The sequence below is a fragment of the Corynebacterium sp. MSK150 genome, from assembly GCF_030229215.1.
Lineage (GTDB): Bacteria > Actinomycetota > Actinomycetes > Mycobacteriales > Mycobacteriaceae > Corynebacterium.
In genome coordinates this window covers 1-50,052 of record NZ_JASPHM010000016.1, presented here as the reverse complement: position 1 = coordinate 50,052, position 50,052 = coordinate 1, and the positions used below count along the sequence as shown (strand labels likewise).

50 protein-coding genes are annotated in these 50,052 nt (G+C 60.3%); 21 read left to right on the top strand and 29 right to left on the bottom strand.

The annotated features are described in order from the left end of the window. Positions 1–134 precede the first annotated feature (134 nt). From QP941_RS10025 to QP941_RS10005, 5 genes are read right to left on the bottom strand one after another with little or no spacing between them, the layout of a single operon-like run. Positions 135–875, bottom strand: a complete 741-nt coding sequence (locus QP941_RS10025; RefSeq protein ID WP_284868827.1) for a hypothetical protein — start codon at positions 873–875, stop codon at positions 135–137. Between the two features lie 15 nt (positions 876–890). Continuing rightward, entirely contained in the window at positions 891–1,307 is a 417-nt protein-coding gene (locus QP941_RS10020) for a DUF3151 domain-containing protein (RefSeq protein ID WP_284844574.1), read from the bottom strand. Between the two features lie 31 nt (positions 1,308–1,338). Next, positions 1,339–1,926, bottom strand: coding sequence for a Maf family protein (locus QP941_RS10015; RefSeq protein ID WP_284868826.1), 588 nt, complete (start codon positions 1,924–1,926; stop codon positions 1,339–1,341). Beyond that, positions 1,926–2,135, bottom strand: a complete 210-nt coding sequence (locus tag QP941_RS10010; RefSeq protein ID WP_239278896.1) for an acyl-CoA carboxylase subunit epsilon — start codon at positions 2,133–2,135, stop codon at positions 1,926–1,928. Before QP941_RS10010 ends, QP941_RS10015 begins: the two co-directional genes overlap by 1 nt. 8 nt (positions 2,136–2,143) lie before the next feature. Beyond that, positions 2,144–3,604 (bottom strand): acyl-CoA carboxylase subunit beta, encoded by a 1,461-nt coding sequence (locus QP941_RS10005; RefSeq protein ID WP_284868825.1) that lies wholly within the window; start codon positions 3,602–3,604, stop codon positions 2,144–2,146. 350 nt (positions 3,605–3,954) lie between these two features. On the opposite strand from QP941_RS10005, the gene QP941_RS10000 reads away from it, so the two are divergent. Genes QP941_RS10000 through QP941_RS09990 form a run of 3 tightly spaced genes read left to right on the top strand, consistent with a single transcriptional unit; the run spans position 3,955 to position 6,410 of the window. After that, entirely contained in the window at positions 3,955–5,223 is a 1,269-nt protein-coding gene (locus QP941_RS10000; protein ID WP_284868824.1) for a hypothetical protein, read from the top strand. Between the two features lie 33 nt (positions 5,224–5,256). Next, positions 5,257–5,829: a hypothetical protein gene (locus QP941_RS09995; RefSeq protein ID WP_284766794.1), complete on the top strand. Its 573-nt coding sequence runs from the start codon at positions 5,257–5,259 to the stop codon at positions 5,827–5,829. 2 nt (positions 5,830–5,831) lie between these two features. After that, positions 5,832–6,410 carry a hypothetical protein gene (locus tag QP941_RS09990; protein ID WP_284868823.1) on the top strand — a complete coding sequence of 193 codons (579 nt, stop codon included), beginning with the start codon at positions 5,832–5,834 and terminating at the stop codon, positions 6,408–6,410. Positions 6,411–6,522: 112 nt separating this feature from the next. Here QP941_RS09990 and treS read toward each other — a convergent pair whose 3' ends face one another. From treS to QP941_RS09960, 6 genes are all read right to left on the bottom strand, one after another. Continuing rightward, the gene (treS, locus tag QP941_RS09985) at positions 6,523–8,013 is read right to left on the bottom strand and encodes a maltose alpha-D-glucosyltransferase (protein WP_284868822.1); all 1,491 of its coding nucleotides are present in this window, start codon (positions 8,011–8,013) and stop codon (positions 6,523–6,525) included. Continuing rightward, positions 8,010–8,195, bottom strand: coding sequence for a hypothetical protein (locus QP941_RS09980; RefSeq protein WP_198492605.1), 186 nt, complete (start codon positions 8,193–8,195; stop codon positions 8,010–8,012). The genes treS and QP941_RS09980 overlap by 4 nt, the downstream gene beginning before the upstream one ends. After that, complete coding sequence (locus QP941_RS09975; protein WP_086587903.1) at positions 8,195–9,016, bottom strand: carbohydrate ABC transporter permease; 822 nt, start codon at positions 9,014–9,016, stop codon at positions 8,195–8,197. The genes QP941_RS09980 and QP941_RS09975 overlap by 1 nt, the downstream gene beginning before the upstream one ends. After that, the gene (locus QP941_RS09970) at positions 9,016–10,020 is read right to left on the bottom strand and encodes a carbohydrate ABC transporter permease (protein ID WP_434736460.1); all 1,005 of its coding nucleotides are present in this window, start codon (positions 10,018–10,020) and stop codon (positions 9,016–9,018) included. Before QP941_RS09970 ends, QP941_RS09975 begins: the two co-directional genes overlap by 1 nt. Before the next feature lie 122 nt (positions 10,021–10,142). After that, complete coding sequence (locus QP941_RS09965; protein ID WP_284868821.1) at positions 10,143–11,396, bottom strand: ABC transporter substrate-binding protein; 1,254 nt, start codon at positions 11,394–11,396, stop codon at positions 10,143–10,145. 166 nt (positions 11,397–11,562) lie between these two features. Next, positions 11,563–12,555 (bottom strand): ABC transporter ATP-binding protein, encoded by a 993-nt coding sequence (locus tag QP941_RS09960; RefSeq protein ID WP_284868820.1) that lies wholly within the window; start codon positions 12,553–12,555, stop codon positions 11,563–11,565. A gap of 44 nt (positions 12,556–12,599) precedes the next feature. Here QP941_RS09960 and QP941_RS09955 point away from each other — a divergent pair, with 44 nt between their 5' ends. Then, positions 12,600–13,469: a biotin--[acetyl-CoA-carboxylase] ligase gene (locus QP941_RS09955; RefSeq protein ID WP_284597402.1), complete on the top strand. Its 870-nt coding sequence runs from the start codon at positions 12,600–12,602 to the stop codon at positions 13,467–13,469. Positions 13,470–13,493: 24 nt separating this feature from the next. Then, on the top strand, positions 13,494–13,934 hold the full coding sequence (locus QP941_RS09950; protein WP_284868819.1) for a hypothetical protein: 441 nt from the start codon (positions 13,494–13,496) through the stop codon (positions 13,932–13,934). Here QP941_RS09950 and budA read toward each other — a convergent pair. Then, entirely contained in the window at positions 13,912–14,643 is a 732-nt protein-coding gene (gene budA, locus QP941_RS09945) for an acetolactate decarboxylase (RefSeq protein WP_204610019.1), read from the bottom strand. The two genes, QP941_RS09950 and budA, sit on opposite strands and share 23 nt — an antisense overlap. 79 nt (positions 14,644–14,722) lie before the next feature. On the opposite strand from budA, the gene QP941_RS09940 reads away from it, so the two are divergent. The 3 genes from QP941_RS09940 (at position 14,723) to QP941_RS09930 (ending at position 17,484) form a co-directional block, all read left to right on the top strand. After that, the gene (locus QP941_RS09940) at positions 14,723–15,838 is read left to right on the top strand and encodes a 5-(carboxyamino)imidazole ribonucleotide synthase (protein ID WP_284868828.1); all 1,116 of its coding nucleotides are present in this window, start codon (positions 14,723–14,725) and stop codon (positions 15,836–15,838) included. A 24-nt stretch (positions 15,839–15,862) separates the two neighbouring features. After that, positions 15,863–16,363 carry a 5-(carboxyamino)imidazole ribonucleotide mutase gene (purE, locus tag QP941_RS09935; protein ID WP_005322524.1) on the top strand — a complete coding sequence of 167 codons (501 nt, stop codon included), beginning with the start codon at positions 15,863–15,865 and terminating at the stop codon, positions 16,361–16,363. A gap of 257 nt (positions 16,364–16,620) precedes the next feature. Further along, positions 16,621–17,484: a type IV toxin-antitoxin system AbiEi family antitoxin domain-containing protein gene (locus QP941_RS09930; RefSeq protein WP_284766787.1), complete on the top strand. Its 864-nt coding sequence runs from the start codon at positions 16,621–16,623 to the stop codon at positions 17,482–17,484. On the opposite strand, the gene QP941_RS09925 is transcribed toward QP941_RS09930, so the two are convergent. Further along, positions 17,481–17,732: a type II toxin-antitoxin system Phd/YefM family antitoxin gene (locus tag QP941_RS09925; protein ID WP_284766786.1), complete on the bottom strand. Its 252-nt coding sequence runs from the start codon at positions 17,730–17,732 to the stop codon at positions 17,481–17,483. The genes QP941_RS09930 and QP941_RS09925 overlap by 4 nt on opposite strands. Positions 17,733–17,801: 69 nt before the next feature. Between QP941_RS09925 and QP941_RS09920 the strand changes: the two genes are divergently transcribed. Further along, the gene (locus QP941_RS09920) at positions 17,802–18,068 is read left to right on the top strand and encodes a type II toxin-antitoxin system RelE family toxin (protein WP_284868818.1); all 267 of its coding nucleotides are present in this window, start codon (positions 17,802–17,804) and stop codon (positions 18,066–18,068) included. Here QP941_RS09920 and rbsD read toward each other — a convergent pair. From rbsD to QP941_RS09890, 6 genes are read right to left on the bottom strand one after another with little or no spacing between them, the layout of a single operon-like run. Next, positions 18,065–18,439 (bottom strand): D-ribose pyranase, encoded by a 375-nt coding sequence (rbsD, locus tag QP941_RS09915; RefSeq protein WP_284766784.1) that lies wholly within the window; start codon positions 18,437–18,439, stop codon positions 18,065–18,067. The two genes, QP941_RS09920 and rbsD, sit on opposite strands and share 4 nt — an antisense overlap. Continuing rightward, entirely contained in the window at positions 18,432–19,340 is a 909-nt protein-coding gene (locus tag QP941_RS09910) for a ribokinase (RefSeq protein WP_284868817.1), read from the bottom strand. The genes rbsD and QP941_RS09910 overlap by 8 nt, the downstream gene beginning before the upstream one ends. Beyond that, positions 19,337–20,251 carry a substrate-binding domain-containing protein gene (locus QP941_RS09905; RefSeq protein ID WP_284868816.1) on the bottom strand — a complete coding sequence of 305 codons (915 nt, stop codon included), beginning with the start codon at positions 20,249–20,251 and terminating at the stop codon, positions 19,337–19,339. Before QP941_RS09905 ends, QP941_RS09910 begins: the two co-directional genes overlap by 4 nt. Positions 20,252–20,263: 12 nt before the next feature. After that, the gene (locus QP941_RS09900) at positions 20,264–21,205 is read right to left on the bottom strand and encodes an ABC transporter permease (protein ID WP_284868815.1); all 942 of its coding nucleotides are present in this window, start codon (positions 21,203–21,205) and stop codon (positions 20,264–20,266) included. Continuing rightward, positions 21,202–22,746: a sugar ABC transporter ATP-binding protein gene (locus tag QP941_RS09895; RefSeq protein WP_284868814.1), complete on the bottom strand. Its 1,545-nt coding sequence runs from the start codon at positions 22,744–22,746 to the stop codon at positions 21,202–21,204. Before QP941_RS09895 ends, QP941_RS09900 begins: the two co-directional genes overlap by 4 nt. Then, positions 22,743–23,732, bottom strand: coding sequence for a LacI family DNA-binding transcriptional regulator (locus QP941_RS09890; protein ID WP_284868813.1), 990 nt, complete (start codon positions 23,730–23,732; stop codon positions 22,743–22,745). The genes QP941_RS09895 and QP941_RS09890 overlap by 4 nt, the downstream gene beginning before the upstream one ends. A 130-nt stretch (positions 23,733–23,862) precedes the next feature. On the opposite strand from QP941_RS09890, the gene QP941_RS09885 reads away from it, so the two are divergent. From QP941_RS09885 to galK, 6 genes are all read left to right on the top strand, one after another. Continuing rightward, a complete protein-coding gene (locus tag QP941_RS09885; RefSeq protein WP_284766779.1) occupies positions 23,863–24,306 on the top strand; it encodes a YdcF family protein in 444 nt (147 codons plus the stop codon). Between the two features lie 196 nt (positions 24,307–24,502). Then, the gene (locus tag QP941_RS09880) at positions 24,503–25,402 is read left to right on the top strand and encodes an aldose epimerase family protein (RefSeq protein WP_284868812.1); all 900 of its coding nucleotides are present in this window, start codon (positions 24,503–24,505) and stop codon (positions 25,400–25,402) included. Between the two features lie 11 nt (positions 25,403–25,413). Then, positions 25,414–27,063 (top strand): sodium:solute symporter family protein, encoded by a 1,650-nt coding sequence (locus tag QP941_RS09875; RefSeq protein WP_284766777.1) that lies wholly within the window; start codon positions 25,414–25,416, stop codon positions 27,061–27,063. 10 nt (positions 27,064–27,073) lie between these two features. Then, positions 27,074–27,316, top strand: a complete 243-nt coding sequence (locus QP941_RS09870; RefSeq protein ID WP_005322508.1) for a hypothetical protein — start codon at positions 27,074–27,076, stop codon at positions 27,314–27,316. Then, positions 27,316–28,410: a galactose-1-phosphate uridylyltransferase gene (gene galT / locus QP941_RS09865; RefSeq protein ID WP_284868811.1), complete on the top strand. Its 1,095-nt coding sequence runs from the start codon at positions 27,316–27,318 to the stop codon at positions 28,408–28,410. The genes QP941_RS09870 and galT overlap by 1 nt, the downstream gene beginning before the upstream one ends. After that, positions 28,403–29,602, top strand: a complete 1,200-nt coding sequence (gene galK / locus QP941_RS09860; protein WP_284868810.1) for a galactokinase — start codon at positions 28,403–28,405, stop codon at positions 29,600–29,602. Before galT ends, galK begins: the two co-directional genes overlap by 8 nt. Before the next feature lie 185 nt (positions 29,603–29,787). On the opposite strand, the gene QP941_RS09855 is transcribed toward galK, so the two are convergent. Beyond that, positions 29,788–30,831, bottom strand: a complete 1,044-nt coding sequence (locus QP941_RS09855) for an RNase H family protein (RefSeq protein WP_284868809.1) — start codon at positions 30,829–30,831, stop codon at positions 29,788–29,790. 251 nt (positions 30,832–31,082) lie between these two features. Here QP941_RS09855 and QP941_RS09850 point away from each other — a divergent pair, with 251 nt between their 5' ends. From QP941_RS09850 to QP941_RS09840, 3 genes are all read left to right on the top strand, one after another. Then, positions 31,083–31,985, top strand: a complete 903-nt coding sequence (locus QP941_RS09850; protein ID WP_284868808.1) for an endonuclease domain-containing protein — start codon at positions 31,083–31,085, stop codon at positions 31,983–31,985. A 187-nt stretch (positions 31,986–32,172) separates the two neighbouring features. After that, on the top strand, positions 32,173–33,336 hold the full coding sequence (locus QP941_RS09845; RefSeq protein ID WP_156794305.1) for an NRAMP family divalent metal transporter: 1,164 nt from the start codon (positions 32,173–32,175) through the stop codon (positions 33,334–33,336). Further along, positions 33,336–34,106 carry a putative hydro-lyase gene (locus QP941_RS09840; protein WP_225745856.1) on the top strand — a complete coding sequence of 257 codons (771 nt, stop codon included), beginning with the start codon at positions 33,336–33,338 and terminating at the stop codon, positions 34,104–34,106. Before QP941_RS09845 ends, QP941_RS09840 begins: the two co-directional genes overlap by 1 nt. Here the strand turns inward: QP941_RS09840 and QP941_RS09835 are convergent. The 6 genes from QP941_RS09835 to QP941_RS09810 form a co-directional block, all read right to left on the bottom strand. Then, the gene (locus QP941_RS09835) at positions 34,103–34,723 is read right to left on the bottom strand and encodes a GntR family transcriptional regulator (RefSeq protein ID WP_284868807.1); all 621 of its coding nucleotides are present in this window, start codon (positions 34,721–34,723) and stop codon (positions 34,103–34,105) included. The genes QP941_RS09840 and QP941_RS09835 overlap by 4 nt on opposite strands. Positions 34,724–34,791: 68 nt before the next feature. After that, positions 34,792–36,573 carry an acetyl/propionyl/methylcrotonyl-CoA carboxylase subunit alpha gene (locus QP941_RS09830; RefSeq protein WP_284868806.1) on the bottom strand — a complete coding sequence of 594 codons (1,782 nt, stop codon included), beginning with the start codon at positions 36,571–36,573 and terminating at the stop codon, positions 34,792–34,794. Next, a complete protein-coding gene (locus QP941_RS09825) occupies positions 36,563–38,137 on the bottom strand; it encodes a 5-oxoprolinase subunit B/C family protein (protein WP_284868805.1) in 1,575 nt (524 codons plus the stop codon). Before QP941_RS09825 ends, QP941_RS09830 begins: the two co-directional genes overlap by 11 nt. Next, the gene (locus QP941_RS09820) at positions 38,137–38,898 is read right to left on the bottom strand and encodes a LamB/YcsF family protein (protein ID WP_284868804.1); all 762 of its coding nucleotides are present in this window, start codon (positions 38,896–38,898) and stop codon (positions 38,137–38,139) included. The genes QP941_RS09825 and QP941_RS09820 overlap by 1 nt, the downstream gene beginning before the upstream one ends. A 212-nt stretch (positions 38,899–39,110) precedes the next feature. Beyond that, a complete protein-coding gene (locus QP941_RS09815; protein ID WP_284766768.1) occupies positions 39,111–39,683 on the bottom strand; it encodes a CAP domain-containing protein in 573 nt (190 codons plus the stop codon). 533 nt (positions 39,684–40,216) lie between these two features. Further along, positions 40,217–42,124, bottom strand: a complete 1,908-nt coding sequence (locus QP941_RS09810; protein ID WP_284868803.1) for a fructose-specific PTS transporter subunit EIIC — start codon at positions 42,122–42,124, stop codon at positions 40,217–40,219. A 95-nt stretch (positions 42,125–42,219) separates the two neighbouring features. Here QP941_RS09810 and QP941_RS09805 point away from each other — a divergent pair, with 95 nt between their 5' ends. Continuing rightward, positions 42,220–42,729, top strand: a complete 510-nt coding sequence (locus QP941_RS09805) for a 2'-5' RNA ligase family protein (protein ID WP_284844553.1) — start codon at positions 42,220–42,222, stop codon at positions 42,727–42,729. Here the strand turns inward: QP941_RS09805 and QP941_RS09800 are convergent. Continuing rightward, positions 42,726–43,919 carry an amidase gene (locus tag QP941_RS09800; RefSeq protein ID WP_284868802.1) on the bottom strand — a complete coding sequence of 398 codons (1,194 nt, stop codon included), beginning with the start codon at positions 43,917–43,919 and terminating at the stop codon, positions 42,726–42,728. The genes QP941_RS09805 and QP941_RS09800 overlap by 4 nt on opposite strands. Before the next feature lie 303 nt (positions 43,920–44,222). Between QP941_RS09800 and uriT the strand changes: the two genes are divergently transcribed. Further along, a complete protein-coding gene (uriT, locus tag QP941_RS09795) occupies positions 44,223–45,647 on the top strand; it encodes a uridine transporter UriT (RefSeq protein WP_284868801.1) in 1,425 nt (474 codons plus the stop codon). Between the two features lie 9 nt (positions 45,648–45,656). Then, a complete protein-coding gene (gene uriH, locus QP941_RS09790; RefSeq protein ID WP_284868800.1) occupies positions 45,657–46,598 on the top strand; it encodes a uridine-preferring nucleoside hydrolase UriH in 942 nt (313 codons plus the stop codon). A 153-nt stretch (positions 46,599–46,751) separates the two neighbouring features. Here the strand turns inward: uriH and QP941_RS09785 are convergent, their stop codons facing one another. Together QP941_RS09785 and QP941_RS09780 are read right to left on the bottom strand one after the other, a co-directional pair. Beyond that, the gene (locus QP941_RS09785; protein WP_284868799.1) at positions 46,752–47,810 is read right to left on the bottom strand and encodes a 5-methylcytosine restriction system specificity protein McrC; all 1,059 of its coding nucleotides are present in this window, start codon (positions 47,808–47,810) and stop codon (positions 46,752–46,754) included. Positions 47,811–47,856: 46 nt separating this feature from the next. Continuing rightward, on the bottom strand, positions 47,857–49,953 hold the full coding sequence (locus tag QP941_RS09780; protein WP_284868798.1) for an AAA family ATPase: 2,097 nt from the start codon (positions 49,951–49,953) through the stop codon (positions 47,857–47,859). Positions 49,954–50,052 lie beyond the last annotated feature (99 nt).

The following is a 50,052-nucleotide window of genomic DNA, read 5'->3' as shown; positions in this document are numbered from 1 at the left end:
GATGCAATATCGAAATCAGACCCTTGAAGCCCTAACCGCCTAGAATTAAACCAGTCCAACTTTCGGGGGCCAGTTCACATTCCGCTGGGGCGCATTGTATTGCCGGCATAGGCGACTAAGTGCCGGCCTAAAAGTTAGTCGTAGGTGCCAAGCTGGTAGCTGGGAAGGTCAACCCACATCTTGTTAAATTCTTCGACTTCGCCGGATACCGGCTCGAGGGAATCGCCCTGTGCCCGCAGGCGCACAGTGTGGTGGGCGGTAATGCCCTCTGCGGTGGAGCGGCTGCGTTCTCCCCACGTGAAATCGACCTCGGTGTCTGAGACCGAGGTGACGCTCTCTACCTTGTGGAAGACGGACATGTCCTTGGCCGGAGCACCATTGACGTAGAAGGCTATGCCATCAGCAATCGAGGCGCCGGTGCCTGCCGGGCCGTCTAAATCACCCATTGAGCCGCGGAAGATGATCCAGCTAATCGTGGCGCACGGGTCATAGGAATTGTCGATATCGGCGATCCAGTAATTGAAATCACTGCCGTCATCGGCGGGCATGCGCCCCGGGGCCGTGCCAGAGGCGTAGACCTCGCGCGGATCGTTGGGCAGCTCCGTGCACTCGCTGTCCTTGCCCTTTTCCTGCTGCTGCGTGGTTGCCTCCTCGCCCCCGTCGGTGGACTCAGACGGGGAGGGTGCTGCTGCGGAAGCCGTGTCGTCTCCGCCGGAGGATTCATCCGCGGCAGGTGCTTGGCTGGAAAAGACCGGCTCTTGGGAGGAAGAAGAATCATCTTGAGCACCGCAGGCGCTCAGCGCGAGCGGCACGGAAGCGGTGAGCACTACGGCGGCGGAGAAGCGGCGTAGGCAGCGGGGTGTCACGGCAGGCATGTGGAAACTCCAGGATTAGTCGAGGAGGGTGGCGACGGAGTCCGGGTCGGCGTCGGAAAGCATCTGGCGAATGCGGTCGTATTCGTCGTCCTCGCCGATGGCCTTGGCTGCATGGCCAAGCGCGGCGATGGCGCGCAGGACTCCCTGGTTCGGCTCATGGGAGAAGGGGACAGGGCCCCAACCCTTCCAACCATTGCCGCGCAGGCGGTCGAGGCTGCGGTGGTAGCCCGTGCGCGCGTAGGCGTAGGCGGTGATGAAAGCGGATGGCTCAGAGCCCTCCTGTTGGTTGAGCTCTTGCTCCGCTAGGAGTGCCCACAGCAGCGGGGAATCGGGGTGGGCAACAATGCCGGCGGCGAGATCCGAGGTGGACTCTGCGCCGGGATCGGCTGGCAGCTCAATGGGTTTTGGGGCAAGCATGTCTTTCATTTCCATGCCACCCCACTGTAGCGACGCCGGCGCGCTGCTACCAGAAATCGGAGACGTTCAGGTCAAAGGCGTAGAGCGCGCGGCGCACCACCGGTAGCGATAGTCCGATAACGGAGGAAGGATCGCCTTCGATGCGGTCAATGAACCAGCCGCCCATGGCTTCCAAGGTGAAGGCGCCGGCGCAGTGGAGAGGCTCGCCGGAGTGGGCATAGGCGGCGATATCGGTCTCGCTGGCGTGAGCAAAGTGCACCGTGGTGGTGGACGTTTCCACATGGCGCTTATCGCCAAAGATGAGGCAGTGGCCGGTAAGTAGCTCGGCTGTGCGGCCGGCTTGCTGGTGCCAGCGCTTGATGGTGGCTTCCGCGGTATGGGGCTTGCCTTGGAGTTCGCCGTCAAGCAGCAGCATGGAATCGCCGCCGATGACGGGCTCGGCGGGGTAGCGCTCGGCCACCTTTTCAGCCTTGGCGGTGGCGAGGGCCGCCACGATATCGGCCGGCGGGTGGCCCGCGAGCGAGGCTTCCAGGGAGCGCTCGTCAATATCGGCTGGCTCCAATACGGGCTCCACGCCCGCGCCGCGCAGAATAGACGCGCGCGAGGGTGATTGGGAGGCAAGGATAAGCCGCATTAGAAGTACCGCACGGTGTGGAAGGCGGAGGGGTTGTAGACGCGCTGCGCGCCAAAGCGCTCGAAGCGCTCAGCCGGGTTGCCCCATTCATTGCGTTCTCCGGCAACGCCCGAGCGCTTGGCGCTCATCTGCGCCAATACGGTGCGCAGGGCCGCGAGCTCATCCTCGGTGGGATTGCCCTTGACTACCTTGATTTCCGGCGTAGACATTTCCCCTCCTAAACGGTTCCGTGCTTCTTCGGTACCTGGGCCACGGCCTTGCGCTCTAGCAGGCGCAGGCCTTCTACCAGGTAGTGGCGGGTTGCAGTTGGCTCGATAACATTATCGGCCAGCCCGCGCTCTGCTGCGGCATACGGGTGCAAGAAGAGCTCGTCCATCTCCTCTTCCTTGTCCTCCGAGCCATAGATGGCCAGGGAAGCTTGGGAGGCCTGGGTGACAGCAATTTCCGCGGTGGGCCATGCGTAGACCAAGTCCGCGCCGAGGTCCTTGGCGCCCATAAATACGTAGGCCGGGCCAATGGCCTTGCGGGTGATCACAGTGAGCTTGCCGACGCTCGCTTCAGCCTGCGCATAGGCAAACTTCGACGCCCTGCGCAGCAGGCCGGCCTTTTCCTCCTCCGGGGTAGGCACAAAGCCTGGGGAGTCCACGAATTCCACGATGGGGGTATTGAAAGCGTCGCAGGTACGCACGAAGCGTGCAGCCTTTTCTGCCGCGGCGGAGTCCAAGGCACCGGCCAGCGCCAGCGGCTGGTTGGCAACGATGCCGACGGCGCGGCCATCGATGTAGGCAAAGCCGGTAACGATGTTTTGTGCCGCCTCGGCAGAAAGCTCGAAGAAGGAGCCTTCATCGACGACAGCCTTGATGACCTCGCACATGTCATAAGCCTGCGCGGCGGTATCCGGGATGACACTATTGAGATCAAAGTCCGCGACACTACCGGCATCCACACGCGGCGCCGCGGCGCGGTTATTGGCGGGGAAGTAGGCCAGAACGTCGCGCACGAGGGACAAAGCCTGCTTGTCGTCGCTGGCCACCAGGTGGGCGGTGCCAGACTCGGCGTGGGCTGCGGCGCCGCCGAAGGTCTCTGGCTCCGCGCCGGCCACGTGGCTGGCGGCCTGGTGGAGGGCGGTGCCTTGGGTAACTACGAGGACATCGGCAAACGTCGGCGCGAACGCCGCAATGCCGCTGGTATTGCCTGCGACAACGGAAATCTGCGGGATGAGGCCCGAAGCCTGGGAGACTCGCGCCATGAGGCGGGCGTATCCGGCCATGGTGACGATGCCCTCTTGCACACGCGGGCCGGTGGATTCATAGATGCCGATGATGGGCACGCCGGTCTTGATGGCGAGGTCATATACCTTGGTGAGCTTTTCGGCATAAACCTCACCCATCGTGCCGTCGAAGATTTCGCCGTCCTGGCTAAAGACGCACACGCGGCGGCCGTCGATAGTGCCGTAGCCGGTGACCACGCCATCGGTATAGGGGCGGTCATGCTCACGACCAAAGTCGGTAGAGCGGTGACGGGCTAGCGCGTCCGTTTCCACGAAGGAGCCCTCATCGAGCAGCTGCGTCACGCGGGTGCGGGCGGCCGGCTCGCCTTCTCCCAGCGGCGCGCGGGACTCGGCGAGCTTGGTGTCCAGGTCCTCGATCTTGCCGGCGGTGGTTTTCAGGTCAGTCATAGGCCCCCACACTACTAGCGCACCCCGCTCAATGCGGAATGGAACGCTGCGGGAACGCGGAGTGGAAAACGATTGTGTGGTAAATGCCACTGCAACGTGGGCAGTGCGTAGAATCTGGGGATTCCCTGGGTGGTACCAGGCCGAAGGGCCCTAATCTGGGGGTGGGTTCTTCTGTAAACATTTAACGGTGCTGGGCAGGTGAGCACCCATTATTGCACCTCAAGGTGGGTAAAGGTATTAGAAAGAATTTCATTCAACTGTTGATGTGGGCCCTGTAAGCCCTTATTATTACCTGAGTCTTCATGAATGTTTCCCCTAATTTTTAACGATCTATTAAGGACGGTCTTCTGGTGATTAAAAAGGGACTGCGTTTGCTCGCACCGCTCGCCGTAGCGGCTCTTTTCACGCCAGTGGCACACGCGGGAGATGTTCCCCCGATGCCGCAGGCATATCCCATTTCCAACCTCTACAAGAGCTGCAGTGTCGCCGGCGACAATGCAGAGCGTGAATGGCGCTTTGCGGAAACCGGCCGCCGCTACATGAGCGACGGCACCCTGCAGTTTAAAAACACCACCAACCAAGAAGTGCCCTACACCGCCGAGGTAGAAACTGGTACCAATCACGAGATTGAAGCCAATTCCAAGGCCAAGCTGCCTTCCGGTTGGGACACCACCGCTAAGTCCGATATCGGTCTGAAGATGACCAACGGCTGGCGCGATAAAGAAACCTTCGGCCCTGTGAAGCTGAAGCCAGGTGAGTCCTTCCGCGTCGAATACGGCGTCATTGAAAAGGACTTCATCTCCATGTTCGTAGGCTGCAACGATGACCGCCTGGAAAACATCCCAGGCTCCAACGTCATCCGCGGTAAGGGCCCAGCCGAGCGCTACGCCTTTGCCTACATCATCAAGGCGGACGGCTCCGTATCCGATCTGGCCATGGAAATTCCCTCCCGTTCCCCGGGTGCAAACTCCAAGCCGATCGAGGGCAATTACACCTCTGTATCCGGCCCGAGCCTAGAAAAGATCGCCGATCCGAAGAAGGACGAGATCATGCAGCCTTCTGCAGATCTGCAGCGCGATCCCTCCTGGCCTAAGGAAGGCGATAAGTGTGAAGCCGGCGATACCTCCTGGTACCCGCTGGACATCACCGCGGTAAAGCCGACCTACCGCAAGGCTGGTTACTCCACGGACTTCCTCAACTGGTCCAAGGGTGACTACGAGTTTGCACCGGTAACTGACTTCGTCGTTGGTGCCGAGCACGCCCCGTACACCAACTGGCAGGGCAACCGCGGCGATATTCCAAAGGGCTGGCTGGAGTCCGTCGGTGCCGTAAAGCGCGCCTACATGCCGGTCGGCACCGAGCTCAAGCACGTCGACCTCAAGCCAGGCGAGCGCGTGCGTGTCGAGTATGGCACCACCATGACCCGCATTAACTACCGCGAGATTCACTGCGGCAAGAGCGGAAACTACGACCTCACCTCTAACTACAAGCAGACCTCCGCCCCGAGCGGCTTCTGGGCAGAGGCCAAGATCACCGATAAGGCCGGCAATACCCGCACCGAGGACGTCACTCCAGACGAATTCCGCGACCTGCCGGTTCCTACCCAGACCATCTACTAAACACCACCCGCATCTACGCAAGGAGAAAATTCCATGTTCAAGTCCAAGATTGCTTCTACCACCGCGGCTCTTGCCGTTGCTTCCGGCCTCATCTTCGCTCCGGCCGCTAACGCCCTGCCGCAGCGTGACCTCGGCCCGGCTAACCCGACCACCATCGGTGAGCGTTGCTCCAACCCGGGCGACACCGGCCAGACCGTTGACATCAAGCGCACCTACTTCGATGGCTCCGCCGGTTCCTGGACCGTGTCCAACTACAACGATGAGCCGTTGCCAGTAACCCGTTCCATCACCGAGACCAAGACCAAGACCTGGAATGTGTCCGCAGGCGTTGACTTCAAGCTGATGGACCTCATCAACTTCACCTTCTCCTCCAGCTACACCGATAGCCAGTCCTATGAGGTAGGCGAGCAGGTTGGTCCGTACAACATTGCTCCGGGCAAGACCGCCGTCCTGCGCGCCGGCTGGGTTGTCTCTGACTTCGAGGGCCAGAAGACCGTGTGCGGCTCCGACCACAAGTGGCAGGCCAACGGCGGCTCCTTCACCGCCACCCTGCCGAAGGAGCGCCACATTGAGGTCTCCACTCGCGATAACAACGATTGGGGCTAAACGTGAGCAAGACGTCCATCGCTAGCGCCCTCGCGGCGCTGAGCCTGGTGGCCGCTCCTGTTGCCCACGCCGCTGATTTCGGTGGGGACTTTGAGCTGCCCCAGCGCTGGAATGACGACTATAAGCCGGGCACGCATTGCTCGACGCCAGGTGAAAACGGCACCTACGTCACCGCAAAGCGCCGCTGGTTCAAGCAGACCGACGCCACCAGCGTGGCTAACCGCAACGCCGAGGAAGTACCGGTCAAGCACACCGTCACCCAGGCCCGTACCCAGACCATCGAGGTCTCCGGATCCGTTGAGGGCACCGACGAGCTGGCCAAGGTGCTGACCAAGACCTATGGCTTCAACTACGTCAGCGAGCAGCACTGGAAGCTAAACCAGGTGGTTGGCCCGTACACCTTGCCTGCGAACTCGCAGGGCAAGCTGGTGTGGGGCTTTACCATGCTCGACACTGACGGTCAGGATGTGCGCTGCAACTCTGACCAGCAGTGGGAAGCCCAGGGCAAGCCATACTCGGCTTCTGTGCCAGAAGCGCGCTACTCCGAGCTGCGCCTCGAAGACGCGCCTGAGTGGAACTAGGCCACCACAACTATTAAGCGCCCTCTCGGTCCATAAGGACCGACGGGGCGCTTTTCTCTGTGGGTTGCGCAGTGCGCCGGTAGGAGAGGAGGCTGCAGCTGCGCGCTAAGGCTTAGGCCGGCAGCCAGGCGTAGCCGTACGGTCCAAGCTCTACTGGGCCCAGATCGATGGACTGATCGCTGAAGTTGTGCAGGCACAGCAGATCGCCGCGCTGGTAGCCAAGGACGGCTTCCTCGCCCGTCTCGACCGGCTCGCACGGAGCGGTGCCGAGATCCGGATGGGCATGGCGCTCGGCAATCATGGAGCGGACGGTGTTGAGCAACGAGGTGGCGTCATCAAGCTGGGCGGCCACGGAGGTACCTCCCACAACCGGAAGGCGGGAAGGTGCGTTGGTACTGAAACCAGAGTGCTCGGAATCGTCCCACTGCATCGGGGTGCGCACCGCATAGCGGTCCGGGAGCGTGGTGTCATCGAGCATGCCAATCTCATCGCCGTAGTAGATAAACGGTGCGCCCGGCAGGGTCATCAGCAGCGAGAACATGAGCTCCACCTTGCGGCGATCGCCGTTCATCAGCGGCATCAGCCGGCGGGCAATGCCCACATGGGCGCGCATTTCATCATCGGGGAGGAAAGCCTCATACATCAGCTCGCGCACGTCATCGTCCACCATCTCCAGGGTGAGCTCATCGTGGTTGCGCAGGAAGGTACCCCACTGGCAGCCATCCGGCAGGGCGGGCAGCTCATCGAGGATGGAGTAGACCGGGGTGGCGTCGGCAAGCGCCAATGCTTGGTACAACCGCGGCATAACCGGGAAGTTGAAGACCATGTGGAAGCGCTCGCCCTTGCCATAGAACTGCATGGTCTCGGCCGGAGGCTGGTTGGCCTCCGCGATGAGCACCGCATCCGGGTAGTGGGTGTCCATGAAGGAGCGAATCTTCTCCACAAACTCGATGGTCTCCGGCAGGGACTCGCCACCTACACCATCACGTTCAAAGAGATAAGCAATGGCATCAAGACGCAGGCCGTCCAACCCCTTGTCCATCCAGAAGGACAAGATCTTGAACACTTCCTCCTGCACGGCCGGGTTATCGTAGTTCAAATCCGGCTGGTGGGAGTAGAAGCGGTGGAAGTAGTACTGGCCGCGCTGGTCATCCCAGGTCCAATTGGATGTCTCCACGTCGGTGAAAATGACACGGATTTCGGGATAGCGCTCCGGGTCATCGCCCCAAACATAGAAATCGCCATACGGGCCGGTGGGATCCGTGCGGGAGGCCTGGAACCACGGGTGATCGGAGCTGGTGTGATTGAGTGCCAAATCCGTCATAATGCGCATGCCGCGGCGGTGCAGCTGCGCAATGAGCTCTTCAAAGTCCTCCATCGTGCCGTAATCCGGATGGATGGAGTAATAGTCCGCGATATCGTAGCCATCATCGCGCAAGGGGCTGGCATAAAACGGCGAGAGCCACAGGCAGTCCACGCCGAGCCACTGGAGGTAATCCAGCTTATCGATGACCCCGCGCAGCGTGCCTACACCCTTTTCTCCATCGGCCTTGAAGGATCCGACGAGGGCCTGGTAGAAGACGGCATTGTGGTACCAGCTCATGAAAGGTCCTTTCTTTTCGCCCGCCAGGTCAGATAGGTAAGGAGGCACAGGGCGCCGGCCAGGAGGCCGGGCCATAGGGCGGGGGAGTCGTGGAAGAGATTGAGTACAGCTTGGATAACCGCGAGGAGGCTAAAGAAACCGAGGAAACCCAGGGCGGTATCCCACAGCATGGCCCGGCGCATTAGGCCTTAACACCGCCCGCGGTCAGGCCGGCGACGATGCGGTGCTGGAAGATGAGCACCATGATGACCAATGGGATGGTCACCAACGCGCCGGCGGCCATGGTGGCGGCATAGGGGTACTCGAAGGCGGAGGGGCCGGAAAAGCGTGCAATGGCTACGGTCACCGGCTCGGTATCGGTGGTGGAAAGCTGCTTGGCCAGCATGAACTCATTCCACGTGGTGATAAAGGCGATGATCGCGGTGGTAAACAGCGCCGGCGCCGCAAGCGGCAGAAGTACGAGGCGGAAGGCCTGGGAGCGCGAGGCACCATCCACCCGGGCTGCTTCTTCCAGTTCCCAAGGCAGCTGGCGGAAGAAGCTCAGCAGCGTATAGACCGTCAGCGGAAGCGCGAAGGAAATATTGGGGATGATCATCGCGCGGTAGGTGCCAATCCATTCCAGGTTGCCAAAGAGCTGGAAGAGTGGGGTGACCAAGGCAATGGCTGGGAACATGGAGGCAGCCAGGATAATGCCGGTGACGATTCCCTTGCCCGGGAAGTCGTACCGGGAGAGCGCATAGGCGGTAAAGACGCCGATGAGCACGGCCACAGCGGTGGTAACCAGGGAAATAAGCAGCGAGTTACCGAGCGCGGCCAGGAAGTCATTTCCCTTATCGGTAGCCAAGGCATCGCGGAAATTATCCAGCGTGACGTGGGTGGGCCACGGAGTGGTATCGAAGGTAAAACGTTGATCCCGCAGCGCCGTCACCAGCATCCAGTAAAAGGGCGCCAGACCCCAGAACATGATGAAGACGATGCCGGCGTAGTGTCCGAATTTACGCATTATTTAGCTGCCTTCCTGCCGGAGACATCCGCGCCAAGGAAGCGGATGAGGATAAAGGCGACGACGAAAATGAGAAGGAAAATAAGGGTGGAGAGCGCGGAGGCGGAGTTGAAGTTTCCTTGGCGCATATCCTCTACCACCAGCTGGGAAATGGTCGCGGTGGGGGAGTTGGAGGAGCTAGAAATCATGATGACCGGTAGGTCATACATGCGCAGCGCATCCAGGGTACGGAAGAGCACAGCCACCATGAGCGCCGGGCGCACCAGCGGGAGCGTGATGCGGAAGAAGGCCTGAATACGGTTGGCGCCGTCCACGCGAGCGGCATCGTAGACGTCCTTCGGGATCATCTGCAGGCCGGCCAGGATGAGCAACGCCATGAATGGTGCTGTCTTCCATACATCCGCGATGATGACAGCCAGGCGAGCGTAGAACGGGTCCGTGGTCCAAGCAATGTTCGCACCAAGCAGCGAATTAACGATGCCATCGGGGGCGAACATGAACTGCCATAGCTTGGCCGTCACGGCCGTAGGAATGGCCCAGGGGATAAGTACCGCAGCGCGCACCAGGCCGCGGCCGCGGTACTCACCATTCATGATGAGAGCCATCAACATGCCCAGGATGGTCTCCAGCAGCACGGTAACGATGGTGAAAAAGAGCGTGATCTTTACCGCCGGCCAAAAGTCCGTGGCTATAACGCCCGGCGGGCAGGTAGAAATCTGCCCGGTGCCGGAAACACATCGGTTATTAATCCAGTACAGATAATTTTCCAGCCCGGCAAAGCCGCCTTCCTCAAAAAGCCCCGTTTGCGGGTTGAGCTGCCTATTGCCTTGGAAGGACAGGAAAATAGCGCGGATGATGGGGTAGCCGATGATGACGGCAAGCACGATGAGCGCCGGAGCAATTAGTCCGGCCACGCGCCCATAATTCTTGCGCTGGGGCTTCGGCGCGCTTGCCGACGCCCCCTTCGGCGCCCCCTTGGACGCAGTCGGCGAAGCTATAGCCACGCTGGACCGCCTTTCTGTTCAAGAAATGCAATGTATTGGCTAGATTCTATCCCCATTAGGGGAGTGAAAACCACAAAGGGTGAGGCAGCGGGGTGTCCGCCTACCTCACCCGGATTGGGCGTTTAGCCCTGGGAAGCCGATTCGATGGCCGCCTTCATATCGGCGGTGGCATCATCTACCGACTTGCCATCCGTCAATGCAGCGTAGGCATTGTCTTGGATGGCCTTGGAAATTGCCGAATAGAACGGGGAAACCGGGCGCGGTGCCGCGTTCTCCAGAGATTCCTTGAGTGCCGGCAGGTACGGGAACTCCTGCTGTAGCTGCGGGTCATCGTAGATGGAAGCCAAGACCGGCGGGAAGGACTGCTCCGCAAAGGACTTCTGGTTGTCCTCATTGATGATGAACTTCATGAAGTCGAGCGCAGTGCCCTTATTCTTGGAGTTGATATTGATGCCGTTGTTATAGCCGCCCAGCGTGGACACACCTACGCCATCCTTGCCCAGCGGGGCCTGAACCTCGACGTCGACGCCGGCATCCACCGCGTTGGAGTACATATACGGCCAGTTCATGGCGAAGGCGGTCTTGCCCTCTGTAAAGGCCATATTGGTTTCTTCCTCGGTGGCGGCGGTGGAGTCCTTGGAAATGGTCTCATCCTTGTAGGCATCCACCATGGCCTGCAGGCCGTCCTTGGCCTCCTTGGAATCAACGGTGACGTTGCCGTCCTTATCTAGGACAGAACCACCCCAACCTTCCATAAAGTCGGCGGTGTTGAGTGCCAAGCCCTCGTACTGCTTGAACTGGGTGGTCAGGCAGTCCTTGCCCTTGTCCAGTGCCTTGCACGCGGACTTAAGGTCCGCGAACTTCTCCGGTGCCTTATCTGCGAGCTCGGTGTTGCGGAAAAGCAGCTGTCCGTTGGTGTTTTGCGGCAGCGCGTAGAGCACATCGTTATAGGTGGCAGACTCCACGGTGGCCGGCAAAAGCTCATCCGTATCGGTTTCAAAGTCACCATTGAGCGGCTGGAGCCACTGGTTGGCGGCGAACTCCGCGGTCCACACCACGTCGAGGGCCATGACATCGTAGTCATCGCTGCCCGCCTGCAGGGACTGCACCAAGGTTTCGCGCTGGGCGTCGGCCTCGCCGGCCAGCTCCTTGAGGGTGACCTTCTCGTCTGGGTGCTGCTCGTTCCACTTCTCGATGATGGGGGTCACCTTGTCCGTGTCATTTTTGCCCATGGCAAAAGTGATGGGGCCGCGCGCATCCGCGCCGCCCTCAGAAGAACCGCCCTCGGCGGAATCGGAGGAGGAGGAAGAAGAGCAGCCGGCCAGTGCCAATACTGCGGTTGTCGCAACGGTGGTGCGAAGCAGAAATTTCTTCATGGAATTCACCTTTCGGAAAACTTTCGGTTCTTTAAACCTAAAATACGGACACCAAAAGGTGGATAATTTTGACCTATTTAACTCTAAACGGGGGTAGAAAAGGGGCTGTGGGTGGCGGGGACGCGTACCTGCGTCCCTACCACCCACAGCCTAGCCTCCGCTAGAACTAGTCCTGCGCGATGCGGCGGCCCGTTTCCGGATCGAAGCGGTGCGCCTCGCGTGGGTTGAAGGTCAGCACGACCTCCTCGCCGCGCTGTGGTGGGGTACCTTCGGCACGGGCGACCAGGCGATTTTCGCCCACGGTGACGTAGACAAAAGACTCCGCGCCGAGTTCTTCCACGATGTCTACGACGCCCTGGAAACCCACCGGGCCCTTATTGATGAACATCTTTTCCGGGCGCACGCCCACGCGGGAGCCGTTGTAATCAAAGATATTCATCGCCGGCGAGCCGATGAAACCGGCGACGAATTCGTTCGCGGGGGCGTCGTAAAGCTCGCGCGGCGGGGCTACCTGCTGCAGCTCGCCGTCCTTGAGCACCGCCACGCGGTCGCCCATGGTCATTGCCTCAACCTGGTCGTGGGTGACATACACGGTCGTCGTGCCCAGGCGCTGCTGGAGGCTGGCCAACTCCGCGCGGGTCTGTACGCGCAACTTGGCATCCAGGTTGGACAGCGGCTCATCCATGAGGAAGGCCTTCGGCTCGCGGACAATAGCGCGGCCCATGGCCACGCGCTGGCGCTGGCCGCCGGACAGATCCTTGGGCTTGCGCTTGAGATACTCGGTCAGGCCGAGCGTTTCCGCCGCCTCGTGCACCTTGGCCTTGATCTCGGCCTTGGGGAGCTTCGCCAGCTTCAGGGCAAAGCCCATGTTCTCCTCTACCGTCAGGTGCGGGTAGAGGGCATAGTTCTGGAAGACCATGGCGATATCGCGATCGCCTGGCTCCAGGTTGGTCACATCCTTGCCGTCGATGGTGATGCGGCCGCTGGATGTAGGTTCCAGGCCCGCCAGTGCGCGTAGCGTTGTGGACTTGCCGCAGCCCGATGGGCCAACGAGGACTAGGAATTCGCCGTCTGCGATATCGAGGTCCAAGTCTCTTACCGTGGGCGCGCTCGCGCCGGGGTAGGTGATGTTGACCTTTTCAAAAGTGACCTTTGCCATGCGCAACACACTAGCACCATTGGCGGCCGGTATCCTTGAAGCTTATGACTGCACTTGATTTGGAACGCATTCGCACCGCGCTGGCGGACGATTTCACCACCATCGATTTCGTGGAAAAGACCGGCTCCACCAATACCGATTTGATGCAGGCCACCAACGTTGCGGATGGCACCGTGCTGCTTGCCGACGAACAACTCTCCGGCAAGGGCCGCCTCGGCCGCACTTGGACCGCGCCGGCCGGCTCCCAGGTCATCTTCTCTGTGCTCTTGCTGCCGGAATCCCTCGAGCACCTGGGCACCCTGCCGCTGGCCGCGGGCCTCGCGGTGACCGATTCGATCGAGGGCACCGTGCTGAAGTGGCCAAACGACGTGCATATCGACGGCAATAAACTGTGCGGCATCCTCGCCGAGGCCGGTCCCGTGGGCCAAGCCTTCAAAGCCGCGCCAAAGACCGAGCTCACCAAGGTGGAAGTAGGCAAGGCTGAAGTTAACAAGGCCGAAGTAAATAAGGCTGAAGTCAATAAAGCAGAGGTTAATAAGGCAGTAGGTGGCGCCGCACCCTCCGCGCGCGTCGTCGTGGGCATGGGCATCAATGTCACCCTGACTCGTGAGGACCTACCGATTGAAAAGGCCACCTCGCTCGCGCTCGAGGGCCGCGATACGGACCGCACCGAGCTGGCTATTACCGTGTTGAAGAACCTGCGCCGTCGCATCGTGCAATGGGAGAACCAAGATCCGCAGCTCTTGCGCGACTACCGTGCGGTCTGCTCCTCGCTCGGCCAGGAGGTGCGCCTAGAAACCCCGTCCGGCGATGTCACGGGACACGTCGATGACATCGGCGAGGACGGCCGCATCATGGTCGCCGGCGAGTACTATTCCGCGGGTGATGTCACGCACCTGCGTCCACGGAAGTAGACACGCGAGGTAGCATCCATAGCTATGGGACTAATGAAGATGGGCCAAGGTGAGGTCAAGCGCGCGGATGTCTCCGCGCCGTTTCGCGCGCTGATTTTCCCCTTCCTCGAGCTCATCCTCATCACCGGCCTGCTGTGGATCGCTATCGGCTGGTGCGATGTCCAGGCAGTAGACCCGATGCTGCGCAACGGCCTCGTCGCGGTCTGGGCGCTGCTGGGAATCTGGCGCTTTCTCATTCCTCTTTATAAGTCCCGCCGCAAGCGCTTCATCGTGACTAATAGGCGCGTCATCGCGCGTGAGGGCCGCAATATCGATTCGATTCCGCTGCAGGATATCCGCGGTGCCCGCAAGCGCCGGGGCGGGGTATCCCTAGCAATTCACGGCTGGGACCGGGCCATGTATTTTCCCAACGTGGCTAAGCCCAAGCGCGTGGCCGAGATTATTAATGATCGCCCTTGGTTTTAACCTCGGTGGTATGAAGCTGGCTATCCAGATCCTCGGGGGAGAGGTTAGCTCGGCTAAATTCTTGCGTCAGCGGCAGGCGCAGCTCTAGGTCGGAGGCGGGGCAAAGCTCAACCGTTGCCTTATCCACTACGTAGTCCAGCACGTGGCCACCGGAGGTGCGGGCGGCGTCGATAAAGTGCACGTGGCAGCCCGGTACCGAGATGCCCTTTTCATAGACGGGGGTGCGGAAGCCACCGATAACGCCCTCGACGTCCTTAAAGTGCAGCTCCTTATCGCCGCCCACGGCTTCAGACATTGGCGGGTAGGGCTTTTCTTGTTTGACCACCGTGCGGGTGGTCACCTCTTTGAACGTGCCCACGATGCGCACCGCGTACATGTAGTTAGCGGAAGGCTCGAGCTTATCGATGAACGCGGAAAGCTGATCGCGGCGCAGGCCCGCGGGGGCGTCGGCAGTAATGCGCGGGACAAAGTTCGTGGCCACCGCGTAAGGGGTGCGCTGGTCCAAGTCTGCAATCTGCGCGGAGCCATCGCCGCGCAGCTGGTAGCAGGTGCCGTCCAAAATGATCATCTCTCCGTCGAGGCCATCAAAAGTGCCGAGGCCAAAATTGCCCTTACCAAGCAGTTCCGAAATGGTCATTTCGCCGTCATAAATGCCGTCCAGCAAAGCGGTCATGAGGGAATTTTGGAAGATGGTATGACGAGTGAACATAGTATCCAGGCTAGTATTGGGGGACGTGAGTGACTTAAAGCCTATTGTAACTGTTTGTGGCGACGGCCAGCTGGCTCGCATGATGCAGCCGGCCGCCGCAGAACTCGATATTCACCTGCGGATTTTGGCTAGCAATCCGGATTCCTCCGCCGCGCAGGTCACCCCGGACGTGGTGCTGGGGGATTACACCTCCTTGGAGGAGCTGCGCGGCGTGGCAGAGGGCGCGGATGCCATTACTTTCGAGCATGAGCATGTGCCCAACGAGCACTCCGCCGCGCTTATCGACGCCGGATTTAACGTCCAGCCACAGCCCACCGCCCTCATCTACGCGCAGGACAAGCTGAAGATGCGCGAAAAGCTCGCCGCGCTGGGCGCTCCCGTGCCGCGCTTTGCCGCCATCGACTCGGTGGCCGATGCCCGCGCCTTTTTCGACGCCGTCGATGGCCGCGTGTGCCTCAAGGCCCGCCGTGGTGGATACGACGGCAAGGGCGTATGGTTCCCCACCGCCGATAATTGCTTTGAGCTGGTCTCCGAGCTCCTCGAGGCCGGAACCCCGCTGATGGCAGAGGAAAAGGTGGACCTTACCCGCGAGCTTTCCATCTTGGTAGCCCGCCGTCCTTCCGGTGAGGCCAAGGTGTGGCCGATCACCCAGTCCCGCCAAGAAAACGGCATCTGTGCCGAGGCCATTGCTCCCGCCCCCGGCCTTGCGCCGGAACTCGCCCAGCGCGCGTCCGAGCTGGGCCTGTCCATCGCCGAGTCCCTCGGCGTGACCGGCGTGCTGGCCGTCGAACTCTTTGCCTTCGACGGCCCTGAGGGCGAGGATATCTCCGTCAACGAACTGGCCATGCGCCCGCATAACACCGGCCACTGGACCCAGGACGGCAGCGTGACCTCCCAATTTGAGCAGCACCTGCGCGCCGTACTCGACCTCTCCTTGGGCGCAGTCGACGCGCTCGCACCCGTTACCGTGATGGCCAATGTTTTGGGCGCCGACGAAGATCCCGCCATGCCTATGCCGGAGCGCGTCCGCGAGGTCATGCAGCGCTACCCGCAGGCCAAGATTCACCTTTACGGCAAGGACCATCGCCCCGGCCGCAAGATTGGCCACGTCAACGTCACTGGTGAAGATACCGACGAGACCCTGACCATCGCCCGCCAGGCCGCGCACTTCCTCGTGCACGCCACATGGGCTTAAAATCCTGCCTGTAGAAAGGACACTATGCAACCGCATGTAGGCATCATCATGGGCTCCGATTCCGATTGGCCCACCGTTGAACCCGCCGCTCAGGTCCTCGCGGACTTCGGCATCCCCTTCGAGGTCGGCGTGGTCAGTGCCCACCGCACCCCGGAAAAGATGCTGGCCTATGCAAAGGAAGCCCACACCCGCGGGTTGAAGGCGATTATCGCCTGCGCTGGCGGTGCCGCGCACCTTCCCGGCATGGTCGCTGCGGCCACGCCGCTGCCGGTCATCGGCATCCCGCGCGCACTGAAGGATCTCGATGGCCTCGACTCCCTCCTGTCCATCGTGCAGATGCCCAGTGGCGTGCCGGTAGCCACCGTCTCCATCGGCGGTGCGAAGAACGCCGGCCTGCTCGCCGCCCGCATCCTCGGCGCTGGTGACCCCGCCATCCAAGACAAAATGGTGGATTACCAGAAGCAGATGGCCGAGGAAGTAGAGCAGAAGGATAAGAACCTGCGCGACAAGCTGCTAGGGGAGTAGCTCTCCGGTCTAAGGCCAAACAAAACAAGCACGTTTTAGCCAAAACAACGTAGTTTTTCGGCAAAACGTGCTTGTTTTGTCTCCTAGTCTCTAGCGAAGTTCTCGTCGCCCCTTGCCAACATGCCAAACAAGCACGATTGGGCAAAATTCGCGGAGGAAAAGGGTAAAACGTGCTTGCTTTGCATCGTTGTAGCCTGCGGGGTGAGGAAGCGTGCTTTAAGCTTTCGGGCAGGGGAATAATGCTCAAAGGGGGAAGCATGGAAGAAGTACTGGTTTCAGGCTTAAGCAGGGGCGAGCTTAAAACTCATGTAGCGAATGGAAAGATAATCCGAATCGGCCGCGGGATCTATACGTGGCGGGAACCGACTCCCATGGAAGTAGCTCGCATCCTGCACAAGCGGTGGCCTGGAATCATGCTTGCAGGCAGCTCTGCGGTGCAGCTGTACTCCAAGAAGGAGATGACCTTTCCTCTGAAATTTGCCTACAAGCATGTCGTGAGTGGTTCGCAGTGGTTTGAAGTCGAGCGAACGCGGCAGAAAACGAGATTTACGTTTGAAGGTATCCCTGTGCAAAATCCCCTGCTAGCGGCTGCTGCGGTGGATGACGATCAAGCAGTAACGATGCTTGAAACGCGATATCAAAACAGGCGCGGTAAGCAAGCCTTAGAAAAAGACCTCGGATGTATCGCACGGGTACCAGCTCGGGTTCGGGAATTAGTGAACAAATCTGCGGTAGGTGCAGATAGCGAAGCAGAAAGGAAAGTAGTCCGCGCGCTTCAGCGGCGTGGGAAGAAGGTTCAGGTAAACCACCAGATAGGTCCCTATTTATGGGACATCGTTGTAGGGAAGGTCGCCGTTGAAATCGATGGCTATGACTTCCATAAGGCGGAGGATTTGGGGACTTTCGTTAAAGACCGCTGGAAGGGAAATGATGCGGCGCTAAGAGGGTATACCGTTCTTCGCTATTCAGGCAGCTGCGTTAAGCATCACTTGGTGGATGTGGTTCAACAGATTTCTGAGGCTCATGAGGGGCGAACGAATTTCGGCTCTCTTGCTCACGAATCCGTGTGGCGTTGGCATTGGCTTTTAGCCGGGTATGCAGCCGAGCCGATTTACGGCTAGCGCCTTTCAATTTCTTCCGTGACCTGCTCAAAAGAGAAGCGTTCGCCGGTATCGGCGGCGCGGGCTTGGCGGAGGGCTTCAGCATCTGCGGCGGCTTCGAGGCGGTCAAGGAATGCTAGTTCTTGAGGCGAAATGATAACTGCGGCTTCCTTACCGTTGCGGGTGACAACGGTGCGGGTGCCTGCGTAGTGGGCTTGGTCAATGACTTGGCCTAAGCGGGTGCGGAGTTCGGAAAGTGGCAAAGACAATGAAAGCTCCCAAAACATCAAAGTACTACTAGTACCAAGTTAGCAAAGAGTACAACTTTTTAAGAGGTCATGGACTACAACATCGCGTTTACGCGGCAGGCCAAGCGAGAGTTACAAAAAATCCATCAGGGAAACCGAAAGCAATATCAACGGATTAAGCGCGCGATCGGTGGACTGGCCCAAGACCCATATCCACCAGGATCTATCGCTTTGTCCGGCAGGAGTGGCCGAAGAATAAGGGTGGGAAATTACCGCGTGCTGTACTCCGTTGAGGAGCAAGAAGTGCTGGTGGAAGTGTTTACCGTAGGGGCACGCGGAAGCGTTTATAAGCGCTAGAAAGGCACGCCGGAGCGCAGGATGACATTGGCAAACGGCGTGGTGGAACCGGTGCGCACGACGAAGGAGGCGCGGGCGACCTCGCGCTTGAGGTCATCGTGGGAGACCTCGGTAAGCGGTACTGCGGGAAGCAGGGAGCGCACCTCGGGCGGGGTGGCATCGGCGATGGTGGCGGCTTCGACCACGACCTCCTCAAGGAGGGCGGACAGCGTATCGGCGAAGGTGGGGATGCCGAAGGTCAGCGTGAGGTCGATGACGGGCACATCGTGGGGGATGGGCAGGCCGCAATCGGCGATAACGAAGGTATCGGTGTGCCCGAGGCGGGCGACGGCGCTGGTGAGCGCGGGATTGAGCAGGCCGGATTTACGCATCGGTGACCTCCGGCAATGCGGATTCGGTGGTGGGGTAAGAAGGTTGTGCGCCGTTACCGGTGGCGGCGAAGGCGCCGACGCGGGCAGCGAAGGTGGCGGCATCGACAAGCGAGGCACCGGTGAGCAGCTGGGCGCAGAACGCACCCGCGAAGGCATCGCCGGCACCGGTGGTATCCACGGCGGTCACGCGCGGGGTGGGGATATCCGTGCCGCCTTCCGGGGTAGCCACGTAGGCGCCGTGGGCGCCAAGGGTGAGAACAACAGAGCGGAAACCGGCCTCTACCAGGCGGTGGGCGAGCTCGCGCGGGGCGCCCTCTGTAGGTAGGCCGAGTTGGTCCAGGATGAGCCCTGCTTCATGTTCATTGGCCAGCAAAGGATCGGCCTGCAGGAGCGAGTCGCGGTCGACCTCGACCACGGGCGCGAGGTTGACCACCACTCGGCCTTGGGCCGCCTCGACCGCGGCCTGGAAACCGGAGGCGGGGATTTCGCCCTGGAGGAGGACTACATCGGCATCGGCGATGGTGGAGGCGCGGGAGGAGACAAAGGGGGCGTCGACAAGCGCGTTGGCACCGGGGGAGATGACGATGGTGTTCTCGCCATCGGCCGAGACGGTAATGACGGCCAGGCCGGTGTTGGTATCGGCCTGCTCCACGGCGCCCAGATCGATGCCGGAGGTGCGCATGTAGTGCATCGCAGGCTCGGCATAGGGATCGGAGCCGACCGCGCCCACGAAGGCCACGGTGGCGCCCAGCTGCGCGGCCGCGACAGCCTGGTTAGCGCCCTTGCCCCCGGCCAAGATGTCGCCGCCAGAGCCCAGCAGAGTCTCGCCGGGCTGTGGGTGGCGCTCGGCGTGCACGATGAGATCGGCATTGATGGAACCGACGACGGTTAGCTTGCTCATTGGAAATCCTCCACATTGTCGCGGGTGACGGTGATGACCTCGACGGGGACGTTCTTCTCCGCCGCGCCACCGTGCAGGAGCGCTGCGGCTTGTTCGATGGCGCGGGCACCGAGCTCTGCGGGCTGCTGGGCGATGGTAGCTTCTAGCTTGCCATCTTTGACCGCCTTGAGGCCATCGAAGGTGCCATCAAAAGCCACTACCTTGACCTCAGATCCAGCGCGCGAGCCCAACGCCTCGACCGCGCCGAGCGCCATTTCATCGTTCTCTGCAAAGATGGCCTTGATATCCGGGTTGGCCTGCAGCAGGTTGGTGGCGACGTTGAGGCCTTCCGTGCGGTCGAAATTCGCCGATTGCTTGCCGACGACCCGAATGTCCCCATACTTCGCAATCTGCTCTTCAAAGCCCTTGCCGCGCTCGCGCGAGGCCGAAGTACCGGCGGTGCCCTGCAGGATGAGGATATCGCCCTTTTCCCCGATGGCTTCAGCGAGCTTATCTGCCGCCTGCGCGCCGCCGGCGACGTTATCGGAGGCCACCATGGAATCCAGCTCTACGCCGTTGACATCGCGGTCCACGCCGATGACGGGCACCCCGTCATTTTTGATGCCGCGCACGGCTGGGGCAACGGCATCGGAATCGGTGGGGTTGACCACGACGACCTTGGCGCCCATGGAAGTGGCATTGCCCAGCTGATTGACTTGCTGGGCGGGGTCATCGGAAGCGTCTTGGATATCTAGCGGAACGCCGAGTTCCTTAGCCTTATCTTGTGCGCCGTGGCGAAGTTCGACGAAGAAGGGGTTGGTCTGTGTGGAGAGCGCAAGAGTGATGCGGTTGCGGTCCTCTTCCGAGCGATTGCAGGAGGCAAGGCCCAGCGCGAGGGCGGGTACGAGGAGGGCGGCGATGAGCTTTTTCATAGCAGGTGCTCCTTAATTGGCCGTCTTATTGCGAATGACGTCGAAGCCGACGGCCAGCGCGATGACCAGGCCGATGACGATCTGCTGCCAGAAAGAGGAGACGTTGAGCAGGTTCAAGCCATTGCGGATGACCGCTAGCAAGATCGCGCCGACCAGCGTGCCGGTGGCCTTGCCTTGGCCACCGGAGAGCGAGGCACCACCGATGACGACGGCCGCAATAGCATCGAGCTCATAGCCGGTGCCGGCCTGTGGCTGTGCGGATTCGAGGCGGCCGGCCATGACCATGCCGGCCCAGGCGGCGAAGAAACCGGAGAGTGCGAAGACAGCGATCTGAATACGCTTGACCGGCAGGCCCGAGAGGCGGGCGGCCTCCAGATTGCCGCCGATGGCGTACATGGAACGGCCGAGCACCGTGCGCTCCAGAATGAACCAACAGATGAGCCCGGCGATGACCATCATGATGATGGGCACGGGGAAGCCGGCGATATCGCCGCCAAAGGCATTGACGGACGGGGCAGTCTCAATTGGCGAGCCTTGGGAGATGACCAGGGTGAGGCCGCGGGCGATGGACATCATGGCCAGCGTCGCGATGAAGGAAGGGATCTTGCCCCACGCGGTGGCCATTCCGCAGATGGCGCCGGCCAGCGCGCACACGAAAAGGCCCAGGAGCAGAGTGAGCCAGCCAGGCAGTCCCGCGGTGGAGAACATATAGGCAGAGACCATGGCGCCGAGCGCGGCGACCGAGCCCACCGAGAGGTCGATGCCGGCGGTGACAATGACAAAGGTCATGCCGAAGGCCAAGATGGCCACCGTCGCGGCTTGGATGCCGATATTGAGCAGGTTCGCCACGGTAAGGAAATACGGCGTAGCGATAAACAGCGCGATGCACAGGGCAATGAGGCCGACGAGCGCGCCATTATTCATCGCCCAGTTAACTACTCGATTCTTGGTCATGCTTCATCCTTGGGGTTAGTGCCGGCAGGCGCGGCAGCAGAGGCAGAGGTAGCGGAGGTCACGTTGGATACGGCAAAGGCCATGACCTCGTCTTGAGTGGAGTCCTTAGGTAGCTGGCCGGCGAGTTGGCCGCCAGACATGACGAGGATGCGGTCGGACATACCGAGCACCTCGGGCAGATCGGAGGAGGCCATGAGAACGGCGCCGCCGGCCGCAGTGACCTCATTGATGATGTTGTAAATCTCTACCTTGGCGCCGACGTCGACGCCGCGGGTGGGCTCATCGAGGAGGAGGACCTTGGAACCGGCCAGTACCCAGCGGCCAAAGACGGCCTTTTGTTGGTTGCCGCCGGATAGGTTCCGAATGGGCTGGGAGAGATCGGCCATGCGGATGCGCAGCTTCTCTGCTACGTCACCGGCGCGGCGGCGTTGGCCGCTGCGGTCTGCCAGCCCCGCCTTAGCGGTGGGGTAGAGGGTGGCGAATCCGAGGTTATCGCCCACGGAGGCGTCAAGGACGAGCGCTTGGGACTTGCGGTCTTCGGGGATATGGCCCACGCCGGCGCGGATGGCAGCACGAATATCGCCGCCGCGCAGCTGCGTACCGCCGACACGGATGGTGCCGGAATCGTAGGGGTCGGCGCCTGCGATGGCGCGAATGATTTCGGTGCGGCCGGCTCCTACGAGCCCGGCAAGGCCGACGACTTCGCCGGCATGGACGGTGAAGGTGACGTCGTGAAAGGCTCCTGCGGAAGTCAGCTCGGAGACCTCCAGCAGGGCCTCACCGCGCTCAGGAGGAACCTCGCGCGGGTATTGATTGTCAATCTCGCGGCCGACCATGAGCCGCACCAGCTCGTCTTCGTCCGTATCGGCTGGGACCTCGGCGATGAAAGAGCCATCGCGCAGCACGCTGATGGTCTCTGCAATACGCGCCAGCTCCTCCAAGTGGTGGCTGATAAAGACCATGGCCACACCTTTGGCCTTGAGTTCCTCGAGCACGGCAAAGAGCGCATCAACCTCCTTGCCGGTGAGCGCGGCAGTGGGCTCATCCAAGATGAGAATGCGCGCGTTCATAGATAGCGCCTTGGCGATTTCCACGAGCTGCTGTTTGGCCACACCCAGTTCACCCACCGGCATGTCTAGGTCCACGTCCAAGCCGATAAGGTGCAGTGCCGCTTGGGCTTGAGCCTTGAGGTGCTTGCGGTTGACCAACCCAAAGCGGCGTGGGGTGCGCCCAAGCATGATGTTCTCGGCCACGGACATGGTGGGCACAAGGTTGAGCTCTTGGTGAATGGTGGCGATGCCCAGTGCCTCAGAGGCCTTGGTATCTGGGATTTTTACCTCTGTGCCATCTACCAGGATGCGGCCGGAATCTGGTTCGTGCACGCCGGCAATCATCTTGATGAGGGTGGACTTGCCGGCGCCGTTTTCACCCAGCAAGGCCTGCACTTGGCCGCGGCGGACGGTGAGGTCTACCCCCTTAATGACCTCTACCGGGCCAAAGGATTTGGTGACACTGTCCAGGCGCAAAACGCAGTCACTCATGGCGTGGCTCCATCGAGTTGGTGGGCGGTGGACATGCGCGGGATGTAGCGGGTTTCTAGCACCTCACCTTCCGGTTGGTGCTTATCATTGATGGCCGCGATGAGCTTGGCCGTGGCGGTCTCGCCCATTCTGGCCACATCTTGGTCCACCACTGAGATAGGGGAGGGCTGGAAGCGCAGGTAGATGAAGTCATCAAAGCCGACGAGCGCGATTTCTTCTCCGATGCGCTTGCCCGCATTATGGCAGGCCTCCAGCGCGCCGGCCGTCATCATGGAATCGCCGGCAATGAGCGCGGTGACGCCTTCTTGCAGGAGTGTGAGAGCTCCTTTATAGCCCTCGCGGTGGCGGTAGCTGCCGTGGTGGATATGGGTAGGCATACCGCGGGTGGCGGTCTTGAATGCTTGGAGGCGTTGGCGGCCGGTGGAGGTTTCCTGCGGCCCGGAAAGGTAGCCGATGTGCGTGTGCCCCTTCTCCTTGAGCTGTTCCACGGCTTGTTTCATACCCGAGTGGGGGTCTGATAGCACTGCTGGAATCTGACCCAGGGTGCGGTCAATGAGCACGAGCGGGCGGTAAGCGCGCGCCTGCTCCAGTGCTTCTTCGGCGCCTTCGAGCGGTACCGCGATAATGCCGTCTACCTGGCGTTCCATCAGGGCATCGAGGGCCCTGACTAGCCGCTGTGGATCCTCGCCGCAACTGGTAATCATCGTGGCGAGTCCCTGCTTATCGGCGGCTTCTTCAATGGCTGCGGCCATTGCGGCGAAGTAAGCATTGTCTAGGCTGGGGATGACCAAGCCGATGGCGTTAGATCGGGAGCTGCGCAAAGCTCGTGCTTGGGCATTGGGCCTATAGTTGAGCTTGATGGCCGTGTCCTTGACGCGTTGGCGCGTGGACTCCGAGATGGCCGGGTTGCCCGAGAGCGAACGGGACGCGGTGGAAATGGATACTCCAGCAGCAGCGGCCACGTCCTTGAGAGTGGTTCCGGCCATGCTGTCCTCCTTGGCTTAGGCGTGTGGGCCGGCTTCTGGCCCTCCTGGGTGCAATCGATTGCACATTTGAGTTAAAGGTACGGCCATTTCCATCTTCCTGTCAAGAGTCGGCGAGTCTATGCTGGTATCCATGTCTGACCCGCTCCTTGTTTTGGGCTCCCGCGTAACCCACGGCTATCCCGGCGCCATGCTGCGCTCGCGCCTAGACAAGGCGCTGGCGCTCTATAGCGGTCAGCAGATTATTGTCTCCGGCCGTGGTGAAGCGGGACCTATGGCTACATACCTCAGTGAGCGCGGCGTGCCGGCCGAGCGGGTAGTGGTGGAGCCGGAAGCCACGAGCACTAATGAGAATCTAGAAAATGCCCACCGCTTGGCCCCGGATGCCGTATTGCACGTGGTGACCAATGATTTTCATATCCTGCGCACGGCGCTGTGGGCCTGGCACCTTGGCATTGTCGTGCGACTGCATCCCGCGCGCACCCCGTGGCGGTTGATGCCGCGCAATTACCTGCGCGAAGTCCTAGCCACACCACACTCCGCGGCGCGGATAGTGTGGCGACGGATGCAGGGATAGCGCTCCTGCCTCGGTGTGACGGACCGCTGTCCACAGGCGCCTCCAACCCCGAAAGAGGTTAACAGGCGGTTAACTCTAGGGTTGTGAGCAGCTGAAATAGGCGGTATTCGCGGGTAGTTATGCAAACGATTGACCAGCGCTTTGCCGTACTCCTAGGCTAAATCCAACGAAAGTTATAGCCAGAAAGGTCTTTGTTATGACCAGTGGAGGAGCGGCTGGCCCTGACGCTGACTACCCCAGCGTCGCACTTGCCCATGGCGATTATGCGGCCGAGATTGGTCTATTCGGCGGTGCACTCAAGGCGCTGACTTATCGCGGCGCGCCCTTGGTAGAAAGCTACGAAGGCAAGCCGCCGCTGATGGCAGGAGTGGTGCTGGCGCCGTGGCCAAATCGCACCGAAGATGGCTGGTTTGAATGGCAGGGGACAGCCCACCAGTTAGGCATCACGGAGCCGGAGCGCAATAACGCCATCCATGGATTCGCGGTGGATTGGTGGCGCATCAAGGAATGCTCGGACGACCGAGTGGCTCTTGCCTTTGATATTGAGCCGCGCCAGGGCTGGCCGTGGGCGATTCAACTAGAGGCCGTCTACGCCCTCGATGAGCAAGGATTGCGCCACCAGCTGACCGCACGCACCACGGAGCCCGGCGAGGTTCCCTTCGCCTATGGGCTGCACCTCTACCTCTCCCCACAGGGAGCAGGGGCGGAGGGGGCGGTGCTCAGCGTGGACGTCGGCAAGCGCTACTTGCTAGGCGCCCGCAACCTGCCCACGGGAAAGACAGAGCAGGTGCGCATCGCTAATCAGCCCATCGCCGAGGTGGACTGGGACGATTGCTTCCACGGCGAAGGCCCACTGACGGCCGTGTATTCGGCCGGTGGAAAGGGTGTGCGCCTGGAGATGGGCGAAGGCCTGAACTGGGTGCAGATGTTTACCCCGGCCGATTTCCCGCGGGCAGGTGGCCCCGGCAAGGCATTAGCCGTGGAGCCCATGAGCGCGCCGCCGAATGCGCTGCGCAGCGGGGAAGACCTCGCATACTTGAACGCTCATAACCCACAGACTTTTACGCTGCGCCTTGCAGCAGAGAACAATAACTAGAAAGGTCAGCCATGGAGACTGCTGAATCCGTATTGAGGCTCGATGCCTCCTGGGTGGACTACTTCTTGGTAGCCATCTACTTCCTCTTCGTGCTAGGCATCGGCTGGGCCGCCAAGGCCCGAGTGTCTAGCTCCATCGACTTCTTCCTCTCCGGCCGGGGATTGCCCGCCTGGGTGACAGGCCTAGCCTTCGTCTCGGCCAACCTGGGTGCGGTGGAGATCATCGGTATGTCCGCTAATGGCGTGGAGTATGGCTTCCAAACCATGCACTACTTCTGGATCGGCGCCATCCCGGCCATGGTCTTTTTGGGCATTGTGATGATGCCGTTCTACTACGGTTCCAAAGTGCGCTCGGTGCCGGAATTTATGCGCAAGCGCTTTGGCAATGCCGCACACCTGGTCAATGCGATTTCCTTTGCCGTGGCCCAGCTGCTTATCGCCGGCGTGAACCTGTACTTGCTGGCCACCATCGTGGAGGCCCTGCTGGGCTGGCAGATGTGGGTGTCGCTCCTCGTGGCCGGACTCATCGTGCTGTCCTATATCACCCTGGGTGGCCTTTCGGCCGCCATTTATAACGAGGTGCTGCAGTTCTTCGTCATCATCGCCGCCCTCGCCCCGCTGACCATCATTGGTTTGAACCGCGTTGGTGGTTGGAATGGGCTGAAGGACGCGGTGGCCCAGGATTCGCACTTCCACACGTGGCCGGGCACGGACATCTCCGGTTTTGAGAACCCAGTGTGGTCCGTCATCGGCATCGTGCTGGGCCTCGGCTTCGTGCTTTCCTTCGGTTACTGGACCACCAACTTCGTCGAGGTGCAGCGCGCCATGGCTTCCGATTCCATTTCGGCCGCCCGCAAGACTCCGATCATCGGTGCCTTCCCCAAGATGTTCGTGCCCTTCCTCGTGGTCATTCCGGGCATGGTTGCCTCCGTATCCGTGGCCGACTTGATGGAGGAGCGCGCGGAGCCGAATGACGCCATCTTGCTGCTCATGCGCGACCTTCTGCCCAATGGCCTGCTGGGCGTGGCGATCGCCGGCCTGCTGGCTTCCTTCATGGCCGGCATGGCCGCGAATATCTCGGCCTTTAATACCGTCATCTCCTATGACATCTGGCAGACCTATGTGGTCAAGGACCGCGAGGATGATTACTACCTAAAGTTCGGCCGCATCGCCACGATTATCGCCACCGCTATTGCCATCTTTACCGCGCTGCTCGCGCAGAACTTTGGCAATATCATGGACTACCTGCAAACCCTGTTTGGCTTCTTCAATGCGCCGCTGTTTGCCACCTTCATTCTGGGCATGTTCTGGAAGCGCATGACCCCGCACGCCGGCTGGTCCGGTCTTGTGGCCGGTACCGCTTCCGCCATTGCCTTCTGGTACCTCGCGTCCTTCACAGACCTCATCAACCTGCCGGGCCAAGGCACGGCCTTTGTGGCGGCCGGCGTGGCCTTCGTGGTGGATATCCTGGTATCCATCGTGGTCACCCTGTTCACACAGCCTAAGCCGGATAGCGAGCTGGTCGGCTTCGTTTCCTCCGTAACCCCCAAGGACCACTTTGAGGACTACACCGAAAAGTCCTTGCCGTGGTACCAGCAGACCGTCCCGCTGGGCATCATTTGCCTGGTGATGGCCGTAGCCCTCAACGTCATCTTCGCCTAAGGAGCCCAACATGTCTGAGAAAAAGCGCGCGGGCGCATTCGACCTGCGCAACGTCATCGCCGCACTCCTCGGCCTCTACGGCCTGATTTTGCTCGGCTGCTATTTCTTCCTTGACCCAGGCATCAACCCGGATACCGGGCAGGCGAAGAACGCTAGCGATAACCTATGGGCAAGCCTTGCTTTGCTGGCCGTGGCCGCCGCCTTTGTGCTGTGGGCGCGCCTGAAGCCCATCACCATCCCAGGAGAAAACTAATGGTTGAGATTACCTCTGCCACGCTTGCCGACGGCCGCGAGATCCTCTACTTCGACGACCAGCCCCATCCCGACCGCGTGCTTGTCGACGCCCGCGATCTCCCCTCCGTCGCCCCCGCTTCCGAAATGCGCCGGGATCCCCTAACGGGGGATTGGGTGGCCTTTGCCGCCCACCGCATGAACCGTACCTTCTTGCCACCGGCCAACGAGAACCCGCTGGCGCCCACGCGCGAAGGCCAGCTGCCCACGGAGATCCCCAGCCCCAGCTATGACGTGGTGGTCTTTGAAAACCGCTTCCCGTCCTTTGCTACTGCCGCAGACATCGAGCATCCGGAGGACGATAACCTGCTCGGCATGGTGCCGCGCCTTCCGGCCCGCGCCCGCTGCGAGGTGGTGTGCTTCACCGAAGACCCAGCGTTGTCCTTCAAGGACCTGCCGGAATCGCGCATCCGCACCGTGATCGAGGCCTGGGCGCACCGCACCGCCGCGCTATCCCAGATCGACGGCGTGCAGCAGGTTTTCCCCTTTGAAAACCGCGGCGAGGAAATCGGCGTGACCCTCCAACACCCGCACGGCCAGATTTACTCCTATCCGTTCCTTTCGCCGCGCCTGCGTTCCATTGTGGATTCTGCCCGCGCCTATGACGGCGACCTCTTCCAGGATCTCCTCGATCGCGAGCGCGCCGCCGGCACCCGCATCATCGCCGAAACCGAGCACTTCACCGTCTTCGTCCCCGCCGCCGCCAAATGGCCGCTCGAAGCCATGGTCCTGCCCAACGAGGAAGTACCCGATTTCGCCGCGCTTTCCGACGCCCAACGCGCCGACCTCGCACCCCTCCTCAAAAAGCTCTACTCCGCGGTGGACCGCTTCTTCGAAGGCGTGGACAAGACCCCGTATATCGCCGGCTGGACCCAAGCGCCGGTGGACGAGGCACTGCGCCCCGGCATCCGCATGCACCTGCAGCTCTTTTCACTTATGCGATCGCCTGGCCGCATGAAGTACCTCGCCGGTTCCGAGTCCTCGCAGGCCGTGTGGATTAATGACACCACCCCGGAGCGCATCGCCGCCCGCTTCAAGGAGATCTGGGATGCTTAACTGGATTGACACCCGCAGCGATGCGGAGCTTGTCGCCGCAGCCCGCGACCTCTTCGCCGCAGCCTTCCCGGACGCACCCGAGCCCGCCGGCGTGTGGGCCGCTCCCGGCCGCGTCAACCTCATCGGCGAGCACATCGATTACGCCGGCGGCGCCTCCATCCCCTTTGCGCTGGAACAAAACACCGCCGTCGCCGTCGCGCCCCGCACCGATGGCCTCCTCCGGATAGCCTCCGAGTTCGACGGCAGCGTTGCCCAGGCCAGCCTCCCACTCTCCGAAGTCCGCCCCGGACACCCTTCCAACTGGTCCGGCTACGTCGCCGGCACCATCTGGGCCGCCACTGCGGCGGATGTCCTGACCTGCACCGGTCTCGATATTGCCATCGTCTCTGATGTCCCCGTCGGCTCTGGCCTGTCCAGCTCCGCCGCCCTTGAGTGCTCCGTGGCAGTGGCCGCCTACGAGCTCTGCCACGGTCACGCTCCCGATGACGCCGCCCGCGCGCAGCTGGCCCAAGCCTGCATCCGCGCCGAGAACGAAGTGGTTGGCGCCTCTACCGGCGGCTTGGACCAAAATGCCAGCCTGTTCGGCCAGCGCGGCAAGGCGCTATTCTTGGATTTTGCCACCGGCGCCGTCGAGCGCGTGCCGTTCAATATCGAGGCCCAGGACATGGTGCTGCTCATCGCGGACACCAATGCCCCGCACACGCTTTCCGACGGCCAATATGCCTCCCGCCGCGGCATCATCGACGCCGTCCAGGCTGCCGCCGGCCGCTCCATCCGTGAAATCCCAGATGCCGTTGCCTTCGCCGCGACCGTCAACCCCCAGGAGGCTGAACTCTACCGCCGCCGCGTGCGACACGTGGTGGACGAAACCGAGCGCACCTTAGCCGCCGCCACCGCGCTCACCTCTTCCGACCTGGCAAAGTTCCGCCGCCTCATGCGCGAAAGCCACCTTTCCCTGCGCGATCTCTATGAGGTCACGACCCCCGAGCTCGACTCCGCCTTCTCAGCGGCCGGCGAACTCGGCGCCCGCATGACTGGTGGCGGCTTTGGCGGCGCCGTCATCGCGCTCATCCCGCGCTCGGACGTCGAGTCCACCGCCCAGGCCATTTATGACGCCGCAGCATCCCGCAGCTTCCCAGAACCTACCTTCTTGGTGGCCCGCCCGGGAGATGGCGCCCGCCGACTCGCCTAACTCCGCAGGTCGGCTGGCTCAGTCGCGCCTCCTCCCAGCGCGCCCATTGTCGTTAGGTCCATACTGAGCCTATTGTCGTTAGGTCCATACTGATCAGGCTGATCTGAAGGCTGGGCCGCCTCAGATCGGCCCTAACTCTCTCAATTCGGCCTGATCAGATCAGTCCTAAGCCCTAAGCGTTCGGATCACAACGCCGAGAGAGCTTTCTGAATCCCGTCGCGCAGCGTCTCGCGAGACTGTTTCATCGGATGCGCAATCGCGCGCAACCCCATGTACGCAATCTGGTCGGCCGCCCGATTCAGCGGATCCCCCGCATGCCCGAGCACGCGCCGGATATCGACCTCGCATTGACCTTGGATATCACCCCAAGCTTGCTGGAATCGGGACCGCGCACCCGAAGACACCCCTCGCCACGTGCGCCCCGGCCGCGATGCTTTAGAGCCGCGCTTATGCACAATCTGCTCGACCGCCTCCAAAGCGGCTACGGAATCGGACTCAATGACGGCCTTGCGCGCACCCACCTTGAGCAGGTATTTCAGTGCGAGAGTCAGTGCTTCGAGCTCAAGCTCATCCGTGCTCGCCTTGGTTTCTCGAGTCCGTAACCGGTAGTCGCCGTTGCCCGCAACGAAGCACATCGACCCTTTGAATACGGTATCCGAGGAAGCATCGGTGGCTATGCGCACCACGTCGCCCTTGGACCAAGAGGAGGCGCGCGAGAAGTTCGGCCACCAGTGTGCTTTCGGCGTCTCTACCTGTGCCGATTGCTTCTTTTTCGGTGCCTCACCCATCTTGCGCGCCTTCCGTGCGGTCAGGCCGGCTTGTTTTCTGCGCACGGAGCTCGCGCTTTTCGATGCCCTATTTTCTCCCGCAAAGCTTCCCGTCACCGTGAAACCGTCAGCCGTGAGTGCCGCTCGCAACGCATTCTGCCTGCGACCAGTGACAATCCACACTCGTCCGTCGAGTCCCTTGAGTGCGCGTTTGACCTCGCGCACGGCGATATCGACGATATCGCCCTTCTTCGTCTGGCCGCGGCGCACAAAACGCGTCTGCTTAGTATTGACTGCGATGACCCAGCCTTCGATGGTGCCGTTGGGGGCGGAATCCCAACGCTCGTCCCAGAGCGCGACCGCAACATGGATTGGTGCCGAGACCATGTCCGAGGTGATCTTGCGGGTGCCATAGGTGCGCGATTGCGTACCGGTTAGTTCTGAGAGCTCGATGGGTTCCATTATCTCTAGTAAAGCACGGTTAACCGCGCTGCTGAATTATTCCCCACACCGCCGCTTTGAGCTGCTTCCCCTTAGGTCGAATGTGATCGAGCTGATCTGAGCACAACCCGCCCTCAATTCAGCCTCAACGCCCTCAATTCGGCCCGATCATCTTGGACCTAAGGCTCCGACGCCCACTCAAGGTCCTCGGAAATTCACCTTCCTGAGCCGCATGATGCGTGCCCCGCCCCGCCAGCCGCGAAGATGAAGACATGATTACAGATCACTTCATCAACCTTCGTTACGCCGGAGCCGAAAGCCCGCACCATTTAGCCCTCCAGCGCGGTGAGCTCACCCAGATAGCGCCCTGGGTCGCCGTTCCTACGGCCACCTGGAGGCAATGGGTACGCCATAAACAACAATTCGCCAAAATAGTCGCTGCCGGGTGGAGCACCCACCGCGCCGTCCTCATCAGCAAATCCGCCGCGCGGCTGTGGGGAATGTGGGTAATTTCTAAGGAAGGGGAGGAGGTGGAGCTAGCGGTGCCTTCGGGAAGCATTCCCCCTCGCAGGCTGACCCCGAAAGGCTACCGGTACCGCCGGGTAAAGTCCCTTCAAGAATCCACGGTGTCGATAGCGGGTGTGCGCGCCACGAATCCCGCCCACACCTGCCTCGAAATCGCCCGGCTACACGGATTCCCAGATGGCCTGGTAGCTACCGATTCCGCCCTCAGGCAACATGACGTCACCACATATGACTTGCACGAAGAACTGGCAAAAATGCGGCGCACGAGGGGACAAGCAGCCATGCGTAAGGTTATCGAGCACGCGTATGGCGGATCGGAATCGCCCTATGAGTCCTATCTGCGCGCACTCATTATTGAGCGGTTCCCGCAGGTGAAAATTGAGCCGCAGAAACCGCTGCTCGGGAAATATCGGGCGGATCTCTGTCTCGATGGCTGGCTGGTGCTCGAGGTCGATGGCGATGCCAAGTATGACGGTACCTATGGCGAGGCGCCCGCCCACGTGGTCAAGCAGCAGATAAAGAGGCAGCGAGCGCTAGAAAACCGCGGATACGTGGTGCTGCGCTTTGGCCCCAGCGATATGAAAGCGCCGGACGAGGCTTTCCGGATAATCGCTAGACACCTGGGAAAACGAACGAGAAAAGTAGCCTAGATCACCCCCGCGCCACCCCACAACGCATAAAAGTTGTTGAACAAAAGGCATAGCAACCTTTAAGATGATGCGCATCACAAATTAATGCGACCTGCATCACGAAAGGTGAAATCTAGTGAGTGCTGAGACATCACACGCCACTCCGGCGCAGGCGGGGGACAAGACCCCGCCCAAAGACCTCGGCGCCATGGCCGGTGCCATGTTCCTTATGGCCACCTCCGCCATCGGTCCGGGATTTTTGACCCAGACCTCGGTCTTTACCGTGCAGATGGGCGCATCCTTCGCGTTTGCGATTATGCTGTCCATCCTCGTGGACATCGCTATCCAGCTCAATGTGTGGCGCGTTCTCTGCGTGACCGGCATGCGCGCCAATACCTTGGGCAATACCGTGCTCCCCGGCCTGGGCTGGGTGCTTGCCGTATTCGTGTTCATCGGTGGCGCGGTCTTTAATATCGGCAATATCGCCGGTTCTGGCCTGGGCATTAACGCGATGCTGGGCATCGACTCGCGCATCGGCGGCGTCATTGCCGCGGCCATCGCGATCTTCATCTTCCTCTCCAAGAAGGCGGGCATGGCGCTTGACCGCCTCGTCGCGGTCCTCGGCGCGGTCATGATCCTGCTTATGCTCTATGTAGCGGTGGTCAGCCAGCCACCGGTGGGGGAGGCGCTCAAGAATACCGTCGCGCCGGGCGAGATCGACTTCTTCGTCATCACCACCATCATCGGCGGCACCGTGGGCGGCTATATCACCTTTGCCGGCGCGCACCGCCTCATCGATTCCGGCCACACCGGCGTGGAAAACGTCAAGAACATTACCTATACCTCGGTAAGCGGCATCGTGGTCACCGGCATCATGCGCATGCTCCTCTTCTTGGCGGTTCTCGGTGTGGTGGCCACCGGCGTGGCGCTCTCGGATGACAACACCGCGGCGGATGCCTTCTACAATGCCGCCGGTGAGTTTGGCCTGCGTGCCTTCGGCGTGGTCCTCTTCGCGGCCGGTTTGTCCTCGGTTATCGGCGCCGCCTATACTTCGGTATCCTTTGTGACTTCCCAGGATACCTCGACGCGCACCCGCAATATCCTCACCATCATCTTCATTGCGGTGTGCACGGTAGTCTTTGTGGCCATCAACTCCGCGCCGCAGAAGTTGCTCATCTTTGCCGGCGCCATCAATGGCCTGATCCTGCCTATCGGTTTCGCCCTCGTGATGTGGGTGGCCTGGTTCCGCCGCGACCTCCTGCAGGGCTATAAGTATCCCAAGTGGTTGCTGGTTATCGGCGCCCTGGCGTGGGTACTTACCATCTTCATCGGCTTCAAGGCTTTCTCCGGCATTACCGAGCTGTGGGCATAATGCAGACCCCGGAGCAGGTGCGCGAGTATGCGCGCAGCCATGACATGGCCACCACCGCCGGGCATGCCCGCGGTTTCATGCAGGCTAACCTGCTGGCCGTGCCGCAGGAATACGCGTTTGATTTCTTGCTCTTTGCCCAGCGCAATCCCAAACCGTGCCCGATTGTGGGCGTGCTGGAAGCTGGTCAGTACACCTCCGAGCTGCTGCCGGGTGGGGACATCCGCACCGATATTCCGGCCTACCGCGTTTTTGAAAACGGCGAGCATACAGCCACGCTTGCCGACGCCACCTCGTACTACACCCCAGACATGGTCAGCTTCCTTATTGGTTGCTCTTTTACCTTTGAGACGGCGCTGCAGGATAACGGCATTGAGGTCGCGCACATTGCTCAGCAGCGCAACGTGCCGATGTTTAAAACCACGATTCCCACCACCCCGGCCGGTGTCTTTTCTGGGCCCATGGTGGTCTCCATGCGCCCGATTCCGGCCGCGCAAGTCTCCGATGCCGTGCGGATTACCTCCCGTTACCCATCGGTTCACGGTGCCCCGGTTCACGTGGGTGATCCGGCGGCCATTGGCATTGAGGATTTAAACCGCCCGGACTTTGGTGATCCGGGCGAAGTGCCGGAGGGCTGCCTGCCGGTCTTTTGGGCCTGCGGTGTGACCCCGCAGGCCATCGTGATGGAATCTAAGCCGCGCTTAGCTATTACGCACGCACCGGGCCAGATGCTCGTGACCAACGCCCGGGATCAAGATTTTCTCATTCCTTAATCGTCTAGCACGGCGAGGATCTTCTCGCAGGTATTCATGAGGCTGTCATGCGCGAGTGTGGCGGCCTCGAGGCGTTTTCCGTCCGCGATGAGCGTGGCCAAGGCGATATTTCCTTGAATGTGGTCCGCATGCAGCTGCGGATAGCGCGGAATGGCTAGCAAGAAGGTGAGCCGCATGCGGGCGAGCAGATTATCCATCTGCTCATTGAGCGTAGGCGAGCCCAGCGCGGCGACCAGCGTGCGGTGGAAGCGTTGGTTAATGGCGGAGACTTCCTGGTGCTCGCCGCGTGCCGCGTAGTCGAAGGCGGAGGAGGTGAGGGTGACGAGCGAGGGGGCATCAGCAAACTCGCCCCAGCGCACCGCCGCGGGCTCGATAGCCGCGCGAGCAGCAAAGAGGTCGCGGATATAGTCTGCATCTGGCGTCGCGAGGAAGACGCCGCGATTAGGGATGCGCTCGACAATGCGCTCCGCGGCAAGCCTGGTGAAGGACTCGCGGAGGGTATTGCGCGAGCAGTTAAAGCGTTCGGCCGCTTTGACCTCGCTGAGCTGCTCGCCCGGCTGAAACTCGCCGGCGGAGATGGCCTCGCGCAACTCGGAGGCGACAGACTGGGAAAGCATGACCACAACTGTACTAAAAAGTTATGCACCTCACATTGAAGATGAGGTGCATAACGATGGCGAGAGCGCTAATCGATGGTCGCGATGACCTTAGAGGAATCCAGACGGTCACCTTCTGCGGCCAGGAGCTTGATGGTGCCGCCGCGCGGAGCCTTGATGGCCGATTCCATCTTCATGGCCTCGACGGTGGCGATGGCATCGCCCTCGGCCACGGTATCGCCGTCCGCAACGTTCCAGGCCACTAGGTTGGCCTCGAACGGGGAGGTAACCGCATTGTCATCGGTGGACTGCGCCCCGGCCGAAGACGGCGCGGTGGAGGCAGAGCCACCGGCCGAGCCGGCGCCCGGCGCGGCGAGGAAATCGACGGGGACGCCGACGTTGACCAGCTTGCCGTCGATTTCTACGGCCACATTGCGGCGCTGGGTGTAGATGGCCTCGACCTTTTCCACCTGGTTGGCGGCAGACGGGCGGTAGTTGTGATCCACCCAGTCCGTAAACACGCCGATTTCGGAGGCACCAGCGGCAGCGGTGTCCTCGGCCGGTGCGGCAGTGCCGATGAGTGCAGGCTCATCCATCATGTCGCGGTGGAACGGCAGTACAGTGCGCACACCAGTAACGGTGAACTCGCGCAGGGCAAAGCGGGCGCGGGCTAGGGCGATCTCGCGGGTTGGGCCCCACACCACGAGCTTGGCAATCAGGGAGTCATAGTACGGCGGGATGATAGAGCCAGAGCGCACCGCGGAATCTACGCGGATGCCCGGGCCGGTGGGCGGCTCGAAGGAGACGATAGTACCAGGGCACGGGGCGAAGCCATTGAGAATGTCCTCGGCATTGATACGGAACTCAAAAGCATGGCCGTGGGACTGCGGATCCTCATCGAAGGACAGCGGCTCGCCGGCCGCGATGCGGAATTGCTCGGCGATGATATCGGTGCCGGTGACTACCTCGGTAACTGGGTGCTCGACTTGGACGCGGGTATTGACCTCAAGAAAGGAAATGGTGCCGTCCTCGGAGACAATGTATTCCACGGTGCCGGCGCCGGTGTAGCCCACCTTGGAACAAATGGAGCGCGCGCCTTCGATGATGCCGTTGCGTTGGGCGTCGGAAAGCGCGGGCGCCGGAGCCTCCTCAATGAGCTTTTGGAAGCGGCGCTGGGTGGAGCAATCGCGGGTGCCGAGCACGCGCACATTGCCGTGCGTATCGGCCAGCACCTGGGCCTCCACGTGGCGCGGGTGGGTGAGGAACTTCTCCACGTAGCACTCGGCGCGGCCGAAAGCCTCCATGGCCTCGCGGCCGGCGGAGTTGAACGCACCCTCGATCTCCTCCATATTGTCCACGACCTTCAAGCCGCGTCCGCCGCCGCCATATGCGGCCTTGATGGCAATGGGCAGGCCGTGCTCTTCGGCGAAGGCGCGGGCCTCCTGCCAGTCATCGATGGGATCGGAGGTACCCGGTGCCAGCGGCGCGCCGACTTCCTCGGCCACGCGGCGCGCAGCGATCTTGTCACCGAGCAACTCGATGGACTCCGGGGAAGGGCCGATCCAGATCATGCCGGCCTCGGTAACCGTGCGGGCAAAGTCGGCGTTTTCGGACAAGAAGCCGTAGCCCGGGTGGATGGCATCGGCGCCGGCGCGCACCGCGATATCGAGCAGCGCGGGCACGTTCATGTAGGTATCGGCCGCGGTATTGCCCGGCAGCGCATAGGCTTCGTCCGCTACTTGGGTATGCAGGGCACCAGCGTCTGCTTCGGAGTAAATGGCGATGGACTTAATGCCTAGGTCACGAGCGACGCGGGCGATACGCACGGCAATCTCGCCGCGGTTAGCAATGAGGACGGTTTTAATCTGCATTCTGTTCTCCAGTGTTCAAGGCTTGGGGTGCTACGAGTTCAAAGTTCACGCGCGCGCCGGGTGGCAGCTGCGCAGCAATATCAATATCTTCTTCCAATACGGTGGCGATGACCGGGTAACCGCCGGTCACGGCATGATCACGGAGGAAGACCACGGGCTTGCCATTGGGTGGGATTTGGATCGAGCCGGCGACCATGCCCTCGGAGGGGAGCTCGCCGTCTTTAACGCGCTCAATCGGCTCTTCGCCATCGAGGCGCAGGCCCACGCGGTTGGAATCCGAGGTGACGGTCCACTCGGTATCCAGGAAGGCGGAGACATTATCGCCAAACCAGTCATCGCGCGGTCCAAGTACGCAGCGCAGGGTGGCGCGGGTTTTGCCGTCGGAGCTTTCAGAAACGCGCAGTGGGTTGGCTAGCTGGGCGTCGGTCATGCCGGTAGAGCGCGGCAGCACGCCGATGACATCGCCGGTGGTGACTGGGTCCGGGCCAAGGCCAGAAAGGACGTCGGTGGCCGCGGAGCCGAGCTCGGATTCAGCGATGATGCCGCCGCGGATGGCCACGTAATTGCGCATGCCTACCGTTGCAGGGTCCACCGTGACGGTTTGCCCGGCCGTGACCAGCACAGGGCGAGCAAGGTGAACCGGCATCTCGCCGAGGCGCACACGGGCGGTCGCGCCGGTGACGCAAATGACGGTATCGGTGAGCGCGTGGAGCTTAATACCGCCGATATTCTCCAGCACTGTTGCCCCGCGCGGGTTGCCCACGGCCACATTGGCAGTCGCGGCGGCGGCGCGGTCGGCGGCACCGGAGGGGGTCACGCCGAGATCGCCCACACCGGGGCGGCCCAAATCTTGGTAGAGGGTGAGCAAGCCGGCATCGATAACCTCCATGCGCGGCAAGCGGGCAGGGGCGCGCTTCGAGCGGGCAGAGTGATCAACAAGCTCCGGCAGCTTATCCACGCTGCGATAGCGCACGCGGTCTCCCGGCTGTACCAGCGCCGGCGGGTTGGCATTGGAATCCCACATCGGCGTATTGGTGGTACCCAAAAGCTGCCAGCCGCCCGGGGAAACGCGCGGGTACACCGCGGAAAACTCACCCGCGATACCTACAGCACCGGCCGGCACCGCGGTACGGGGACTGGAGCGGCGTGGCACAGCACGCGCCTGGGAGGGGTCCGACGGCGCACAGTAGGTAAAGCCAGGGGCAAAGCCACCGAATGCCGCGGTCCACTCGGTAGAGGTATGCCAGTTTATGAGCGCTTCGCGCGAAAGCCCCAGCAGGTCCGCGGCCTCGTCCACATCCTCGCCGTCATAGAGCACATCGATTTCTACCGTGCGGGCCTCCGCAGCCGTCGCGGCGGCAGGGGAGAAGTCCTGCAGGAATTCGGCCGCATCGCGCGCCGAATCCGGCGCTTCAAACGTCAGCAGCAGGGTGGTGGCGGCCGCGATGCAGTCCACCTGATTCTTCAAAGGCTTGGCAGAAAGCGCCGCGTGCCAATCCATGACCTGGTTCAATCCATCCAGGTCAATGAGCAACGCGCGCGTGCCCACAAAATTAATGTGCATTAGATAAAGCTCCGAATCTCGATGCCTTCTGCACGCAGGCGCTCCACCACGCCGCGCAGCAGCTTCACCGCGCCGGGCGAATCGCCGTGGGTGCATACGGATTGCGCATCCACCTCGAGCTTCGTGCCATCCACGGCCGTAATCGACCCGGTCTGTGCTACCTCCAGTACTCGCTGTACCACCTCATCGGCGCTGCCGAGCACCGCATTGGCTTCCTTGCGCGAGACCAGCGTGCCATCGGGGTTGTAGTTGCGGTCCGCAAAGGCCTCACGGATGACGGTAAGCCCGCTGCGCTTGGCGACGTCCACCGCTACACCCCCAGGCAGCAACATCACCGGCAAGTCTCCAAAGGCCTTAATGCCCTTGATGACGGCTTCTGCCTGCGCCTTATCCTTCACAATCGCGTTATACATCGCACCGTGCGGTTTTACATAGGAGACCTTGGTGCCATTGGCACGGGCCAAAGCGTCGAGCGCGCCAATTTGGTAGGTCACCTCGTCTGCAAGCTCGTCCGGGTTGTAATCGATAAAACGGCGGCCGAAACCCGCGGCGTCGTTATAACCCACGTGCGCGCCTACGGTCACGCCTGCTTCTGCGGCCGCCTTGAGCGTGCCGGCAATCGAGTGCGGATCGCCCGCATGGAAGCCCGTGGCCACGTTTGCGGAGGACACCATTTCCAGCATCGCTGCGTCATCTGCGACCGGATTGCCTGCAGTGGTTTCTCCCAAATCCGCATTGAGATCGATATGGAGCGAGGACATTCAACACCGTCCTTAAGATTGTTGAACAATTCGAATGTCATTAAGTGTAACCCTCGCCACTGCCATTTGTGAAGGCGGTTACGTTTCATTTACCCGCGTGTGCACCCCCACCCTGGCACGAGAAAACCGCCCCGCCCCGGGTGCGAGGTCCGGGAGGAGGCGGCATGGCCTGCTAGAGCCCAAGGGCTCGAAGGTCCTAGCTTGTGAAATCTTTAGCGTCCGTAGTTTTGGACAGCGTAGAGCTTGCCTTCAGAGTTAATGGCAACGCCGACTCCGATGGTCTTGGCGCGTGGGTCCAGCATAATCTTGCGGTGGCCCGGGGATTCGTACCAAAGCTTGACCAAGAGGGCATCGGAATAGTCGCTCCACGCCTGCAGGACATTCTCGCCGCCGGCCGGGATATTGGAAGGGTAGTAGTTCCAGTGCTGCGGACGGTGGCTGAGCTTATCCGCGCGCACCAGCTGGTCGGCCCAATCTTGAGCCAGCCCATTGAGTGCGGCATTAGCGCGAACCGGGCGCAGGCCGTGCGCCTGGCGGTATTCGTTGGTGTGGTTGATGATGCTCTGCACGCGATTGGAAGCCGGAGCGGCGGGCTTCGCTGCTGTGGCCGGCGCGGCGGGAAGGTTTAGCGTCGGCACCGGAAGGTTCGCGCCTTTAAAGTCGCTCGAGGAACTTAGGGAGCTGGAGGCTTCAGCAGGTGCAACGCAAATTCCCAAAGTGATGGCTGCCGCAAGGGTGGGGGCTACAAATTTTTTGGTAGAGAAGCGAACAGCGGGGGTGAACATGAGCGGAACCTTTCTTCTGTAACCTGGCGGAGAATCAGGCGGGAAACTGGGAAAATTACAGGAAAAAAATCCGTTCCCCTTTGTTTACAAGTTAATCAATTCCAGCGGATAAAAGCGACTTGAACAGCAATTATTAGAATATTTGAAGTTGATGTTCCGCATAACTAATTACTTCTTAGTTATTTCTCGAACTGAGTTAGGAAACTCCTGAAATTCCTCAGTTGGTTGCGTATTTCCCCTCCCCAACGGGGGTGGTCTCTAGTCAGTGTCTTAGATTCTCGGAGAAGTGGTAAGTGTTTGAGTCATGAGGGTGGAATTTTAAGTCAGGCATAGGGAAATTCGTCCGTTTCTTGGTAAAACCTATAAAGATCGTGAGATTTACTAGGTTGCTTAATCTCTACCTGTCCTTTGCTTCTATGGCTGTTGCCTGGCATTTGCCTCTCGGCGTCGTTGTGTGCTCGGTGAACGGGGTTTAGAAAGGAATAAGAAAAGCGCCCGGCGATAAATCGCCGAGCGCCACATTGAACGAAGTATTATGCCTTTGCGGGCGTTTCTGTCCCTTGAGAAGCTGGGGCAGGGGAAAGAGCCGAGGAAATGATCTCGGCTGCTTCCTTGCGGGTTTGTGCGCCATAAAGCTGGTTGCGGAAGTCTTCCTTCATAATGCTACGCGCCAGCTTGGAGAGTAGCTTGAGGTGTTGCTTGCCGGCATTATCAGGCACAGCGATAAGGAAGGCAAGATTAGTCGGTTCTTCGCCTTCTCCCCATGTAATACCTTCGGGTAGGCGGGCAAAGGCAAGGGTGGGTACTTTCACGCCGGCCGAGCGTGCGTGTGGAATGGCTACGCCGTGGCCTACCCCGGTAGAACGGGTTGACTCGCGCTTTAAGGCAGCCCCAGCTACCGCCTCTATATCGGACATGCGGGAGGAAGTAAGCTTCACCATGGAGCGAATGACCTCTTCGCTAGAAGAACCCAGATCTTTATCGAGGCTAATCGTATCGACAGCAACAAGCGGCTTATCCTTGCGCTGCGTCAGTCCCACGAGCAGGAGAATAAGGCCAGCACAGACAGCGATGCCGGCAAGCATGGCGATAAAGAAGCCAACGACGTTATCTACCGCGCCGAGCACCGCGACGATCGGGCCGCCGTGCATGACGTGGTCTTGTGCACCGAAAAGACCGGCGAGCGCGCCGGCTACGGCACCACCGGCAACATTAGCGGGGATAACTTGTAGCGGGCGTGCGGCCGCAAGTGGAATGGCGCCTTCGGTGATGCCGAAAAATCCCATGAACAACGCGGCGATGCCCGCATCATTTTCGGCCTTGGTAAACCAGCGGCGGCGCAGGAGCGTAGCTACGCCCACGGCGAGGGGAGGTACGGCAATCGCACATGCGGCCATGCCCATCGGCGCCGCATTGCCGGCCGCGATCATGCCGCCGCCGAAGAGGAAGGCCGTTTTATTGAAGGGGCCACCCATATCGAAGGCGATCATGGCGCCCAAGATGAGGCCCAGCACGATGACGGAGGAGCCCTGCATTCCAGCGAGATAGTTGGTCATTGCCTCGAACGCGGCCGAGACCGGTGCGCCAATGAGCAAGATGAAGATGAGCCCCACGATGAGCGTGGTGAAAATCGGGATGACGATGATGGGCCAAATCGGTGCGATGAACTTGTGCACCGGAATCTTCTTAATGGCAAGAGCCACATAACCGGACAAAATACCGGTGACAATGCCACCCAAGAATCCGGCACCTGCCTCAGAACCGTAAAGCGAGCCGGTGGTGGCGATGAGTCCGGTAATAAGGCCAGGGGCAAGGCCCGGGCGATCCGCGATGCCCACTGCAATGTAGCCGGAAAGTACCGGGACCATAAGCGAGAACGCCAGGGCTCCGAGCTCATTGACTGTGTTCCAGAAGCTGTCTTCCGGAATCGCCATGCCCTCGGGCGTGGGCGTGCCGCCGATGGAGAGGGCGACTGCAATGAGCAGACCGCCGGTTACCACGAACGGGATCATGTGTGAGACGCCGTTCATCAGTGCCTTGTACAAGGTTTGACCTACGCTATTTTTGCGAGGCGTGTCTTCTTCCGTCTTCTCGGAAGTACCCTCCCAGCGCGTGGCGCTCAAGGATCTGCTGAGCAGTTCCTTCGGGTGTTTGATGGCCTCGTCCACGCCGGTGGCCTCGAGGCGCTTGCCGTGGAAGCGGTCCTTGGAAATGACCGTATCGGCACCAATGACAATGGCATCGGCTTCGTCGATGTCTTGCTTGCTAAAGGTTCCCTCTACGCCGATGGAACCATGAGTTTCAATCTTGATGCGGTAGCCCAGCTCTTGGGCTGCGGCCTCGAGGTTCTCAGCCGCCATATAGGTATGCGCGATGCCCGTCGGACACGCCGTGATGGCGAGGATGAGGGGCGATGACTCTGTAGTGCTCATGGTTCTCATTAAACGGCAATCGTTTGCGTTGACACAAGAGGAGGTTGCCTACTCGATGGCCGGTACGCTGGAGGCACTCCGCTATAGAAAGGGAACGCTCGCTCGTGAGTAAAACATCGCCGGATAATATCTTGCTCTACCTGCCGCAAAAGCAGGAAGATCAGGTGCGCGATATCTTTGCCGGCCTTGCTGAGCGCGGCTTTCCCGTCCAGCAGCAACGCCCGCACATTACGGTCACCTTTTCGCCGCACATGCAGCCGGAAGTGGTGGACTTGGCGGCCCAGCTGCTGCCGGCCGTCATCCCAGCGGATTTCCGGCGGGTAGGAAACGTCATTTTTGGCACCAAGCGTAAACAGACGGTGGCCTGGCTGCTGGAGACCACCGACGAGTTAGAGTTTGCCGCGCGAAAAATCAGCGCCGCAAATCCGGACGGGCGCGGGCCGCGCTGGACCCCGCACCTGACCATGGGCTTGCGCCTGCCGCGCGAGGAGGTCCCCGGCTATATCCAAGCGATGGACGAGCTCACCTCATCGCACTTTAAGGAGCTCACCGCCGTCGAGGCCGCCTATTGGCGCCCGCGCACGCAGGAAAAGACCCTTCTAGCAGGGGCTTAGAGCAGGGCCTGCAGCGCGCGGGCAACGCGCAGGACGGTCAGGTCCTCGCCCGGCTGGCCGACGACCTGCACCGCATCACCCACGCCTTCTTCCTCTTCGCCGCGCAGTGGCACCGTAATGGCCGGCCAGCCGAGCACATTGAACGGCTCGGTCCACCGCCGTAGGCTTGCGGCCGATTCCGCGGTATTGTCCGGGGTGATATCGGACCACTTGAGGGGGCCGGAATCGAGGGTAGGGGTGAGGATAATGGGGGCGTCGGCAAGCAGGGCAAGGGCCTCTTCGCGCAGCTTCTCTACGCCCCGTGCGGCCGCGTCGTAGTCTTCCTGGCTGATATCTTCCCCGCCCAGTACGCGCTGCAGAATCACGTCCTGGTACTTATCGCGCTGGTCCAGCAACGGCCGGTGGACGTCATAGACCTCCTTCAAGCGCATCGGCTCATAGAGCTCGGCCGTGGCGGCGATGGTGTCTTCCAAGTCCGCACCCTCGGTGAGCTCAAAGTCTGATCGCTCCAGCGCCGCTAGCAGTTCAGCGAAACGCTCGCCCTTGGCCTTAAGGGCCGTGACATCAACAGCAGAAACGTCCTGCGTCGCGGCCGGCTCTCCATCCGCAGTGGCAATAAAAGCCTGCTCAATCAGGTCAATCGAGCTGGCAAAGAAACCAATGCAATCAAAACTCGGGGCAAAAGGGAAGACCCCTTCGACCGGAATCACCCCAAAGGTGGGCTTGAACCCCAGCACGCCCTGGCATGCGGCTGGCACGCGCACCGACCCGGCACTATCGGAGCCCACTGTAAGCTGCAGTGCTTCGCAAGCTACCAGCGCCGCCGAACCGGAGCTCGATCCGCCGCCGCACACCTCCGGATCGCGTGGATTGATCACCCGACCAAAAGCCGAGGCATCGCCCAAAATGCCATAGGAAAATTCTTGCAGGTTCGCTTTCGCTACCGGCAGGGCACCCTTTGCCGTCAATCGCTGTACCACCGGGGCATCCTTGACCGGAGTGCGGCCCACATTCACCTCGGTGCCGCAGGTAGTCGACACCCCAGCAACATCCACGATGTCTTTGAATGCCACCGGCTGCCCCATAAGCGTGGGCGATTCATCCACCGCGTGCTCATCAAACGGGATGATGGAAATCACCGCATTAAAGTCCTGCTGGGCGCGGTGCAGGCGATCAGAAACAGTAGGCATATCGGGAGCTAAGTCCTTTCAACGTCGGCGTCGTGTGATGCTAACGATGTAATAGAAGGGGGCAGATGTTACTACCGTACAGCAGGGAAAAGTTCTTGCAGCAAAGGCTGGAAAATGCCCGGGTCATGTCCCACACAGTAACGGCGACCCGAAGCCTTATCCTCTTTACAGTGGGCTAAAAGCACGCTTCCCGACGGCCACAACGGTTCCCATCGATAGCAAAACAATCCGCTGCGCAACACCAAGGAATTGAGTCACGCTCCCCACTATGGAGCGCAGGATTCATCAACTACATTTAAAGCCATGACTTCCGCCACCTCCGAGCCCCCAAAGCTCCAGCCCAGCTCCTATGTTCCGTTGATGTTCGCACTGCTGACGGCAGTGTTCGCTTTCCAGCTCAATGCGTCGATGCTCTCGCCTGCCTTGGCGACGATGGAAGATGAGCTGAGTGCCACCACCGCACAGATTGGCCTAACGCAGACGGCCTTCTTTACGGCCGCGGCATTGTTCTCGCTCTTCCTACCGCGCTGGGGCGACCTTATAGGCCGCAGGAAGGTTCTTGTCGGCATGATGGCGGTTGCCGCGCTGGGCTGCGTGGCTTCCGCCGTCGCGCCAAATGTCGCCGTGCTGCTTATCGGCCGCATCATCCAGGGCGTGGCCGGACCGACCGTCCCGCTCTGCCTCATCATGCTGCGCCAGCAGGTGCTCAATGAGAAGCAATACGCACTGCTGCTGGGCATCGTGACCTCGGTAAACGGTGGTATCGCGGGCGTGGATGCCCTGGCCGGCGGCTGGCTGGCGGGCAACTTTGGCTACCGCTCGGTCTTTTGGACCATGGCAGTACTATGCGCCATCGCGGTAGTAGCAGTCCAGGCATTTACCAAGGAATCCACGGCCACCGAAACCCCGCGCATGGACTGGGCGGGTGTGCTGCCCCTGGCCGTGGCGCTGGGTTGCGTTCTCACCGCGTTCAACGAGGCCGGCAAACTTGCCGAGGCCAATTGGTTCCTAGTCATTATCCTTCTCCTCATCGGTGCCGCTGGCTTCTGGGCCTTCTGGAATGTGGAGAAGAAGGTCGCTGACCCGCTCGTGCCGGTGGCTTACCTCAAGCAGCGCCGCACGTGGGCGCTGCTTTCTACCACGTTGCTTACTATGACCGGCGTCTTTGCCGTGATGAACGGCCTAATTCCGAACCTCGGCCAGGACACGGATGCCGGTGCCGGCATTTCCGCCAGCACCATTTCCTGGGTCACCCTTACCCCGTACGCCCTCGCTGGCCTAGTCTTCGGCCCGATTGCCGGTTGGATGGCCTCCAAGTTGGGCTATAAGTACGTCCTGCAAACTGGCCTCATCGGTACCGTCGTAGGCCTGGTTATCTCCATTTTCGTGGTGGGCGTTCCGAATGCGTGGACCTTGCTCTTCGTCTCCATTTTCTTGGGCGTAACCTACGCGGGCATTGCCAATATCATGCTCAACGGCCTGGGCATTGTGCTCTCGCCGGCCGATAACCAGGGCTACCTGCCAGGCATGAACGCGGGTGCCTTCAACCTCGGCGCGGGCCTGTCCTTCGCTGTGCTCTTTGCGGTTTCCGGTTCCTTCGAGCACGGCTACCGCGCGGGTATGATTGCCGGCGTCATCATCCTTCTCGCGGCCCTTGCCCTGTCTTTCCTCATTCCTCGCCCTGAGTCCATCGATGACACCGTGGCGGCGGTCAACGCCCGAAAGTAGGCTCGTGGCATGACGCGAAAAATCATTTTGGACTGCGACCCCGGCCACGATGATGCGGTGGCCTTGCTCCTAGCTCTGGGCAACCCCACCATTGACCTACTGGGTATTACCACCGTTGGCGGCAATCAGACCTTGGATAAGGTCTCCCACAATGCCCTGGTGGTCAAGGAAATCGCCGGCCACCCGGAGGTTCCGGTGTACGCAGGCTGCGATCGCCCGCTCGTGCGCCCGGTCGAGGTTGCCGAGGCTATCCACGGCTCCACCGGCATGGACGTCGAGGGCGTCCAGCTTCCGGAGCCAAGCACCGCGCTTGCCGACGCCCACGCTATCGACTTCATCATCGACACCGTCATGTCCCATGAGCCCGGCACCATCACCCTGGTGCCCACCGGCCCGCTTACCAATATCGCGATGGCCGCGCGCAAAGAGCCGCGCATCGTCGAGCGCGTCAAGGAAGTCGTCCTCATGGGCGGTGGCTACCACGAGGGCAATTGGTCCCCAGTTGCCGAATTCAATATCAAGATCGATCCCGAGGCCGCCCACATCGTCTTCGAAGAGCCCTGGCCTGTCACCATGGTCGGCCTCGATCTCACTCACCAGGCGCTTGCCACCCCAGAGGTCGAAGCCGAGATCAAGGCGCTAAATACTCCCGTCTCGGAGTTGGTTGTGGGTCTCTTCGGTTTCTTCCGCAAGGCCTACCAGGCCAACCAGGGCTTTGATAACCCACCGGTCCACGACCCGTGCACCATCGCCTACCTCATCGATCCGGACATCGTCCAGACCCGCAAGGCCCCCGTCCACGTCGAGCTCGCCGGCGCACTGACCACCGGCATGACCGTCACTGATTTGCGCGAGCCTGCCGACGCCTCCTGCCACACCCAAGTCGCCACCACCCTCGACCACGCCGGTTTCTGGCGCCTTGTCACCGATGCCCTCAAGAACCTCGCCTAGGCCGACTTCGCCTCGCCCCAGCTGCGCGTCCGCCGCGCGGGAACCCTACTTTCAGCCACGTTATGACTCCTGAACCACCAGTTCGGGGCCATAACGTGGCTGTTTTGTACTCCAACGATTCACCTCTCCTTGGCTTGTGCCTTTGGGAAGCCATTATGGAGTTTCGTGTGGGTCCAATCGAAGGAATTCGAGATTCGGGGCCACAAGGTGAAGCGCTTTCTGACGAAACTCACGAATTGAGGTTTCGAGACTGATGCTAGCGAAAGCTACTGGGTGTCCGTCGAGGAGGAATGAAATCGTCTCATCCTGTAAGTTTCGACCCGAAGAAGCGTAGAGCATGATGCCCTTTGCGGTTTTCCATTCTCCGCCAAGCGCTTCTTGGCTACGTAGGTAGGCGTAAAGCTGATAAAGGTGGGGGCTTTTAAGAGATTCGTTTCCTACGCGGTTCTCAATAAACATATTCGTGAACTTCGCATCAATAACTGTAATTTCACCTTCTGGTGATCGCAGAATGATATCTGTCTGCATGCTCGGTAATTGGCTGGGCGTTTGTTGAGCATTCCAGTGCAACCATTCTCCGCTGCTTACTTTCCAACCGATAGGGCTGAGGTGGTATTGAAACAGACCAAATAGAGCCTTTTCGAAAAGCTTGCGGAGCTCGTGTTGCGTGAGGTGCTTCCTGCTGAATCGAGTATGGGCGTCATCCCCTCGCGCGGGCACGGCTAATTCCAAAAGCAGTCTGGCTACTGCAACCGGTTTCTTATCTGCAGGAGAAAGCCTTCCACGAGGGAAGGCTGTGGATTTCGGCTTGGAAACTCCCATTTGAGTAAGTCTTCGAGCAAGCACCTTGCACCGGTGCGCAGCATCGCAACTGCTTACGTCTAAGAGCATTTGTGCTGCATATTCGAGGGCGTACTTAAGGAATTGGTTAACTTTGCTATTGATGGTGAGTTCATTGAACTCACAGGCAATGAGTCCCTTTTCAAGGAGTTGGTGGCGAGTGGTTTCGTACATGTCAATTCGGCCTCGCACCCGAGTTATATTTCGTTCGGTAAGGGTAAAACCAATGCTCAATTCTCTCCGGAAACGCCTTTCTACAGCGTCACACAACATCGTTCCGATTAGCTCCGGAAGCTCAACACCCGCGTCTTCCACCGAGGCGTTGGATATATGACCATCAATAAAAGACTGTGAGGCGTATAGCTGGAGCATCCATACACTTCGAATAGGAACGTATATGTCTTCCGGTTGAGAGGAACTATCCGTTGAGGACATCGAGGGCCTGTTCGCGCTTCGAAGGATTGTCGAACCAATACTCTGCTATGAGCGGCTTGAGATCCGAGGCTACTACCTGGTCAAACCATTCCATAGTTGCATCGAAGGAACTGTCTGCAAGCTTTCGGCGTGGAGTAACAAAGCTGTGTCCGATTAGGTAGTCATCACCGAGATTGAAATCGTCTCGGATCAATTGATTGACCTTTTCGATCCTTCGCGCGATTTCACTGAGAGCCTCGTCATTGCAATTACGGTTGGAAACACAAAAATTCCGCCAAGTGGATCCCAACTGCGGTACGAGATTAATGAAAGCGAACCTACGACGTAAAGCCATATCTACCATGGCAAGGGACCTGTCTGCTTGGTTCATGGTGCCGATGACATAGAAGTTATCGGGCAGGAAAACTGCTTCTCCTTCTTTGCTATAAAGCGTGGTAAGCGCATTTTCAGGGTTTCTTTTGTCAGCTTCCAAGAGGGTAAGCATCTCACCAAAAATCTGCGCTGGATTGCCGCGGTTGATCTCTTCAATCACCACTACGTGTGGATTGGAGTCCTCCTTAGCTTTTTCCACTGCTTGGAGGAATGGGCCATCTTTTAGTTCAAGCTTCCCGCTACTGCTGGGACGGAAACCCTGAACGAAGTCTTCATAAGAAGTAGAAGGGTGGAATTGGACGGAGGTGACTACATCTTCCGCGTCTGACTTGCACAAGATATATGCCAAGCGACGTGCAAGCCAAGTCTTTCCCGTACCCGGCGGGCCTTGAAGAATCAGGTTTTTCTTTTCCTTCAGGCGTTCCAGCATTAGTTCGAGATCGTCTTTCGGGATAAAGCATCCGTCTTCGATAATTGCAGAAATGGTATAGACGTCCTCTTCCGACGAAGACTCTACGGTTTGGGCAGTAGCATCGGTTGGTTCTTGGTTGAAAACCCATGCTTCGTAAGACAATTGGGGAAAATTAGCCGGTTCGATCTCGGCAGTAGTAAGCCAATCTCGGATTTCATCGAGTGTAAGCAAATAATCTTTACCCGTCGAAACATTTTTCTGAATATTGATTCCAAGCGCGGAGTCTTGGGCAAGATACTTGGTGATGACTGAATCGAAAGTGAGGAAATAGCGGGGACGTGCCCAGAACAATGCCATGGTGTATGCCGTGATCTGGCGGTCTTTGGTCATCACGTCGAAATCGTGTATAAACTGAGCTCGATTTTCGGGCGTATCCGATTGGCTCACCGCGAGGGCCGAAGCGAAAAGGCTCCAGCTATTCTCCCAAAAACTTAGATTAATAACATCTGACGGCTTCGTAGCAAAGCACGAGCGTAAGTTGTTGAGTTGGGGCAGTCCCGAAAAATCCGTTGGTGCTGGGGCTTCAATTCCGAAGACGGTTTTAAAGGCTTGGCAAATTGCCACCTTATTAGATGCCGAAATTTGCCGGTTAGCAACACCGAGGATGGTAAAAGGATCCATATCAGTAGCGGGCACTTCTTCATCATCTATGTGCCATTTCCATAGGTGCTTGAACCGGAGCGGGCGTCCTGAGATTTCAGCAGTCTCTTTTAGTTTTTCGAGTAGCTCCGCGCGGTTGTTTTTGAAGGCAAGAAGTTTGGTGGCGAGTTCTGCGAAAAATTCCGGCCAGTCAAACGACGGTGACAATGGAGTTTCAGAGGAAAAGTCAGGATCTCCCATGCCTTGGATGACGGACTCTACTCGGTCAAAGGCATGGTTCCGAGAAACTTGGCAGATAGTAAGCAGTGAAGTTAGAGATCGTTGGAGGTCTATTCCTAGGTCATCGCGATTGAAGAAATCGCTTGACCAGTTGATCGGTCGGACGTGCCGCATCTCTTTTGGCTCATGAGGGCGGTACTCGTAATCGCCGGAGACATAGCCAAAATAAACTCGCCCTTTGTGCAACTTGCTCGGCATCAGAACCAGGTCGCCTACCTGCATTTGGTTCTTAAACCGGTTGAGTTGAGAAGCGTAGCTTGTGGATGTTTGTGCTTTGAGATCTGGGTGCTCTCGCACCATCGAGGCCTTGATGGAGTCTAAGGTAGTTTGCTTATTCACCTCTGGGCCATAGTCCATACCGGGAATGCCTAAGTTTGACTGAGGTTACCCTCGTTTAGTGGACACCCTATTTGTACGGATCTTGTGTCCGTAGGAGAGGATGTTCATTGTGAGTCA

Bases quoted from the DNA above. Each gene is read 5' to 3' on its own strand.
- QP941_RS10025 (WP_284868827.1), bottom strand. From the start codon at position 875: ATGCCTGCCGTGACACCCCGCTGCCTACGCCGCTTCTCCGCCGCCGTA.
- QP941_RS10020 (WP_284844574.1), bottom strand. From the start codon at position 1,307: ATGGAAATGAAAGACATGCTTGCCCCAAAACCCATTGAGCTGCCAGCC.
- QP941_RS10015 (WP_284868826.1), bottom strand. From the start codon at position 1,926: ATGCGGCTTATCCTTGCCTCCCAATCACCCTCGCGCGCGTCTATTCTG.
- QP941_RS10010 (WP_239278896.1), bottom strand. From the start codon at position 2,135: ATGTCTACGCCGGAAATCAAGGTAGTCAAGGGCAATCCCACCGAGGAT.
- QP941_RS10005 (WP_284868825.1), bottom strand. From the start codon at position 3,604: ATGACTGACCTGAAAACCACCGCCGGCAAGATCGAGGACCTGGACACC.
- QP941_RS09995 (WP_284766794.1), top strand. From the start codon at position 5,257: ATGTTCAAGTCCAAGATTGCTTCTACCACCGCGGCTCTTGCCGTTGCT.
- treS (WP_284868822.1), bottom strand. From the start codon at position 8,013: ATGAGCTGGTACCACAATGCCGTCTTCTACCAGGCCCTCGTCGGATCC.
- QP941_RS09980 (WP_198492605.1), bottom strand. From the start codon at position 8,195: ATGCGCCGGGCCATGCTGTGGGATACCGCCCTGGGTTTCCTCGGTTTC.
- QP941_RS09975 (WP_086587903.1), bottom strand. From the start codon at position 9,016: ATGCGTAAATTCGGACACTACGCCGGCATCGTCTTCATCATGTTCTGG.
- QP941_RS09965 (WP_284868821.1), bottom strand. From the start codon at position 11,396: ATGAAGAAATTTCTGCTTCGCACCACCGTTGCGACAACCGCAGTATTG.
- QP941_RS09960 (WP_284868820.1), bottom strand. From the start codon at position 12,555: ATGGCAAAGGTCACTTTTGAAAAGGTCAACATCACCTACCCCGGCGCG.
- QP941_RS09955 (WP_284597402.1), top strand. From the start codon at position 12,600: ATGACTGCACTTGATTTGGAACGCATTCGCACCGCGCTGGCGGACGAT.
- QP941_RS09950 (WP_284868819.1), top strand. From the start codon at position 13,494: ATGGGACTAATGAAGATGGGCCAAGGTGAGGTCAAGCGCGCGGATGTC.
- budA (WP_204610019.1), bottom strand. From the start codon at position 14,643: ATGTTCACTCGTCATACCATCTTCCAAAATTCCCTCATGACCGCTTTG.
- QP941_RS09940 (WP_284868828.1), top strand. From the start codon at position 14,723: ATGATGCAGCCGGCCGCCGCAGAACTCGATATTCACCTGCGGATTTTG.
- purE (WP_005322524.1), top strand. From the start codon at position 15,863: ATGCAACCGCATGTAGGCATCATCATGGGCTCCGATTCCGATTGGCCC.
- QP941_RS09930 (WP_284766787.1), top strand. From the start codon at position 16,621: ATGGAAGAAGTACTGGTTTCAGGCTTAAGCAGGGGCGAGCTTAAAACT.
- QP941_RS09920 (WP_284868818.1), top strand. From the start codon at position 17,802: ATGGACTACAACATCGCGTTTACGCGGCAGGCCAAGCGAGAGTTACAA.
- rbsD (WP_284766784.1), bottom strand. From the start codon at position 18,439: ATGCGTAAATCCGGCCTGCTCAATCCCGCGCTCACCAGCGCCGTCGCC.
- QP941_RS09910 (WP_284868817.1), bottom strand. From the start codon at position 19,340: ATGAGCAAGCTAACCGTCGTCGGTTCCATCAATGCCGATCTCATCGTG.
- QP941_RS09905 (WP_284868816.1), bottom strand. From the start codon at position 20,251: ATGAAAAAGCTCATCGCCGCCCTCCTCGTACCCGCCCTCGCGCTGGGC.
- QP941_RS09900 (WP_284868815.1), bottom strand. From the start codon at position 21,205: ATGACCAAGAATCGAGTAGTTAACTGGGCGATGAATAATGGCGCGCTC.
- QP941_RS09895 (WP_284868814.1), bottom strand. From the start codon at position 22,746: ATGAGTGACTGCGTTTTGCGCCTGGACAGTGTCACCAAATCCTTTGGC.
- QP941_RS09890 (WP_284868813.1), bottom strand. From the start codon at position 23,732: ATGGCCGGAACCACTCTCAAGGACGTGGCCGCTGCTGCTGGAGTATCC.
- QP941_RS09885 (WP_284766779.1), top strand. From the start codon at position 23,863: ATGTCTGACCCGCTCCTTGTTTTGGGCTCCCGCGTAACCCACGGCTAT.
- QP941_RS09880 (WP_284868812.1), top strand. From the start codon at position 24,503: ATGACCAGTGGAGGAGCGGCTGGCCCTGACGCTGACTACCCCAGCGTC.
- QP941_RS09875 (WP_284766777.1), top strand. From the start codon at position 25,414: ATGGAGACTGCTGAATCCGTATTGAGGCTCGATGCCTCCTGGGTGGAC.
- QP941_RS09870 (WP_005322508.1), top strand. From the start codon at position 27,074: ATGTCTGAGAAAAAGCGCGCGGGCGCATTCGACCTGCGCAACGTCATC.
- galT (WP_284868811.1), top strand. From the start codon at position 27,316: ATGGTTGAGATTACCTCTGCCACGCTTGCCGACGGCCGCGAGATCCTC.
- galK (WP_284868810.1), top strand. From the start codon at position 28,403: ATGCTTAACTGGATTGACACCCGCAGCGATGCGGAGCTTGTCGCCGCA.
- QP941_RS09855 (WP_284868809.1), bottom strand. From the start codon at position 30,831: ATGGAACCCATCGAGCTCTCAGAACTAACCGGTACGCAATCGCGCACC.
- QP941_RS09850 (WP_284868808.1), top strand. From the start codon at position 31,083: ATGATTACAGATCACTTCATCAACCTTCGTTACGCCGGAGCCGAAAGC.
- QP941_RS09845 (WP_156794305.1), top strand. From the start codon at position 32,173: ATGGCCGGTGCCATGTTCCTTATGGCCACCTCCGCCATCGGTCCGGGA.
- QP941_RS09840 (WP_225745856.1), top strand. From the start codon at position 33,336: ATGCAGACCCCGGAGCAGGTGCGCGAGTATGCGCGCAGCCATGACATG.
- QP941_RS09835 (WP_284868807.1), bottom strand. From the start codon at position 34,723: ATGCTTTCCCAGTCTGTCGCCTCCGAGTTGCGCGAGGCCATCTCCGCC.
- QP941_RS09830 (WP_284868806.1), bottom strand. From the start codon at position 36,573: ATGCAGATTAAAACCGTCCTCATTGCTAACCGCGGCGAGATTGCCGTG.
- QP941_RS09825 (WP_284868805.1), bottom strand. From the start codon at position 38,137: ATGCACATTAATTTTGTGGGCACGCGCGCGTTGCTCATTGACCTGGAT.
- QP941_RS09820 (WP_284868804.1), bottom strand. From the start codon at position 38,898: ATGTCCTCGCTCCATATCGATCTCAATGCGGATTTGGGAGAAACCACT.
- QP941_RS09815 (WP_284766768.1), bottom strand. From the start codon at position 39,683: ATGTTCACCCCCGCTGTTCGCTTCTCTACCAAAAAATTTGTAGCCCCC.
- QP941_RS09810 (WP_284868803.1), bottom strand. From the start codon at position 42,124: ATGAGAACCATGAGCACTACAGAGTCATCGCCCCTCATCCTCGCCATC.
- QP941_RS09800 (WP_284868802.1), bottom strand. From the start codon at position 43,919: ATGCCTACTGTTTCTGATCGCCTGCACCGCGCCCAGCAGGACTTTAAT.
- uriT (WP_284868801.1), top strand. From the start codon at position 44,223: ATGACTTCCGCCACCTCCGAGCCCCCAAAGCTCCAGCCCAGCTCCTAT.
- uriH (WP_284868800.1), top strand. From the start codon at position 45,657: ATGACGCGAAAAATCATTTTGGACTGCGACCCCGGCCACGATGATGCG.
- QP941_RS09785 (WP_284868799.1), bottom strand. From the start codon at position 47,810: ATGCTCCAGCTATACGCCTCACAGTCTTTTATTGATGGTCATATATCC.
- QP941_RS09780 (WP_284868798.1), bottom strand. From the start codon at position 49,953: ATGGACTATGGCCCAGAGGTGAATAAGCAAACTACCTTAGACTCCATC.